Genomic DNA, 56,676 nt, shown 5'->3' on the forward strand with positions numbered 1-56,676 from the left:
TAGTACAGGCGGATCGAGGAGCCGCCCGTGCGGGTGAGCCAGTAGATAGCCACGTTGGACACGACGAACTCGTCGTCGAGGCTTTCGCCCATCAGCTGCGCGTTCCAGGCCAGCAGGCCCACGGGCGAGTCGGCCAACGCGAAGGCGAGCGTTTGCGGCTGCTGGCTCTGCACCGTGTTGAACGAGAACTTGTTCTCGTAGAACCACTGGAGGTGCTGGAGCGCGGCGTAGTCCGTCGGGGTGAACTTCTCGAACTCCGCCGGGTCGCCGGACGGGAACGAGAACACCTGGGTGACGTGTACGCCGATGACGTGCTCGCCGTCGAGGCGGCCCAGTTCGGGGCTGATCATGGAGCCCGCGTCGTTGCCGACCGCGCCGTAGCGCTCGTACCCCAGCCGGGCCATGAGCGTGCGCCAAGCGGCCGCGATGCGCCACCGGTGCCAGCCGGCGCTGCGGGTCGGGCCGGAGAACCCGTACCCCGGCATGGACGGGATCACCAGGTGGAAGGCCGGGGCGTCCGGATCGGCCGGCGCGGTGAGTGGCTCGATCACGTTCAGGTACTCGACCACCGACCCGGGCCAGCCGTGCGTGAGGATCAGCGGCGTCGCGTCGGCCCGCGCCGACCGTACGTGCAGGAAGTGGATCTGCTCGCCGTCGATCTCGGTGACGAACTGCGGGTACGCGTTGAGCCGCGCCTCCAGGGCCCGCCAGTCGAACGTGTCGCGCCAGTACTCGGTGAGGTGCCGCACCCGCGCGGTCGTCATGCCGTACGCGCCGCCGACGCCCGGCAGCTCGTCGGGCCACCGGACGTTGGCGAGTCGGGCGGCCAGGTCGTCGAGGTCGGCCTGCGCGATGGCGACGCGGTACGGGCGAATCGAGGTGTCGGCCATGATGACTCCCGCGATCGGAGCGGAATACTTCGTTCCGCTTCTGCCATCACCTTAACAGAGCGGAACGATCCGTTCCACTGTTACTCTGGAACCCATGACGACCGAAGCCGCGGCGTTGTCCGGACGGCGCCGGCAGGCCGCCCGCAACGACACCGCGATCCTCGAAGCGGCTCGCGACGTGTTCCTCGCCGACCCGAAGGCCCCCATCTCCGCGGTCGCGGAGCGCGCCGGCGTGGGGATCAGCGCGCTCTACCGGCGCTACGCCAACAAGGAGGACCTGCTGCGCCAGCTCTGCCGCGACGGGCTGCGCCGGTACCTCGCCGAGGCGGAGCAGGCCGAGCAGGAGGCCGACGACTGGGCGGCCTTCACGACGTTCGTGACCGGCGTCGTCGACGCGGACGTCCACTCCCTCACGGTCCGCCTGGCGGGGACGTTCACCCCTACGCCGGAGATGGGGGAGGACGCCGCTCGGGCCGTTGCTGCCGCCACCCGGCTCTTCGACCGCGCCCAGACCAGCGGCCGGCTGCGTCCCGGCGTGGTCGTTCAGGACATCGACCTGATCCTGGAGGCGTGCGCCGCGATCCGGCTGCCGGATGTGGCGCGTACCCGCGAGCTACGCCGCCGGTACCTCGCGGTGATGCTGGACGGTCTGGCCACTGTGGAGGCCGGCGCACCGCCAGGCCCGGCCCCGGAACCGGGCGAGCTGAACTGGCGCTGGCAGCGGCGCTGAGCGGGTAAGCCGAGACGCCGCAACGCGTTCAGCGGCGCGTCGCGTGCACCGCGTGGGGCACGCCCGCATAGGGTGGTCCCATCATGCGACTCACCGTCGGCCCCCTGCCGGCCGCCGTCTACTGGCGCCGCCGGGCCGTCGTGCTGAGCGCCATCGTTCTGATCTTCCTGGTGATCTTCTATTCGTGCTCCGGCCCGGGCGGGAACTCCACGGGCGGGGCTGCCACGGCCACCGCGACGCCCCCGGTCGACGCCGAGCCGGTGCCGACCGAGACGATCCTGCGGCCCACCGTCGAAACGCCCCCGCCGACCAGCGCCACCCCCAGCAGCTCTGCCTTCACCCTGCCCGGCGGCGGCGGCGGCGGAGGAGGCAGCGGTGGCGGTGGCAGCGAGCCCACCGAGGCGGCCCAGGGCGGCGCCTGCACCGACACCGAGATGGTGGTCACCGCGAAGCCGGCGAGCGGCAAGGTGGCGGCGGGCGCCACGGTCGACTTCACCATCACGTTCCGCAACGCGAGCAAGCGCTCCTGCTCCCGCGACATCGGCGCCGACGCGCAGGAGCTGCGGCTCATGGACGGGCAGAAGGTGATCTGGTCGTCCGACGACTGCAACCCCCGGTCGGGTTCCGCCGTGCGCCGGTTCGCGCCCGAGGACGCGGTGTCGTTCACCCTCACCTGGAACGGCAAGCGCAGCCGCACGGGCAGCGGGACCAAGGTCTGCACTGGCGCCAAGGCCCCGGAGATCGGGGCCTACCAGCTCGTCGGCCGGCTCGGCACGGCGTACAGCAGCCCGACGGCGCTGCGGCTGACCTAGACGTAGCGCTCGAGGATCGAGGCCTCGGCCAGCCGGGACAGGCCCTCGCGTACGCCCCGGGCGCGTGCGTCGCCGACCCCCTCGACCGCCTGGAGGTCCTCAACCGTGGCGCCCAGCAGGCGCTGCAGGCTGCCGAAGTGCTCCACGAGCCGGTCCACGACCGTGCCCGGCAGGCGCGGCACCTTCGCGAGCAGGCGGAACCCGCGCGGCGACACCGCGCCGTCGAGCGCCTCGGCCGTGCCCGGGTAGCCCAGCGCCTTCGCCACGAGGGTCAGGTCGATGAGGTCGTTCGCAGACAGCCGGTCCAGCTCCTCGAGGGCCTCCTCGATGGAGCGCACGCGCCGGCCGGGCGGCAGGTAGTCGCGGATCACGAGGGTCCGGTCGGCGTCCACGCCGGCCATCAGCTCGTCCAGTTGCAGGGCCAGCAGCCGGCCGTCCGTACCGAGCTCGACGACGTACCCCTCGATCTCGTCGGCGATGCGCCGCACCATCTCGAGGCGCTGGACCACCGCGATCGCGTCGCGGGCGGTGACCAGGTCCTCGATCTCCAGGGCGGACAGGGTGCCGCTGACCTCGTCGAGGCGCAGCTTGTAGCGCTCCAGTGTGGCCAGCGCCTGGTTCGCGCGCGACAGTATGGCGGCCGAGTCGTCCAGCACGTGGCGCTGGCCCTTGACGTACAGGCTGATGATCCGCATCGACTGGCTGACCGAGATGACCGGGAAGCCGGTCTGGCGGGCCACCCGCTCGGCGGTGCGGTGCCGGGTGCCGGACTCCTCCGTCGGGATGCCGGGGTCGGGCATCAGGTGCACCGCGCCGCGCACGATCCGGGTGCCGTCGCTGGAGAGCACCACCGCGCCGTCCATCTTGCACAGCTCGCGCAGGCGGGTGGACGAGAACTCGACATCGAGGGGGAAGCCGCCCGTGCAGAGCGTCTCGACCGTGCGGTCGTAGCCGAGCACGATGAGCGCGCCCGTGCGTCCTCGCAAGATCCGTTCCAGTCCGTCGCGTAGCCCAGTGCCCGGCGCCATCAGCGCCAGGGTGGTGCGTAACGGGTCGTCACGGTCGATGGGCACGCCGCACAGTGTACGTAGCCGACTACGCTCCCGGTTGGTCGGTATCGCCTCGTGTTGCGCACATGTCAAAACGGTCTATGGTGGCGACGTCTTCGCCCCGCCAGCCGTGGACGGTGTCCGTGGATACACGCGATGAGGTGGTGTGGGTCCGCGCGTTCCCCCGACGGGCGCTGGTGCGGATCTGGTGGCTCCTGCTCTCGGGGTCCTTCGTGGTGGGGACCGCCGATCTGCTCTTCGGCGGCGAACCGACCCGCCTGCCGGACACCGGCCGGATGAACCCGCTGGCGATCGTGGTCCCCTCGCTGGCCGGCGCGTTCGGGGTCGTCCTCGCGGGCACGGTACTGGCGGCCGTGCGTCGCCCGTACGTGGCGGCGGACGCCGAGGCGCTGCGGTTGCGGCCGGGCATCGGTCGCACCCTGGTGCTGCCGTGGCAGCGGGTCGCCGAGCTGACCCTGGTGCCGATACGCCGGCGGGCGTTGCTGCTGGTCCGCTGCGCCGAGGCCGGTCCGGACACCGCACCGGGCGGCGCGCGCCCACACTGGTGGGACCAGGGCGTACTGCGCGACGCGCGCCAGCTGCGCAGCGTCGAGCCACTCAACGACTATGACGTGGCGATCTACCTGGACGACTTCGTCGGCGTGCCGTACGACCTGCTGGAAAGCCTCGAACCCTACGCCCCTGACCACGTCCTGCTCATCGACAAGCTCGACTGAGGCGCGGCCGGCTGACTCACGGCTCCTCGGCGAGCGCCCGGGTGGCCGTGTGCAGTGCCATGCGGACGTCGCGCACCTCGAGCACGGTCATGCCGCCCGGGGTGTCGCCGGTCGCGGCCGGGCCGCAGCCCGGCGGTACGAGCGCCGTGCGAAAGCCCAGCCGGGCCGCCTCCGCCAGCCGGCGCGGCACGGCACCGACCCGCCGGATCTCGCCCGTAAGCCCGACCTCGCCGATCGCCACCATGTCGCTGGCCAGCGGCAACTCGTGCGCGGCCGACGCGACGGCCAGCGCCACGCCCAGGTCGGCGGCCGGCTCGGTGACCCGGATGCCGCCCACCGTGGCCGCGAAGACCTCCCGGTCGTGCAGGTGCAGCCGGGAGCGCCGCTCCAGCACGGCGAGCACCATGGCGAGGCGGGCACTGTCCAGGCCGCTGACCGTGCGGCGCGGTGAGCCGGCCACCGTGGCGCCGATGAGCGCCTGCACCTCGGTGACCAGCGCCCGCCGGCCCTCCATCGCCACCGTGATGCCCGTGCCGGGCACCGCCTCGCTGTGGCGGGTGAGGAACAGCCCCGACGGGTCGGGCAGGCTCGAGATGCCCCCCTCGTGCATCTCGAAGCAGCCCACCTCGTCGGCCGCGCCGAAGCGGTTCTTCAGCCCGCGCACCAGCCGCAGCGAGGAGTGCTTGTCGCCCTCGAACTGCAGGACCACATCGACCAGGTGCTCCAGGACCCGGGGCCCGGCCACGTGGCCGTCCTTGGTGACGTGGCCGACGAGCACCATGGCGATGCCGCGCTCCTTGGCCACCGAGACCAGCGCGGCCGTGACCGCCCGGACCTGGGTGACCCCGCCGGTTACCCCGTCGGTGCCGGGCGCGGAGAACGTCTGCACGGAGTCGACCACCACGAGGCCCGGCTTGACATCGTCGATGTGGCCGACCAGCGCGGACAGGTCGTTCTCCGCAGCGAGGAACAGGCGCTCGTGCAGCGCACCGATGCGTTCGGCGCGCAGCCGCACCTGGCTGGTGGACTCCTCCCCGCTGACCACGAGGGCCGGGCCGGCGTCGGAACGCCCGGCGGCCCACTGTTGCGCCACGTCGAGCAGCAGCGTCGACTTGCCCACCCCGGGCTCGCCGGCCAGCAGCACGACCGCGCCGGGAACGAGGCCACCGCCGAGCACCCGGTCGAGTTCGGGGACGTTGGTGGGCCGTGCGCGGGCGGGTTCCACGCTGATAGTGGCGATGGGCTGGGCGGGCTGCGCGGGCCGGCGGGCCGTCACCGCGCGGGCGCCGACCATGGGCGCGGCGGCCGTCTCAACGACGGAACCCCATTCGCCGCAGTCGGGGCAGCGCCCCACCCACTTGGCGGGCCGGTGCCCGCAGACCTCGCACTGGTAGGTCGCCTTGGGCGCCTTGGGGGCGCGCGCGGCGGGCAACCGGTTCGGCTCGCTCGTCACCCGCGCGACGCTACCCCCGAGGTCCGACAGGCCGGTCTCAGTGCTCGGGGGCGATGTCCATCGGGGAGCGCGTCAGCGCCGCCAGCGGCATGTCGAAGGGCACCAGAGCGGTGAGCGTGGCCCCGTCGGAGAACGTGAACGTCGTCTTCACCGACTCGCCGGGCACGAACGCGTTGCCGGCGGGGGAATCCTGCGCATCCGGCTGGGTGAACTTGCTGAGGATGAGGTGCTGATCCTGGCCGGGGACAAGCTCCACGTAACCGGCGGCGGGCACCCGGACCCGGAAGTTCGCCTCGCCGGCCGGCGGCACGGCGGTCGGGCTGGGCGTGGCGGTCGGGCTCGCCGTCACGTCGGCGGGCTCGTTCTCGGCCGGCGGAGTGGGGGAGGGCGTGCCCTTGGGCCCGCCCGCGAGCAGGACGGCCTGCGCGCCCTCGGCGGTCACGCCCGTCAGGTACACCGGCTCGTTGGTCTGGTTGAACAGCCGCACCGACAGCGGCACGTCCGCACCGGCCTTGTAGCCCTGCGGGCCGTTGTAGACCACGACCAGGCTGCGCACGAAGATGCTGGCCGCCCCGCCGGCCGGGCCGACGGTGGCGTTGATGCCGGGGACGGGCGCGACCTGCCGGGAGGTCTGCGTAACCTGGCCCGCACTGCACGCGGAGCTGGCGAGCAGGCCGGCGACCAGCGCGGACCCGGCGACGATCCGGATGCGGCGACGCGGGGAGCTGGCGGTCACGGCGGTGTCCTCTCGATCAACCTCTCCAACGGGCTACAGCGTAATGGGCGCCGTACGGGCCCTTACGCAGACCCGCCCACCGCCGCGAGCAGCAGCGCCACGTCGAGGACCGCCACGACGAGGACCACCCGGAACAGGATCCGCGACGCGGGCCGGCGCAGCTGCGCGTACCCCCCGATGAGTAGCAGAAACGCGGCCGTGACCAGACCGGCCAGGGTGAGGGGCGACGGCGGCCCGGGGGGCCCGAGGACAAGCAGCGCGCTGGTCGCGCCGAGTCCGACGGCGGCCGCGACCGCGCTGCGCGTCGCGCCGACCCGGTGCGGTAGCCCGCGCACGCCCGTGCGGGCGTCGTCGGCGAGGTCCGGGATGACGTTGGCGAAGTGCGCGCCGACCCCCAGGCACGCCCCGGCGGCGACCAGCCACCACGCGGGCGTGCCGCCCGCCCCGAGCACGATGAACGCCCCCAGCGCCCCGAACGACACCGCGTACGGCAGCGGCGACCACGGGGTGAACTTGAGCGGCCAGTTGTAGGCCAGCGCGGAGGCCAGGGCCCCGAGCAGGACGAGCCCCGCCGCGAGACCCGACAGCAGACTCAGCGGTACGGCCGCCAGCCCGGCGAGCAGCGCCGCCGCGCCCACGGTCCGGCGCCCCACGAGGCCCGCCGGGATCGGCTTGTCCGTGCGCCCGACGGCCGCGTCCCGTCCGGCGTCGAGCCAGTCGTTGTGCCAGCCGGTGCACAACTGCGTGGCCAGCACGGCTGCCGCGACGGCTACGACGCCGGCCGCGTCGCGCCCGCTCGCCACGGCGAGCAGCGCCGAGCCGGCCGTGACGGCCGCCGTGGGCTCGGGGTGGCAGGCGCGCACGAGGCCGGCGAAGGGCCTTTTGTCCACCGTCGACACGCAGGCAAGTGTGGCCGGTGCGCCCGTTCCGTGTCACGCTGAACCATGCCGCGAGCGCTGCCGAGAAACGACGTTCGCCAGTACGAGGACCTGCGCGACGAGTGGTGGCGCCCGAACGGACTGTTCGTGACGCTGCACTGGATCGCGGCGGCCCGTGCCGCGCTGATCCCCCCGGCCACCCGCGAGGGCGCGGTCCTGGTCGACCTGGCCTGCGGCGCCGGCCTGCTCGCCCCGCACGTCGAGGGCTACCGGCACGTGGGTGTCGACCTGGTGACGCCCTCGCTGGAGCAGGCGCGCGAGCACGGCGTGACCCCCGTCCGCGCGGACGTGACCCGCGTGCCGCTGGCCGACGGCTGCGCCGACGTGGTGAGCGCCGGCGAGATCCTGGAGCACGTGGACGACCCGGCCGGCGTGGTGGCCGAGGCGTGCCGGCTGCTGCGCCCCGGCGGCACCCTCGTCATCGACACCATCAACGCCACGGCCGCCGCCCGGTTCGTCGTGGTGACGGTCGGCGAGCGGGTGCCGGGCGGCGCGCCGCCGGGCATCCACGACCCGAGCCTGTTCGTGCGCCCGTCGGTGATCGTCGAGGCGGCCGCCCGGGCCGGGGTGGACCTGACGGTGACGGGACTGCGGCCGTCCGCGCGGCAGATGCTGCGCTGGCTCATCACCCGCCGCGGCGCCGTGCGCATGGTCCCGAGCCGGTCGACCGCCGTGCTCTATCAGGCGGTCGGCACCAAGAAGAAAAACTGAGGGGGAGACGCGATGCCCGCACCGTGGGAGGTCGTCTCGCGGCTCCGGCCGCGATTGGCCGGGCGAGCCGCCGAGTACGACCGGACGGGCGACTTTCCGGTCGACGACTTCGCCGACCTGCGGGCGGCGGGCATGTTCGGCCTGCTCGTACCGGCCCGCCTCGGCGGGCTGGGCGCCACGTACGCCGATTATGCGAAGGTGGCCTTCGAACTGGCGCGGGGCAACGGGGCGACCGCCCTGGTGTTCAACATGCACTCGTCGGTCACCGGGGCGCTGGGCGGGGTGCCCGACGAGGTGGCGCGCTCCCTGGGCGTACCGGAGGAGTTCTTCGCCGACCGCGACCGGATCCTGGCCGCGGCGGCCGAGGGGCGCTTCTACGCGGTCGCGATGAGCGAGCGCGGAGTGGGTTCGCGGCTGTCGCAGCTCAACACCCGGTACGAGCCGGTGGACGGCGGATTCCACATCAAGGGCGCCAAGTCGTTCTGCTCGGGTGCGGGGCACGCCGACGCGTACCTGGTGGCGGCGCGTTCGGCGCTCGACGACGAGGTGGTCTCGCAGTTCCTCGTGCCGGCCGGCGAGGGCGTGACCGTGGAGCCCACCTGGGATTCGCTGGGCATGCGCGCCACGTCGTCGCACGACCTGCACCTTGACGTCACCGTGCCGCCGAGCGCGCTGCTGGGCGGCGCGGAGGGCCTGGCCCTGCTGGTCGCCCAGCTCATGCCGCACTGGATGGTCGCCAGTTACGCCGCCGTGTACGTGGGCGTCGCGCAGTCGTGTGTGGACGCCGCCGTCGAGCACCTGTCGGGCGGGCGCGGGCTGGGCAAGCTGGCCTCCGTAAGGGCCCGGGTGGGGCGGGCCGACGCCGCCGTGGCCGCCGCCCGGCTGGTCGTGGACGAGGCCGCCCGCCGGGTCACGGAGGCACCGGGCGACCCCGAGACCAACCGGTGGGTGTGGCGGGCCAAGTACCTGGCCGGGACGACCGCGATGGACGTGGCCGCGTCGCTGCTGGAGGCCGCCGGTACGTCGGCGAGCCGACGGGGGCATCCGCTGGAGCGGCTGTTCCGCGACGCGCGCTGCGGCTCGCTGCAGCCGGCCACCTCGGACGTGTGCGCCGACTGGCTGGGCATCGCCGCGCTGGGCGGCGACCCGGACGCCGACGGGGCGGCGCCGCGATGGTGAGCGCACGCATCGCCGGGATCGGGGTGGCCCACCCGCCGCCCGTGACCCAGGGGGCGGTCTTCGACGGGTTCTTCGCGGGTCACTACGCGGGGGTGGCGCGGGGCCTGGCCAAGCGGGTGTTCGAGAACTCCGGCGTGGTCACCCGTCACGGCGTGGCGAACCCCCTGGTCGAGGACGTCTCGCAGTGGCCGACCTCGCGGCGCATGGAGCGCTACCTGGCCGAGGCCCTGCCGCTGGGCAAGGAGGCCGTGAGCGCGGCCCTGGCGGAGGCGGGGTTGGCCGCCAGCGACATCGGGCTGCTCGCGGTCTGCTCCTGCACCGGGTACGTGACGCCCGGCCTGGACATCCTGCTCGCCCGCGACCTGGGGCTGCCGGCGACCGCGCAGCGGCTGTTCGTCGGGCACATGGGCTGCTACGCGGCCCTGCCCGGCCTCGGCGCCGTCAGCGACTTCGTCTCGGTGCGCCGCCGGCCGGCCGTGCTGCTCTGCGTCGAGTTACCCAGCCTGCACGTCCAACCCGCGGCCGTTGATCCGCAGCAGGTGGTGGCACACGCCCTCTTCTCGGACGCGGCGGCCGCCGCGGTGGTGCTGCCCACCGAGGGGACGTACGGGGTACGCGAGGTGGCCTCGGTGACGGACACCACGACGGCCGACTACATGACCTGGCAGGTCACCGACCTGGGGTTCCGGATGGGACTGTCGCCGCAGGTGCCGGACGCGCTGCGGGCGCACGTGCGGCCCCTCGTGGCAGGCGTGCTGGCCGGGCACGGGCTGTCGGTGGGCGACGTGGGCGGCTGGGCGGTCCACCCCGGCGGGCCGCGCATCCTCGATGTGGTGGGCGAGGAGCTGGGGCTCTCGGAGGACGATCTGGCCGCCTCGCGCGGTGTGCTGGCCGATCATGGGAACTGCTCGTCGCCGACCGTACTCATGATCGCGGACAGGCTGCGCGACCGCGGCCCGGCGCCGATCATGATGCTGGCGTTCGGCCCTGGCCTGACGCTCTACAGCGCGCTGATCGCCTAGTTCGTGGTCTTCGCGGCGGCGAGGCTCGCCAGCGGCGCCCGCAGGTCGGCGATGGCGGTGGCGTTGGGCACGGTGGCGAGCAGCGTGCCGGTGCGGTCGATGAACAGCGCGGTGGCGGCCGGGCTGCCGGAGTGCTGGGTGCCGGCGGCGTAGCGGCCGCGCAGCACCCCCTGCGGGTCGACGAGCGCGTGGGTGTTCGGCCGGCCGCCGGTGATCTGGGGCAGCTGGGTGCCGACGGCGACCACGTTGATGCCAGCGGGAGCGGCCGTCGCCGCGTCCGTGATGAGCGACGCGCACGGGCACGCATCGACCAGCAGCACCACGGCCGGCAGCAGCGGTCGCAGCGTCACGGTCGCGCCGGCCGCGTTCGTGAAGGTCAGGTCGGGCAGGGGCGTGCCCGCGGTGCTCGTGCCCACCAGCGCGCCGGTGTCCTGCGCGGGGCGCCGGTCCCAGGTGACGACAAAGAGGCTGATCAAGGTCGTGATCACGGCGACGCTCATGATGATCAGCGGTACGCCCAGGCCGTTTGCGCCGTCGCTGGGCGTCCGGACGAGCCTGGCCCAGCGGCCACCCTTGCCGCGCCGTAGCTCCCGGCGCACCTGGGCGGCTTCCCGGTCGAGTTCGGCGGCGTTGTCCGGGATGACGATCGTGCCCCACTCGGGCGGCAGATCGGGCACACCGTGCGGCGTGCCGTCGTCGGGCGGTGGCGCGCCGCCGTTATCTGGACGAAGAACGCCCATGGCTGCCTCCCTGCACCAACCCCTGACCTCTACTGTCGCTCAAGAGGTGTAATGAACGCCATACCTAAGTACCCGTGACGTGAAGATGTCTAACCGGGTCGGCTACCCGATCGGTGGGTTTTTAGGGACAGTTGCCTGATAAGTCAGGCTAGTCCTTACAGACCGTTCTTGATCGACCACGGATCACACCTCTCCGTAGCGGTGTCAAGCTGGAGCGTCAACCCTCACAACGGTTCTGAGCTGCGACGACGCCAAAGACTGGGGTGGGCCGATGGTTGCGCCCCGTGTTACCCTAGACACAGCGAAAGGGGTTTCGAACCTATGGTTTTCAGTGTCGGCGAAACCGTTGTCTACCCCCACCACGGGGCCGCACTCATCGAGGCAATCGAGACTCGGGTCATTAAGGGCGAAGAGAAGCAGTACCTTGTGCTTCGCGTCGCCCAGGGTGACTTGACGGTTCGGGTGCCCGCTGAAAATGCCGAGATAGTTGGCGTTCGCGAAGTGGTGGGCGAGGAAGGCCTGGGCAAGGTCTTCGATGTGCTCCGCGCCCCGCACACCGAGGAGCCTACGAACTGGTCTCGGCGCTACAAGGCGAACCTTGAGAAGCTGGCCTCCGGCAACCCTCTCAAGGTCGCGGAGGTCGTTCGTGACCTCTGGCGTCGTGAGCGGGAGCGGGGCCTGTCGGCTGGTGAGAAGCGCATGCTCGCCAAGGCGAGGGACATCCTCGTCGGCGAGGTCGCCCTCGCCGAGAAGAGCACCAAGGACGCGGCCGAGGTCCTCCTCGACAAGGTGCTCACCGAGGCCTGATCCGCGCCCCCATAACAACCGATCAACACAGGACCGCGACGTGACCGCGCATGCCCCCTCGCGCGGTGACGTCGCGGTCCTGGTTCCGGCCGCCGGCCTCGGCACCCGACTCGGCCCGGGCGCGCCGAAGGCCCTGCGAACGCTGGCGGGCGTTCCCCTTCTGGTCCACGCCGCCCGGCGGCTCGCCGCCGCCCCCAGCGTCGGTTGCCTCGTGGTCGCGGCCCCGCCCGGCGACGTCGACGGTGTGCGGGACATGATCGATATCCCCGTTGATCTCATCGTCGTCGCGGGCGGCGACACCCGGCAGGCTTCCGTCGCCGCCGCGCTCGCCGCCGTCCCGCCGACGTTCCCGATCGTGTTGGTCCACGACGCGGCCCGGGCGCTGGTGCCGCCCGAGCTGGTCGAGCGGGTCGCCGCCGCCGTCCGGGCCGGCCACGACGCCGTCGTGCCGGCCCTGCCGGTCGTCGACACCATCCGCACGGTGGGACCCGACGAGATCGCCCTGGGCACGGTCGACCGGTCCGTGCTCCGCGCCGTGCAGACGCCGCAGGGATTCCGACGCGAGGTGCTCACCGCCGCCCACGCGGCCGCCGTCGACCCGCTCACCGACGACGCGGGCCTCGCCGAGCAGATCGGCGTTCCGGTCCTCTGCGTCCCCGGCGACGAGGCGGCCCTCAAGATCACTCGCCCCTTCGACCTCGCGATCGCGGAACTCCTGCTACGCGACTGATAGCCGCGTCGAGGTTGTGGGGCGCAGGCCCGCTTCGCGACCCAACGCAGCCATAACCCGGGAGCGCGTAGGGTGAAGGCGTGATCGTTCCGGTGGTCGGGGTCGGTACCGATGTGCACGCGTTCCAGGCTGGCCGACCGTGCTGGGTCGCCGGCCTGCTCTGGGAGGGCGCGGACGGACTCGCCGGCCACTCCGACGGCGACGTCGCCGCCCACGCCGCGTGCGACGCGCTGCTGTCGGCGGCGTCCCTGGGCGATCTGGGCTCCAACTTCGGCACCGACCGACCTGAATGGGCTGGCTCGTCGGGCGCCGCGCTCCTGGAGGAGACGGTCCGCCGCGTGAAGACGGCCGGGTTCGCGGTCGGCAACGTCTCCATCCAGGTCATCGGCGTCGCCCCCAAGATCGGCCAGCGTCGCGCCGAGGCCCAGGCGGTCCTGTCCGCGGCGGCCGGCGCCCCGGTAACGGTCTCCGGCACCACGACGGACGGTCTCGGCCTCACGGGCCGCGGCGAGGGCCTGGCCGCGATCGCGATCGCCCTCATCCACCGCACCTAGCGCGCACGGCCGCCAAGGTGCGTCCTTTGGCTGTGTGAACGGCCGCGACCTCCGCCAAAGTGCGCACTTTGGCGGCCTCGCGCGCGCCCCTCGCCGCCCGCGTGCGCGCTTGGGCGGTATGAGTGGCAAGGGGTACGCGCGCAGTGGAGGCGGGCGTGGTGCGTGTGGCAGGATGATCACCCGTGGGTGTGACTCTGCCGGAGCTGGCTACGCGGCTCATCGACGCGAACGTGTTCGTCACCTTGAGCACCATCAACCCCGACGGCGGTCCACAGTCGAGCGTGATCTGGGCCAAGCGCGACGGGGACGAGATCCTCTTCTCGACCATTCTGGGTCGCCGCAAGACGCTCAACATGCAGCGCGACCCTCGGGTGAGCCTGTGCTTCTTCGATCCCGCCAACGCGTACCGGTATGTCGAGGTGCGCGGCACGGTGAGCATGACCACCGAGGGCGGCCCGGAGCTGATCGAGGAGCTGTCGCAGCGCTACGACGGCCGGTCGTTCACCGAGAGCAGCCCGGACAACGTGCGCGTCGTGTGCCGGGTCAGGACCACGAAGGTCATCACGCACTGACCGGTTCGGCGGCCTGGCGCGCGCGCCAGCCGAACCGGATCCGGGCGATGATCCACAGGGCGGCGACGCCGTCGCGCCACGTGATCTTCTTGCCTTCCTCGCGCCCGCGGGCGTGGTAGGAGACCGGCACCTCGAACGGGCGCATGCCCAGCTTGAGCAGCTTGGACGTCACCTCGGCCTCCATGCCGAAGCCGGCCGAGCGGATGCCGAGGCGCCGGTACAGCGCGACCGGCATGAGCTTGAAGCACGTCTCCAGATCGGAGATGTAGCAGTTGTAGAGCACGTTCGCGAACAGCGTCACGGCCCGGTTGCCCATGACGTACCAGAACGAGAACGACGAGTGGCTGCCGAAGGTGCGCGTGCCGTAGACGACCGCCGCCTCCCCGGCGAGGACGGGCGCGACCAGTTCGGGGATCTCCTCCGGGGCGTACTCCAGGTCGGCGTCGCAGATGACCAGGTAGTCGCCTGTGGCGGTGTCGAGAGCGGTGCGGATGGCGGCGCCCTTGCCCCGGTTGGTCTCGTGGTTGACCACGGTGACGCGGGGGTCGTCGGCCACGCGGGCGAGCAGCTCCGCGGTGTCGTCGCTGCTGCCGTCATTCACGATCACAAATTCAAGATCGCACGGGTACGCGACATCGAGCACGCGCTTCACGGCGAGTTCGATGGTCGCGGCCTCGTTGTAGACGGGCATCAGGATGGACAGCTTCATCCGGCTCTGCTCCCTCCGGCAGGCAGGCCCACGGGCATCTGCGCCAGCCTACGGAAGGGTTGTTTCCGCCGCGACCGAAGCGCCGTGGGCGATTCGCGTCGATTCAGTCGACGGCGGCGGCCATCCTGGTCACGGCCTCGGCGAGCCGGGCGGCCGAGGTGGCGAAGTTGAGCCGGGCGAAGCCGAGCCCTTCCGGGCCGAAGGACGGGCCGGCCGCGAGCGCCACCCGACCCCGCGCCAGCAGCGCGCCGGCCGGGTCGTCGCCGAGCCCGAGCGCGCGCAGGTCGAGCCAGGCCAGGTACGTCGCGTCCGGCGGGTGGTAGCCGGCGCCCGGTAGCCGCTCGGTGAGCAGCGTGGCGAGCAGGCGGCGGTTGCTGTCGAGACCCGCCAGGAGCGCGTCGAGCCAGTCGTCGGCGTCGGTGTACGCGGCCTCGCCCGCGATCACCCCGAGCAGGCCGGCCCCGTGGCCGGACGGCATGGCGCGCAGCGTGGCCCAGCCGTCGTCGCCGGGCGCCACGGCGAGCGCGGCCTTGAGCCCGGGCAGGTGCCACGCCTTGGACGGCGACACGAACGTGACCGCCGCGTCGGCGGCGGCATGCGGGAGGGACGCGAACGGCGTGAACGGCACGCCCGGGTAGGACAGCGGCGCGTGGATCTCGTCGACGAGCACCTGCACGTCGTGCGCCTCGGCCAGGTCGGCGATGGCCACCAGTTCGGCGCGGGTGGCAACGAGGCCGGTCGGGTTGTGCGGATGGCACATCAGGTACGCCGAGACGTCACGCCGGCCCAGGTCGTGGGCGAGCCGGTCGAGGTCCAGCGAGTACCGCCCGGTGTTCCCGTCGCGGCGCAGCGGGGACGCGACCACGCGGCGGCCCACGGCCGTGATGGTACGGGCGAACGGCGGGTACGCGGGGGTGTTGATGACGACGCTGTTGCCCGGGCCGGTGACCAGCGGCAGGACGGCGCCGATGGCGGTGTTGACGTCCGGGACGAGCCGCATGCGGCCGGGGTCGGGCAGCCAGCCGCCGTGGCGGCGCTGGGCGAAGCCGCAGAAGGCCTCCGCGAGCCGTCCCATGTGGGCGTAGCCGGTGTCGCCGCGGGCGACCGCCGCCGTCAGCGCGGCGGCGATGGCGGGCGCGAGCGGCACGTCCATCTCCGCCACCCAGGCGGGCAGCACGTCGCGGTCGTAGGCCCGCCACTTGAGGCTGCGCCGCGCCCGCAGCTCGGCCGTGCTGAGCTGCTCGAGCGGGTTATCCACCCGCTCATAGTGCCTCATCCGGTGGCCGGGTCGACGCCCCTTCCCGGCCGGTTGTTGCGCGACCAGGTCCACGCGTACTCCGGGTCCTCGCAGTCCGCGGCCGCGTCAGCGAGATCGAGCGGTCGGAATGTGTCGACCATCACGGCCAGCTCGTCGAAGTACTCCACGCCGATGGCCCGCTCCACCGCGCCCGGCTGAGGGCCGTGCGTGAAGCCGGACGGGTGCACCGAGACCGACCCCTGCTCGATGCCGGAGCCGCGCCGGGCCTCGTAGTTGCCGCCCGTGTAGAACAGCACCTCGTCGGAGTCGACGTTGTGGTGGTTGTACGGCACCGGGATCGCCAGCGGGTGATAGTCGACCTTGCGGGGCACGAACGAGCAGATGACGAAGTTCGGCCCGGCGAACGTCTGGTGTACGGGCGGCGGCTGGTGCACCCGCCCGGTGATCGGCTCGAAGTCGTGGATGGACAGCGCCCAGGGGTAGAGGCAGCCGTCCCAGCCGACCACGTCGAACGGGTGGTGGGCGTAGGTGAACGCCGTCCAGCCGCGCCGGTGCCGCACGAGCACCTCCACCTCCTCGCCCTCGACCAGCAACGGTCCGGTGGGCGCGCGCAGGTCCCGCTCGCAGTAGGGCGCGTGCTCCAGCAGCTGCCCGCGCGCGGACAGGTAGCGCGGCGGCGGTCCGATGTGGCCGGACGCCTCGACGATGAGCAGCCGGAGAGTTTCGGAGGGCACGATCCGGTGGATGGTCGAGGTGGGAATGATGACGTAGTCACCCTCCGCGATGTCGAGCGCCCCGAACGCGGTCTCCACGCGCGCCCGTCCCGCCTCCACATACAGGCACTCGTCGCCGGTGGCGTTGCGGTACAGGGGCGACGGGGCGTCGACGACCGCGTACGAGATGCGGCAGTCGTCGTTAACGAGCAACGGCTGCCGGGAGCGCACGGCGTCCGCGCCGGTCACCGTCTTCAATGCGTGGGTACGCAGGTGGCGCGGCTTGAGCGGGTGGTTCGGGGTCCGGCCGGTCGGCGCCGGCGGGTCGATCGCGCGGGCGTCGACGATCGCCGTCGGCGCGTACCGGTGGTAGAGCAGCGAAGAGTCCGACGAGAAGCCCTCGGCGCCCATGAGCTCCTCGGCGTAGAGCGTGCCGTCGGGTTGGCGGAACTGGGTGTGGCGCTTCGGGGGCACGTCTCCGACGCGACGGTAGTACGGCATCGCTACCCTCCGTTCTGTCCTGCTCACCGGCCGTTTGCGTCCGATAATCGGTCGGTATTGTCCGTTAGTCGTAGCCTCCGTTAGGTTCTCTACTCGTGTCAATGAGCGTGCCGCGGCTGTTCCGGCGGATGGTCGATGACGCCTCCGTCCTGCCGCCCGGCGGCGCGCTGCCGCGCCAGGCTGTCGACGAACACCGGGCCCATCGGGCGGCCTGGTACGGCGACCTCGTCGGCACCCTGCTCGTGCCCGCCGCCGACCTCGACGACCTGCGCGGCGTGCCCGACCCGGCCGACCCGCTCGCGATCGGCCTGGTGGGGGAGTTGCCCGTGGTGCGGGCGCGACTGGCCAAGTGGGCGCGCGGCGTGCCCGCCGGCCTCGACGGCGCCGACCTGGCCCAGATCGAGGTACCGGTCGCCAAGCGCGGCGAGGACCCCATCCCCGGCCTGACCGCCCTGCTGGAGCTGGCCCGCGCCTGGCCCACCCTGCCGGTGTACGCCGAGATCCCGCTGACCTGGGGGCTCAGCAACGCGCTCGACGTGGTCGCCGAGGCGCGGGCGGCCGGCGTCCTCGTGGCCGCGAAGTTCCGCACCGGCGGGCTCGCCGCCGAACTGTTCCCGACCCCCGTGGAACTCGCGGCCGTCATCTGCGCCTGCCACGAGCGCGACCTGCCGTTCAAGCTGACCTCGGGGCTGCACCACGCGATCCGGCACGGCGACCCGGACACGGGGCTCACCCACCACGGCTTCCTGAACGTCCTCGTCGGGGCCTTGATCGCGGCCGACGGCGGTGAGGTGGTCGACGTGGCCCAGGTGCTCGGCAACACGGATCCGGTGCCGCTCATCGAGGCAGTGCGCCCGCGCCGCCACGACGAACGTCCCCTGTGGATCGGGTTCAGTTCGACCATCGTCGACGACCCGGTCCGCGACCTTGGGCGGCTCAGCCTGATTCACCCCGTTGTCCCATCGTGACCGATATCGCGTGTTCCCTGGGCAACGCTCCGCTACCGTGATTCGTACGAGACGTAGCGGGGGAGGGCGCCGGTGTCGACGATCACGGTCAGCCGCACCATAGCCGCGCCGGTTGATGTGGCGTGGGCGATCTTCACTGACCTGCCCGGCCGGCCGGGCTGGCTCTCCACAGTGGATGCCGTGGAGGTCCTCACGCCAGGCCCGTTCGGGGCGGGCGTCCGATGGCGCGAGACCCGCAAGCTGGCCGGGGACGCCACCGTGACGGAGGAGCTGGTCGTCGCCGAGGTCGTGCCCCGCGAGCGGTGCGTGATCACCTCGCCGGGTGCGGGCGTCGACTATGAGCTGACCTACACGTTCCGCTCGATCGACGTCGGCCGGGGCCACGGCGGCACCACGGTCGGCGCGGTCTTCGAGGGGCACCCCTCCTCGCGGGCCAGCCGGATGGTGGCGCTTTTCCTGGGCGGCCTCGCCGCCCGTACGGTCGAGGGCGCCCTGCGCCGCGACCTTGACGCGCTCGCGGCCGCGTGCGCCGATCCCATGGCCTCCTCCGCCGCCTGACCGGTGACGCGCCGGTGTAGTCCCGGTCACGCCTGCCGGCCTCGGGGTGTTTCGGCCGGTTACAGTGCCTTGCGTGGGTGGGGTGATCAGCAGACCGGTCGGCCGCTGGGTGGCCGCGGCCGTGGTCGTCGCGGTCCTCGGGGCCCTCGCTCTGCTCGGGTACCGGGTCCTCGCGCCGCGTGACCTGCTCACCGCCCCCACCACGGACTTCCCGGCCGCGTCACCGAAGCCCGACCACCGGCCCTTCGGCTCCCACCGGGTCATGCCCCTCGTCGTCGACGGCCTGCGGGTGCACGCCGAGAAGCGCCGCGTGTGGGCGGAGGGCCCGGTCGGCGAGCGCCAGGAGACCGTGCCGTACTGGGCGCTGCGCCGCTGGCCCGCCCAGGTCGTCGGCGTGGCACAGGCCGGCGACGATCCGACCGCGTTGATCATCAGTCAATGGTCGGACGGCAAGCTGATCGCCATCGACCTGCACAAGGGCACTGTCGTCTGGCGCGGCGACGCCCCGGTCGGCCGGGACGCCTACGACGGCCGCCGCACCGGCGCCGACACGGTCTACGACCCGCCAGCCCTGCTCGTCGCCACGGCGGGTGACGGTCGGGCGGCGGTCGTGGTGAGCGCCCCGGGGGCGATCCACGCCTACGACGCCCGCACCGGCGGCCGGCTGTACGCCACGGACGTCGCCGCCGGCTGCCGGCCGGAGGTCTGGTCGAGCGCCGGCCTGCTCGCCGTCCCGCCCTGCGGCACCGACCGCGAGCTGCGGTTCCTCGACCCGCGCACCGGCCAGGTCGTCAGCACCTGGGCGGCCCCGGCCGCCCCGGCGCCCGCCGCGTGCGTCCTCGGCCGGACGGAGTGCGCCCTCGTCGTCGCCGGTCCGGACGTCCGTGCGCCGCGACCCGACGGCACCCTGCGCACCGTCGCCGTCGGCCTGGCCACGGCCGTGACCAAGGCCGACGCGCCGGGCGCGCAGCGGGCCGGCGACCTGATCGTCACCTCGGCGGCCGGCGTGATCACGGCCGCGTCCCTCGACACCGGCGAGCCGCGCTGGTCGGTCCCCGGCGCCGGCACCCTCGTCGCCGCCAACGCGGCCGGCGTCTACACGGTCACGGACGGCCGGGCGGTCGTCCGCCTCGACCCGGCCACGGGCGCGCGCACCGGGGTCGGCTGCGCCACCGGCAAGTACGACAAGGAATGGTCCGTCGGCCGGGCTTACGCCACCGACGACGGCGCCTTCCTGGCCGTCGAGCGCGTCACGGGCAAGCCCGCCACGGGCGGCGACAACGAGTACTACTGGAGCCTGCGCCCCGTCGTGCTCGCCCAGTTCTACCCCCCGAACGCGGTACCGCAGTGGGAACCGCGCTTCGGCTACTGCCCGACGCCGTAGGCCACCCCGTTATCCACAGCTTGCGCTGAACGCCACGTCCATCGCCGGCCTTCACTAGGCTTGGCGCCGCACGTCTCGTTGCCGATCGTGACGGTGGACATGAAGGAACTATGGGTCGCGCGGCTCTTCATCAGCGAACGTACGGTCCACAAGATCGTTCAACGTCATCACATCGGTGAACACGAAGTTCGGCACGCGGTGGTATGCGTAGCTGGTCTTGCGTACGTCTGGGACGAGGACCCCGACCGTGGACTGCGCGCCATCGTCAAGACCGCGGTCCGGGGCCGACCGGTCCTCATCGTTCTCTATCCCCGCGCCGATCCCTTGGGCGACAGTTACAACCTCGGCAGCGCGTACTTCGTTGATCAGTAGCCATGGCGAGCAGGTGAGGTCAGAATGAATGGCGTGGACGGTGACGACTTCTTCGAGGACGACGAGCCGCTGATCAAGGTCCAGGAAGCGTTCGAGCGCGGCGAGAAGCGGGTGACGATCCCCCCCGCGATCAACAATGGGCATACGCAGTACTTTGTGCGGCCTCTCGTAGGGCTGGCGCCTCGGGTTCAGGAAAGCCTCTCGGACAGCCGGGTCGCCGGCACCCGAGCACAGCACTGATGGCATCTCCCGTATCGGCCCAGGTCATCCTGTGTGATGCCGCCGTGGCCGACCCGTCGGGCAAGGTTCACATGCTCGGAGCTGGCTGGTCGATCACCGGCACGCCGACGAGTCCGCAGGCCGTCGCGATCCTCTTGAAGGTCCCGTGGGACCGGGCGAATATCCCGCTGCCGTTGACGGTCCAGCTCTATTCGGAGGACGGCCAGCCGGTGCTCGTCGCTACGACGGACGGCGAGAAGGTCCCGGTCAAGGGCGGCGGCAGGATAGAAGTGGGTCGTCCCGCAGGCATCGCCCCAGGCAGCATGCTTGACGCCGCCTGGGTCCTGAACGTCGGCCCGTTGCCGCTCCAGCCCGGCCGGTACGAGTGGCGCCTCACCTTCGCGGAGCTGGATCTGCCGGCTCCGTTCACGGTCAGGTCCTAAGCCAGCGCCGAGCGGGCCGCGGCGAGGAACGTGTCGTTCTCCTCCGGGGTGCCGATCGTGACCCGGACGCCCTCCGGGTGGAAGGCGCGCACGATCACGCCGGCCTCCGCGCACGCCCGCGCGAACGCGGCCGTCTGCTCGCCGAGCGGCAGCCACACGAAGTTCGCCTGGCTCGGCGGCACGGCGACGCCGTCCGGCAGCAGCTTGCCGAGCGCCTCGGCGACGCGGGCCCGCTCGGCGACGACCAGCGCCACACGGCGGCGCATCTCGTCGTCGGCGGCCAGGGCGGCCAGGCCCGCGGCCTGCGCGACACCCGACGAGGAGAAGGGCGTGGTGACCTTGCGGACGGCCGCCGCCACCTCCGGCGCCGCGACCAGGTAGCCCAACCGCAGCCCGGCCAGCCCCCACGCCTTGGAGAACGTCCGCAGGACCGCGATGTTGGGCCGGTCGCCGTAGGTGGTCACCCCGTCCGGCACCGCCGGGTCGTCCACGAACTCCCGGTACGCCTCGTCGAGCACGACGAGCACGTCCGGCCCGACCTTGTCGAGGAAGCCGTCCAGCTGCTCGCGCGTCAGCGCGGTGCCGGTCGGGTTGTTGGGATTGCACACGAAGATCAATCGGGTACGGGCGGACACGGCGGCCGCCATCGCGTCCAGGTCGTGCCCGTGACCGGCGTCGTTGGGCACCGGCACGGCGCGCGCCCCGGCGCCCGCCGTGATGATCGGGTACGCCTCGAACGAGCGCCACGCGAACATGACCTCGTCGCCTTCCTGGCAGGTGGCCTTCACCAGGTGCTCGGTCAGGGCGACCGACCCGCACCCGGTGGCGACCCGGTCGGCGTCGACGCCCAGGCGCGCGGCGATCGCCTCGCGCAGTGCCACAACACCCATGTCGGGGTACCGGTGGCTGCCGGCGATCGCCTCCGCGACCGCCTCGACGACGCCGGGCAGCGGACCGTACGGCACCTCGTTGGAGGCCAGCTTGATCGCGCCGGGCACGATGGCCCCCGGCACGTACGCGGGTAGCGCGCTCAGGTCGGTACGCGTGAGTCGGCTCATGCCTGTCCTCCCTCGGCGGGTTTGGCGGTGCGGTCGCTCACGACGACGGTGAGCGCGCCCTTGTCGTGGATGGCCTGCCGCAACGGCCGGTCGATCGCCACGAAGAGATTGTCGAAGAACTGGATGAAGAACCCGACGCAGCACACCCACAGGAGCGTGGGCAGCGCCATCACCGACCAGCGCCGCCAGGAGCGGTAGAAGCCCATCGGCTGGGCGCTCTCCATCCGCATGACGCGCAACCGCATGACCCGCTTGCCGAATGTCTGCCCGGTGGCCGCCACGGTCGGCACCTCGTACGCGAACCACACGGCGATGCCCACCAGGATGATGATGAACTGCAGCGTGCTCGCCCGGGACGACTGAAGGGTCGACGTGTCGACGACCTGCCCGGCCAGGCTGGCCCGCATCGCGGCCGACAGGGGCGGCCAGATCTCGGCGATGTAGAGGTAGACGAAGTACCCGTTCGCGATCACGTTGAGGCCGAGCACGGCCGCGATGTCGATGAGCCGGGCGACCAGGCGCGCGCCGGGGCTGGCCAGCGGCAGCCCGTGCATGCGCGGCGGCGGCATCCGCAGCGACCGGGGAAAGGGGAACGGGTACCCCTCCGGCCAGCCGGGCGGCGGCGTGAGGACGGCCGTGCCGCGTCGGGCGCCCCACGGCGACTCGCCGGCGGTGCCCGCGGGCGGCGGGGTGCCGGGTGGCGGGCGGGCGGGCGCGGGCGGGGCACCCCGCGACGCTGGTGCGGACGGGCTGCCCGGCGGGGCGGGCGCAGACACGTTGCCCCGCGTGGTCGGCGCCGCCGAGGTCGGGTCGGCGGCCGGTGTGGCCGGCTCGGGGGGCGGCGGGGGCGCCGGCACGGGCGGCGGGCCGGGCGGGGGCGTCGCGTCGGCGGGCAGCGGGTCACCCAGCCAGCCCTCGCCGTCCCAGTAGCGCTGGGTCGTCGGGTCGGCCGGATCCTTGTACCACCCCGGCGAAACGTTGGTCACCCGGCAACCCTAACCAAGGTCGTCATCCCGGCGGTAACTCCACCACCACCGTGCCCGCGAAGTGGTCGTGCGGGCACCGCCGGTACGTTTTGTCCGACCGTGGCCGCACCCGGTCAGGGACGCCGCGTCAGAGGTTGCCGCGGCGCTCCTGTTCGCGCTCGATGGCCTCGAACAGCGCCTTGAAGTTGCCCTTACCGAATCCGAGCGAGCCGTGCCGCTCGATCAGCTCGAAGAAGAACGTCGGCCGGTCCTGCTGCGGCTTGGTGAAGATCTGCAGCAGGTACCCGTCCTCGTCGCGGTCGACGAGGATGTGCCGCGACCGCAGCTCCTCGATCGGCGCCCGCACCGTGCCGATGCGCGCGCGCAGCTCGGGGTCGTCGTAGTACGAGGCGGGCGTGGACAGGAACGACACGCCCGCGGCCCGCATGGCGTCCACGGTGGCGATGATGTCGTTGGTCGCGAGGGCGACGTGCTGCACGCCCGGGCCGCCGTAGAACTCCAGGAACTCGTCGATCTGCGACCGGCGCGGCCCGGTGGCCGGCTCGTTGAGCGGGAACTTCACCTTCCGGGTGCCGTTCGCCACGACCTTCGACATCAGCGCCGAGTACTCGGTGGCGATGTCGTCGCCGACGAACTCGGCCATGTTCGTGAAGCCCATGACGCGGCGGTAGAACTCCACCCACTCGTCCATGTGGCCCAGTTCGACGTTGCCGACCACGTGGTCGACGGCCTGGAAGAAGCGCTTGGGCTGCAGGCCGGCGGCGATGGCGGGGCCGCGATCCACGATCGGGGCCCGGGTCACGAACCCGGGCAGGAACGGTCCCCGGTAGCCCGACCGGTCGATCAGCGTGTGCCGGGTGTCCCCGTAGGTGGCCAGCGCCGCGACGCGGACCGTGCCGTGCTCGTCGGCCAGGTCGTGTGGCGCCTGCAGGCCGGTCGCTCCGGCCCGCAGGGCGTACGCGTACGCGGTGTCGACGTCAGGGACGTCCAGGGCGATGTCGCTGACCCCGTCGCCATGCCGTGCGTGCCGGCGCGCGGCCGCCGAACCAGCACGCACGGCGCCGGTGAGCACGAACCGCGCCGCACCGGCTGTGAGTACGTATTCGCAGGTCTCCTGGGAACCCGTCTCCGGGCCCCGGTAGGCGACGCAGGTCATGCCGAACGCGGTGCTGTAGTAGTGCGCGGCCTGGGCTGCGTTGCCCACCGTGAAGCGCAGGTGGTCGATGCCGGCGACCGGGAACGGGTCCGGCCGGTGCGCGGCTGCGGGTCGGGGGCGGGCGACGTCTGTGACCTGAGTCATGCCCTGAGCATGGTCACCCGGCCGCATCGTGGACAACAGGCCGGCTCCGGACTGGTCATCCTGCACAGAATGAGCACATCTGAGGCCAGATCGCCGGACAATATGCGCAGAGTTGCGCGTTTGCGGTTTCTGGCCGGCCGTGACGGGCACGCTGGTCTGAAGAGCAACAGCAAGGAGGAGCGTCATGCCCACGCGGAAGACAGGCGCCGGCACCAAGAACGAGCTGACCGGCCTGGTCAAGGTCGACGTCAACGCCGTCGGCACGATGTTGCAGGAGACCCTGGTCGAGCTGACCGATCTGCACCTGCGCGGCAAGCAGGCGCACTGGAACCTGGCCGGGCCCACGTTCAAGCCGCTGCACGAGCAGCTTGACGAGGTGGTGGACGGCATTCGCGCGGCCGCCGACGAGGTGGCGGAGCGCGCCGTCGCCATCGGGTACGCCGTGGACGGCCGCCCCGCGACGGTCGGCAAGAGCACGCCGCTGGCGGAGTTCCCGGCCGGCCAGATCACCGTGAACGAGTGCGTCGAGCTGATGACCATGGCCCTTGAGGAGACCTGCAACCACGTCCGGCAGCGGATCGGCAAGCTGGACGAGCTCGACCCGGTCAGCCAGGACACCCTCATCGGCGTCCTCGCCGAGCTGGAGAAGTTCCATTGGATGTTCGCGGTCCAGCGGGTTGGAGCCGAGGCGTAAGAATGCTCGCGTGAGGGAGCGTCAGCGAGCGGACCATCAGCGCAGGGTTGGCTCACGCCGGCGATGGAGTGCGGCGGAGGTGCCGGCGTGAGTGTCGATCTACTCGATGCGCGGCTCATCGCGCTGTTCGCCGAGGAGCCGCGCATCGGCGTGCTGGAGGCCTCCCGCCGGCTGCGGGTGGCGCGCGGCACCGTGCAGGCCCGCCTCGACAAGCTCGTCGAGCGCGGCGTCATCAAGGGCTTCGGGCCGGACGTGGAGCCGGCCGCGTTGGGCTTCGGCGTCACCGCGTTCGTCACCCTGGAGATAAGCCAGCGGTACGGGCATGACCCGGTGGCCACGCACCTGGCCGCCGTGCCGGAGGTGCTGGAGGCGCACACCATCACCGGCACGGGTGACCTGCTGTGCCGCATCGTCGCCCGGTCCAACGCCGACCTGCAGCGGGTCCTCGACATGGTCGTCGGGTACGAGGGGATCCGGCGGGCCGCGACGATCATCGCGCTCGCCGAGCAGATTCCGTACCGGACGCTGCCACTGGTACACGCTGCCGCCCAAAGCGCCGCTAAAGGGATCGACACGGGCAAATAACGCCTGACGGCCGGGTGGTGCGCGCGCCCGCTAGCGTGGGCGCGTGGCGAGGGGGAGGGCGGCCCGCGTCGGCGCCAGGGTGTCCTTCCTCATGGTGCTCATTCTCAGTGCCGTCATCGTCTTCGCCATCCGCCCCGACTGGAACCCCTTCCCCCTGTGGTGGGCCAACTTCCAGCAGGGCCTCAAGGAGAACCGGCCCATCGCCGACCCGCCGACGACCTGGGTGCAGCGCACCGGCGACCCGGCCGACATCGCCGGCGTCATCTCCGACGGCGACCCGTACGCCCGGTCGGTGTTCGGCAGCGCCGTCATCGTCACCACCCGTGGCCATGTCGAGGCCCGCGCCCTGAACGACGGGCGCCAGCTCTGGATCGTCGAGGCGTCGTGGGCGCGGCCCGCCGGCGACATCGTGGTGGCCGGCCGGCCCGGCAGCAACAAGGGCTTCAACGTCTACGGGCCGTACTCGGCCACGCCCCTGTGGTCGGACGACTCCGCGAACGCGGTGTGGGCGTACACGGACAAGATTGTCGATCTGACCTGCGCCGACGACGTGCAGTGCGTGGTGCGCGGCCGCAACCACGACGGGCGCCAGCTCTGGGCGGTCACCATCCCCGGCGGCAAGCCGCGCCCGTCCGGCCCCAACCCGACCAGCACGGGCCTGCGGCCGGTGTCCGACTGGTTCGACGACGCCCGCAAGGGGGCGCCCGGCCCGGCGCCGGGCGTGCTGGGCGTGCCGACCGGCGGCACCATGCACCTCGTCGACCTGATCGGCGGGGTCAACCTGCGCGACGTGACGCCTCCGGACAAGGACACCCGCATGGTGGTGGCCGCCTCCCGCGTCGTGTATGCGCAGGCGGAGCCGGTCGACGACTCGTGCCGTTACCGGGTATGGGTCGTCGACGCCGACACCGGGCGCGAGGTGTGGCGCGACGAGGGACTCGACCTGAACACCGCCAGCCGGCCCGGCTGTGAGCAGCGCCGCGACCCGCTCGGCGGGCATGTGCTGCTCAACGGCACGGGCGGGGACAACCGGCCCGAACTGAACACCCTGGCGTACGCGACCAACCGCACCGTCTGGGTCGGCGCGCTCGGCCAGAAGGTGCTCGACACGGACGGCGAGCTGGCCGTCGTGCTCAACGCCGACCAGAACGCGGTCGACCTCATCGACCTGTCGGCGGGCAACGCGGTGGTCACCACCGTGAAGGTCGCCAACACCCCGGACGTGGCGATCACCCCGGGGTTCGTGATCCTGCACGACCACCGGCACGTCACCGTGCTCAGCCGCGCCGGGTCCGTGCTGCGCTCGTTCACCACGGACGCGAAGATCATCGGGTACGGGTACACCGGGCTGGTTCTGGCCCAGGGTCGGGTGATCGGCTACATCGACCTGCCGGTGCCCGCCGACGACGCGGTGATCGTGCCGCCGGACCAGGGCCCGCCGCCGAGCGTCGCCCAGCCCACATCCCCGGTGGGCAACCGTAAGTAGATCAACTAGGTGGGTACGCTGCGCCCATGCCGGAATTCGACTTCTCGCCCCTGCTGCCGCTCGGCCCGGACACCACGGAGTACCGGCTGCTCACCACCGACGGCGTCGACGTGGTCGACGGCCCCGGCGGGCGGCGGTTCCTCACGGTCGAGCCCACCGTGCTGCGCGCGCTGACGTCCGAGGCCATGCACGACATCGCGCACTACCTGCGCCCCGCGCACCTCACCCAGCTGCGGTCGATCATCGACGACCCGGCGGCGTCCCCGAACGACCGGTTCGTGGCCACCGACCTGCTGCGCAACGCCAACATCGCGGCCGGCGGCATCCTGCCGATGTGCCAGGACACCGGCACCGCGATCGTGATGGGCAAGCGCGGGCGGCACGTGCTGACGGACGGCGCCGACGAGCAGGCGATCGCCGGGGGCGTCTTCGACGCGTACACGAAGTTGAACCTGCGCTACTCGCAGCTCGCCCCGCTGACCATGTGGGAGGAGCGCAACACGGGCTCCAACCTGCCGGCCCAGATCGAGCTCTACGCCGAGGACCCGGCCGGGCACCCGGACGAGTACAAGTTCCTGTTCATGGCCAAGGGCGGCGGCTCGGCCAACAAGAGCTACCTGTACCAGGAGACGAAGGCGCTGCTGAACCCCACGCGGATGATGCAGTTCCTGGAGGAGAAGCTGCGCCTCATCGGCACGTCGGCATGCCCGCCGTACCACCTGGCCATCGTCATCGGCGGCACGTCGGCGGAGTTCGCGCTCAAGACCGCCAAGTACGCCTCCGCGAAGTACCTCGACGCGCTGCCCACGTCCGGGTCGATGTCGGCGCACGGCTTCCGCGACGTCGAGCTGGAGGCCGAGGTGCTGGAGCTGACCCGGCAGTTCGGCATCGGCGCCCAGTTCGGCGGCCGCTACTTCTGCCACGACGTACGCGTGGTGCGCCTGCCCCGGCACGGCGCCTCCTGCCCGGTCGCCATCGCGGTGTCCTGCTCCGCCGACCGGCAGGCGCTTGGGAAGATCACGCCGTCGGGCGTGTTCCTGGAGAAGCTGGAGACCGACCCGGCCCGCTTCCTGCCGGAGGTCCGCGAGGACCAGCTGGCGGAGGACGTCGTCAAGGTCGACCTCAACCGCCCGATGGCCGAGATCCGCGCCGAGCTGTCCCGTTACCCGGTGAAGACCCGCCTGTCGCTGTCCGGACCGCTGGTCGTGGCCCGCGACATCGCCCACGCGAAGATCGCCGAGCGGCTGGCGGCCGGGGACCCCATGCCCGCCTACCTGCGCGACCACCCCGTGTACTACGCCGGCCCGGCGAAGACCCCGGACGGTTACGCCTCCGGCTCGTTCGGCCCCACGACGGCCGGCCGCATGGACTCCTATGTGGACAGCTTTCAGGCGGCGGGTGGATCGCTGGTCATGCTGGCCAAGGGCAACCGCTCGACGGCGGTCACGAAGGCCTGCCACGAGCACGGCGGCTTCTACCTGGGCTCGATCGGCGGCCCCGCCGCCCGCCTGGCCCAGGACTGCATCACCAGCGTCGAGGTCCTCGAATACCCCGAGCTGGGCATGGAGGCCGTCTGGAAGATCGAGGTGAAGGACTTCCCGGCCTTCATCGTGGTCGACGACAAGGGCAACGACTTCTACGCCGAAACCACCAAGCCGGTGCTCACCCTGGGCCGCCGCTGACGTCCTGCCGCTGACGTCCCGGCGCTGGCTACGGCGCGGCCCAGACGGTCGCCTCGACCTCGGGCCTGTCGTCGTTCTCGCCGAGGACCCTGATGTAGACGATGCGTCCGGTCTTGGTGGTGCGCAGGCAGAACCGGACGCCCACGTCGACCCGGATGTTGTTCACGGCGTTGCGGTCGAGCACGTCCGCGCAGTCGGCGGCGGTCGGTTGCCCGGTCTTCGTCCACTTCGCGATGTTGTCGCCCGGCGAGCTGAGCACGTTGCCGGCGTCGTAGATGTCGAGGGCCCCGCCGCCCTTCGTGTTCGGCGGCGAGACGTCGAAGTCGACGCCGCTGTTGCCGATCGACAGGGTGTCGTGCCAGAGGGCCGTGGCGACGTCGACCGCGGCGGCGGTCGTGCGTGGCGCCCGCGTCTGGGTGGTGTCCTGGTCCGGCTGAGCAGCCGACTGCCCGGGCGGGGCGCTCTGGCTGGCGGGGTCGTCCTTCGCGATCTGGTAGACGAGCGCGCACGCGCCGACGACGGCGGTGAGCAGCGTCGCGGCGGCGGTCATGACGCCCGACAGCGAGGTCCAGAACGAGCCACCGTTTCCTTTGCCCGGCTCCGTCGGCGGCTCACTCATGTGGTCTCCCCGTCATCACGCGATCATCACCGCCGGGCATTGTGCCACCTTGATCCTTCGATGGGAGCGGCAGGCGGGTCGGTGTGATCCCGCTTCCACGGGGCGTCGAACCGGTTCGATGGGTGCGTGGGTGCATAACGGGACAACCGGGCTGGGACTTCTTCGTCGAGGCATGCAACTATTGACATCGGTCACGCCGGGTGTGAGTCTCGGCGCGGGGCCGGTAAGGGAGCAAGGGCAGCTCCCCGACACAGAACACTCAGTCATGCATGCGCGTGGCTCGATGACGCTCGTCCCGGGCCCGCCCCCGCCATGCATGTGGTCACCCACCCGCGCCCCTCGAACGGCGCTCGTCAAAGGACCGCGTACATGCGAAGTAGAAAGAACCTGCGGCGACACGTCGCGCTCGCCTCCGCGCTCATCGCGGGCGCCGCCACGGTCGCGGTGGCGGTCACCTCCGCCGTCACCACGGCGTCGGCCGCCGCCTCCGACTCGTACTCCTGGAAGAACGTCCGGATCGACGGCGGTGGCTTCGTCCCGGGCATCGTCTTCAACCAGACCGAGCCGAACCTCATCTACGCCCGCACCGACATCGGCGGCCTCTACCGCTGGAACGAGTCGGGGCAGAGCTGGGTGCCGCTGCTCGACTGGGTCGGCTACGACAAGTGGGGGTGGAACGGCGTCGCCAGCGTCGCCACCGACCCCGTGCAGACCAACAAGGTGTACGCCGCGGTCGGCATGTACACCAACGACTGGGACCCCAACAACGGCGCGATCCTGCGCTCGTCCGACAAGGGCACGACCTGGCAGGCCACCGAGCTGCCGTTCAAGCTGGGCGGCAACATGCCCGGTCGCGGCATGGGCGAGCGCCTCGCGATCGACCCGAACCGCAACAGCACCCTGTACTTCGGCGCGCCGAGCGGCAACGGCCTGTGGCGCTCCACCGACTCGGGCGTCACCTGGGCCAAGGTGACCGCGTTCCCGAACGCCGGCAACTACGTGGCCGTCCCCGGCGACTCGTACCAGGGCGACAACCAGGGCGTCGTGTGGGTCACCTTCGACCCGTCGACCGGCACCGCCGGCAACACCACGCAGACCATCTACGTCGGCGTCGCGGACAAGAACAACACCGTGTACCGCTCGACGAACGGCGGCAGCACGTGGTCGGCCGTGCCCGGCGCCCCCACCGGCTACATCGCCCACAAGGGCGTGCTCGACCACGTCAACCACTACCTCTACCTCGCCACGAGCGACACCGGCGGCCCGTACGACGGCGGCCACGGCGAGGTATGGCGGCTCAACACCGCCACGGGCGTGTGGACCGAGATCAGCCCGGTGCCAGACACGAGCAGCGACCAGTACTTCGGCTACAGCGGCCTGACGATCGACCGCCAGCACCCGGGCACCATCATGGTCTCCACCCAGATCTCCTGGTGGCCCGACATGATCACCTGGCGGAGCACGGACAGCGGCGCCACGTGGACGAAGATCTGGGACTGGACGTCGTACCCGAACCGCAGCTTCCGCTACACGATGGACATCTCGTCCGTACCGTGGCTGAGCCTCGGCGCGAACCCGTCCCCGCCGGAGGTCACCCCGAAGCTCGGCTGGATGAACGAGTCGATGGAGATCGACCCGTTCAACTCCGACCGCATGATGTACGGCACCGGCGCCACGATCTACGGCACCACGAACCTCACCAACTGGGACTCGAACACGCCGTTCACCATCAAGCCCATGGTCAAGGGCCTGGAGGAGACCGCCGTGCTCGACCTGATCAGCCCGCCGACCGGGACGTCGAACCTGATCTCGGGTCTCGGCGACATCGGCGGCTTCCGGCACACCAACCTCGACGCGGTGCCGGCGATGATGTTCCAGCAGCCGTACTTCACGTCGACGACCAGCCTCGACTACGCCGAGCTGAACCCGTCGTACATGGTCCGGGCGGGCAGCTTCACCGACTCCGACCGGCCCAACGACAGCCACGTGGCGTTCTCCACCGACGGCGGCGCCAACTGGTTCCAGGGTCAGGAGCCCGGCGGCGTCAACAGCGGCGGTACGGTCGCGGCGGCCGCCGACGGCAGCCGGTTCGTCTGGTCGCCCGGCGACGCGGGCCAGCAGGTCATCTACTCGGTCGGCTTCGGCCAGTCGTGGCAGGCGTCCACCGGCGTACCGGCGAACTCCGTCATCGAGTCCGACCGGGTGAACCCGCAGAAGTTCTACGCGTTCAGCGCCGGCAAGTTCTACGTCTCCACCAACGGCGGCCAGTCGTTCACCCAGACGGCGGCCACCGGCCTGCCCACCACCGGCAACGTGAAGTTCAAGGCGCTGCCCGGCGTCGAGGGCGACATCTGGCTCGCCGGCGGCGACGCCACGAGCACCACCGGCCTGTGGCGCTCCACCAACTCGGGTGCCTCGTTCACGCGGGTGTCGGCCGCCACGGCCGGCGTCAACGTGGGCTTCGGCAAGGCGGCCCCCGGCCAGACGTACCCGGCGGTCTTCGCCTACGCGACGATCGACGGCGTCCAGGGCGTGTTCCGCTCGGACAACATCGGCCAGACCTGGGTACGCATCAACGACGACGCCCACCAGTACGGCAACGCCGCCGAGGCGCTGACCGGCGACCCGCGCATCTACGGCCGGGTCTACCTGGGCACCAACGGCCGGGGCATCCTCTACGCCGACCGCCTGGGCGGCACGACCCAGCCGCCGCCGTCGAGCTCGGTCGTGACGTCGCGTCCGCCGACCAGTTCGGTGGTCACGTCGCGTCCGCCGACGAGTTCGGTCGTGACCTCGCGTCCGCCGACGAGTGCGGTCGTTACGTCGCGTCCCCCGACGAGTTCGGTGGTGACGTCGCGTCCGCCGACGAGTGCGGTCGTTACGTCGCGTCCCCCGACGAGTTCGGTGGTGACGTCGCGGCCGCCGACCAGTTCGGTCGTGACGTCGCGGCCGCCGACGAGTGCGGTGGTCACGACCGGTGGCACGGGCAACTGTGTCGCCACGTACACGGTCACGAACTCGTGGCAGGGCGGCTTCCAGGGCGACGTCACCGTCAAGAACAACAGGTCCACGGCCAGCACCTCATGGTCCGTGACCTGGACGTTCGCCAACGGCCAGACGGTCACCCAGCTGTGGGGTGGCAAGTACACCCAGACCGGATCCGCCGTGACCGTGACCAACGAGGCCTGGAACGGCTCGTTGGCGGCGGGTGCCAGCACCACGTTCGGCTTCCTGGCGAACTGGACCGGCACCAACACCGCACCCACCCCCACCTGCACCGTCAGCTGACCCCCCGCCCCACGACAGTGGGCCCGGCGCACCTGCGCCGGGCCCACTGCCCGCTCCGTGCGTCCCGCGCGAGCGCGGAGCGCGCGTGCTCCCGCGCGCGCGTGCTCCCGCGCTCCGCGTGCTCCGCGTGCTCTCCCGCGTCGCAGAGTGACCTTAGGTACGGAATTGCCGGCCGGATTCGGTACGCGAGTGCTCTTGGCGCGAGGTGGTCAGCGGCGGTGGCGGCGCATGGCGTCGACACGGCCGGCGAACTCGCGGGCGCGCAGGATGGGCACGCCACGCCACGGTGACATGCCGGTGAGGTCGGTGTCCTCGGACACGACGAGCAGCGCGCCGACCTCGACGGCGAGGTCGAGCACCAGGTTGTTCTCGTGATCCGGGCAGTCGTGCACCGTCCGGGGTGGAGTGAGGAACCCGCCGCCTGACGCGTCTGCCATCTCGAGGAGGATCTCCCGATAGTCGGCGGCCTCTTCCTTCGGTGTGCCGACCACTGCCATGAGGACACGCGTCGTGTTGTCGAGGATGTGTGGCGACAACCAGAGCGCGAACTCCGCCGCGTCGTTGATGATGCCGAGACAGTCGGCGAACGGATTGCCGGACGTGGGCGGCGGGGACGGCCAGGACAGGTACGGGCTGCCCGGTCGGCGGCTTGGGTGAAGGGTGGGTGCCTGGGCGGCGAGCAGGTCGTCTGCCTCGCGTAGGTAGCGGTAGAAGGTGCCCAACTTTGACGCCGATTCAGGCGGCCAGTCGGTAGTAGGTGTCGCCGTGACGCAGCCACGCTAAGGCGAGGAGGGCTTGGTTGCCGGGATCAACCGCCGTCATCGCAGTCTGATCCAAGCGCGGTGGTGGCGGATCAGCTCTCTGCCGGGCAGATGGGCAGCCCAGCGAGTACCCCAAGATCATTTCCGGTTTCCTTCGGGTGGTATCACAGTCTGGAAGGAGCCGATACCGGATGCCCATGCCTTATGGCAAGATGTCTGCCTGCCCGATGTAACGGAGACATCGATGCCCATTGCCAGTGCGTTGGACTTGGTGAATCTAAACGTCTCTACGCTTAAGAAGTCTCAGATCTCTGCTCTGCCGACCTCTGGCCGGAACCCTTTCCCGCTTTCAATTATCGTGCGTCAGGTAGTCTCTGATCGCTTGGCCCTAGCTGGCGAAAAGCTGCGAGCGGGGGACGGGTTGGTGCGGAACCTTGAGTTCCGTTCTGCGATAAGTCGACACTATTACGCGATGTACCACGGTGCGCGCGCGATCGTCTTTGCCGTGGAGCGGGGTGACGACTATGAGCGTCACAATGAGTTGCCCAGACATTTGCCTGTAACAATGAACGATGTGAGAGCAAGAGAAGTAGAGTTGACCGAGGCGCGCTTGCTGCGAAATCAAGCGGATTACGATTGCTACCCGGTCGGACAGGCCGGTTGGGAGAAGGACGCCAGGGAACTGGCTTCCATTGCCGCAACCTTCTTAGGCGCGTGCGAAGATTTCGCCCTTACGAACGGATATGTCTAATGTCCTCTAATCGCTTTTCCGAAGAGGTCACTCGCATCCTGTCCGATGCGGACGTCGAGGTTCGCCGTATCGATGAGCGAAACTTCCCAGGCGAGAATTGGCTCATCATCCTCGTGCCGGAAGACTCTCTTGCAGTGGCGCAGAGCCTCGCCGGGACAATTGAGCGATCTCTGAATACCGAGAAAGTCGACGAAGCGCCGTATGCCGTGATTTTTCGGCCCGATGTAATTTCCGAAGAGGAACAAGGTGGTAGAAAGGATGGCGGCAGGCTTGCTGGTCGTGACGTAACACAGCTCATCAATCTGCTCGAGGCGCGGTCGCGGACATCGGATGCTTTGCCGAGTCTTAAATATGTTGAAGATCCGCGTGCAAGCCTGGCAGCTGTGGCCGCTTCGCGTCATCAGCTCATCTATGGGCGCCGAGGAGTCGGAAAGACATCTCTTCTTCTAGAGGCGAAGAGGGTCGCTGAAAGAGAGGGGCATGTGACTGTCTGGATCAACACTCATGTTCTGCGTAAGCTTGACGGTGCAGAGGCTTTTGAGTTCGTTGCTCAAGCTGCATTATCGTCTGTTCTTCAGCATGCTGGCACTTCGGAGGCGGCCGCATTCGGTCGAATTGAACAGACTCTCGAAGACCTGCGCGGTAGGCGGCAGAATGAGATGCCTGCCAAGCATGTCAGTATTGCCGAAATCAACAAAGCCTTTCGGACCGTTCTTCGCGGAGGTGTTGTTCGGCTCTATATATTTATGGATGACTTCTACCTGATGCCAATATCGCTTCAGTCCCACCTTCTAGATGACTTGGCAGGCATGCTTCGTGACTGCGATGGCTGGCTAAAGGTGGCGAGTATCGAGCGTCTCACAAGGCCATTTGAGCCGTCCTCGAAAGTAGGTTTAGAGGTTCCGCACGATGCCTCACAAATTGACTTGGATGTCACTCTAGAGGATCCGGCTTCCGCCCAGAGTTTTCTGGAGTCTGTCCTCACCAACTACACTGCTGCGGCGGGAATTAAGCAGCCTGGATCGATCGCGAAGCCGGAGGCGCTCGGTCGGCTGGTGCTTGCCTCCGGCGGAGTTCCTCGAGACTATCTGAATCTTTTTGCTTCCTCGATTGTCGCGGCGCGACAGTCCAGGCCTCAGGCTCAAGAGATCGGCCGAGAGGACGTTGCGAAGGCGGCTGGAACATCAGCTCGTAGCAAGAAGCGCGACTTGGAGCAAGATGTTTCATCGGAGAACTCTAGGAGCCTACTTCAGGCCTTGGAGAAGCTCTCAACGAGTGTTAAGGCATCCGGATACACATATTTTCGCGTGGACATGACGGAAAAGAATGAAATAGGTTATGAGATTCTTGGTCAACTTGCGGACATGCGATTTGTGCATCTTATTCAGGCCGGATTCTCCGATCAGCACAGGGCTGGTACCCGCTACGAAGCATACATTCTTGACCTAAGTGAATACACGGATGTGCGATTGAAGCGCAGCCTCCAAGTCTTGGATCTCGAAGGTGGCAACTGGACAATGCGCCTATCGGGTAAAGCAGGTACGGTTAAGAAGTTGCCTGCTGCCCAACTACGTGACGTTCTTCGCCAGAGTCCGCTAGTCCAAATGTCGCATCTACTTTGATGCCAAGAGTGAAGACTTCCAACCTGCCGGGGCAGGTCAAGCCCAGGCAGACGGGCCGGTGTCTACATAAAGCCTGTCCCAACCTCGTGAGCACTGGTCTTTGACGTGTTGTCGCACGGCGATGGCCTGCAGTATCTGGGTGGTGTAGCTCGGGTTTCACAGGACTTGGAGAAGGTGTCCTATATGGAGCGATGCCACGCCGAGGACACCGAACCCGGTCGCCCCACGGCACAGGTGGAAAGGCTCAGTGATACCAAGGCCGAGCGTGGCAGGATTGGGGCGTGGACGTACGCATCGAGCGGGACACGATGGGCGAGGTGGCCGTGCCGGCGGACGCGCTGTGGCGGGCACAGACGCAGCGGGCCGTGGAGAACTTCCCGGTCTCCGGCCGGGGCCTGGAGCCGGCCCACATCCACGCCCTGGCTCTGATCAAGTCGGCGGCCGCGGCCGTCAACGTCGAGCTGGGCGTCCTCGACATCGACCTCGGCGTCGCGATCGCGGCGGCGGCCGACGAGGTGGCCACCGGGGCGCACGACGACCAGTTCCCGATCGACACGTTCCAGACCGGGTCGGGAACCTCCTCGAACATGAACGCCAACGAGGTCATCGCCACGCTCGCGCAGAAGCGGGTCGCGAGGAGCGTGCACCCCAACGACCACGTGAACGCCTCGCAGTCGTCCAACGACGTGTTCCCGTCGTCGATCCACCTGGCCGCGACCGGGGCGGTCAGCAACGACCTCATCCCGGCCCTGGGCCACCTCGCGCAGACGCTCGGCGACAAGGCCGAACAGTGGCGCGACATCGTCAAGGCGGGCCGCACCCACCTCATGGACGCCACGCCGATCACCCTCGGCCAGGAGTTCTCCGGGTACGCCGCGCAGGTCGCCTACGGCGTCGAGCGGCTCACCGCGACGCTGCCCCGGCTGGGGGAGCTGCCGCTGGGCGGCACGGCCGTGGGCACCGGCATCAACACGCCGCCCGGGTTCGCCGCGAAGGTGATCGAGCGCCTGGCCGACCGCACCGGGTTGCCGCTGTCGGAGGCGCGCAACCACTTCGAGGCGCAGGGCGCCCGGGACTCCCTCGTGGAGGTGAGCGGTCAGCTGCGTACGATCGCGGTGGGCCTTTACAAGATCGCGAATGACATTCGCTGGCTGGGTTCGGGCCCGCGCACCGGGCTGCGGGAACTCAACATTCCCGATCTGCAGCCCGGGTCCAGCATCATGCCCGGCAAGGTCAACCCGGTGGTGTGCGAGTCCGTGCGGCAGGTGTGCGCGCAGGTCATCGGCAACGACGCGGCGGTCGCGTTCGCCGGCTCGCAGGGCGACTTCGAGCTCAACGTGATGCTCCCGGTGATGGCCCGCAACCTGCTCGAATCGGTGCGCCTGCTGGCCGCCTCCGCCCGCCTGCTCGCCGACCGCTGCGTCGCCGGGCTCGAGCCCAACACCGAAATCCTCCTGGAGTACGCGGAAAGCTCCCCGTCGATCGTCACGCCGCTCAACCGGCACCTCGGCTACGACGAGGCGGCGGCCATCGCCAAGCAGGCGCTCAAAGAGAACAAGACCATCCGGGCGGTCGTCGAGGAGCGCGGCCACGTCGCCAGCGGACGGATCACCGCCGAGCAGTTGGCCGAGGCGCTCGACGTGCTGCGGATGACCCGCCCGTAGGCTCAGTTGCCGGCGGTCACCAGCGGCTTGCGCATGCGCATGAGCCACGTGGTCGTGGGTACGCGGGTGATGTCGTTGACGATCTCGCCCTCGATGTCGCCGAACGACTCCTTGGCGAGCGCGACGAAGCCCTCCGGGTGGCGCACGTGCTCGCCCCGGTCGTTCGCCGACATCCACTTGGCGATCGGGTTCTGCTTCGGCTCGAACGTCGGGTCGATCGACATGACCTCGCCCGTGGGGGCGAGCGCGCGGGCCGAGAGGTCCAGCAGGTGCCGGCACTGCTCGTCGGTGAGGTGGTGCAGCAGTCCCATGAGGATGACCTTGTCGACCGGCGGCAGGTCGGGCAGGTGCTCCTCGGTGAAGATCTCGCACCGGAACTCGCCCCGCGCGCCGAACTGCTTGCGGGCGTGGTCGATGTAGCGCTCCGAGGTGTCGAAGCCGTAGTACTTCACGTTGGGCAGCCGGTCGAAGTAGTACGCCGGGCCGCAGCCGACGTCGAGGATGACGTCGCCGTCCTTCAGGTCGAGCCGCTCAAGGGCCAGGTAGCGCACCCGATGGGCGCCGACGGCCTTCTGCAGGCCGACATACAGGGGAACGCTGCCGAGCAGGCTTTTCACACGCGAAAGCACGGGGCACTTTAACACTTCGAAGGAGCGTCGATGTTTCGTCCGGAGTACGCGAGCCGGCCACCCGGTAGGTATCCGGACATAGCGGAAGGGCGGGCCGCACATGCGGCCCGCCCTTCCCAACGGCGTTGCGCTGGACTCAGAAGTCCATCTCGCCGCCGCCGGGGGCGGCCGGCGCGGCGGCCTTCTCCGGCTTGTCCGCCACCACGGCCTCCGTGGTGAGGAACAGGGCGGCGATCGACGCGGCGTTCTGCAGCGCCGAGCGGGTCACCTTGGCCGGGTCGATGATGCCGGCCTTGAGCAGGTCGACGTACTCGCCCGAGGCGGCGTCCAGGCCGTGGCCGGCCTCCAGGTTGCGCACCTTGTCGACGACGACGCCACCCTCGAGGCCGGCGTTGACGGCGATCTGACGCAGCGGGGCGTCGAGCGCGACCTTGACGATCTGCACACCGGTGGCCTCGTCGCCCACCAGGTCGATCTTGTCGAACGCGGTCTTGCCGGCCTGCACGAGCGCCACGCCACCGCCGGGCACGATGCCCTCCTCGACGGCCGCCTTCGCGTTGCGGACGGCGTCCTCGATGCGGTGCTTGCGCTCCTTGAGCTCGACCTCGGTGGCCGCGCCGACCTTGATGACCGCAACACCGCCGGCGAGCTTCGCCAGGCGCTCCTGCAGCTTCTCGCGGTCGTAGTCGGAGTCCGACTTCTCGATCTCGGCGCGGATCTGGTTGACGCGACCCTGGATCTGGTCGGCGTCACCGGCACCGTCGACGATGGTCGTCTCGTCCTTGGTGATGACCACCTTGCGGGCGCGGCCCAGCAGGTCCAGCCCGACGCTGTCGAGCTTGAGGCCGACCTCCTCGCTGACGACCTGGCCACCGGTCAGGACCGCGATGTCCTGCAGCATGGCCTTGCGGCGGTCGCCGAAGCCGGGCGCCTTGACGGCGACCGACTTGAAGGTGCCGCGGATCTTGTTGACGACGAGGGTCGACAGCGCCTCACCCTCGACGTCCTCGGCGATGATCAGCAGCGGCTTGCCCGACTGCATGACCTTCTCCAGGATCGGCAGCAGGTCCTTCACGGAGCCGACCTTGCTGTTCACGATGAGGATGTAGGGGTCCTCCAGGACCGCCTCCATGCGCTCGGCGTCAGTCACGAAGTACGCCGAGATGTAGCCCTTGTCGAAGCGCATGCCCTCGGTGAGCTCAAGCTCGAGGCCGAAGGTGTTGCTCTCCTCGACGGTGATGACGCCTTCCTTGCCGACCTTGTCCATCGCCTCGGCGATGATCTCGCCGACGGTGGTGTCGCCGGCCGAGATGGAGGCCGTGGAAGCGATCTGCTCCTTGGTCTCGACGTCCTTGGCGAGCTTGGCGAGCTCCTCCGCGACGGACGCCACGGCGGCCTCGATGCCCCGCTTGAGGGCCATCGGGTTCGCGCCGGCCGCGACGTTGCGCAGGCCCTCGCGGACCAGCGCCTGGGCCAGGACGGTCGCCGTCGTCGTGCCGTCACCGGCCACGTCGTCGGTCTTCTTCGCGACCTCCTTGACCAGCTCAGCGCCGATCTTCTCGTACGGGTCCTCGAGCTCGATCTCCTTGGCGATGCTCACACCATCGTTGGTGATGGTGGGGGCACCCCACTTCTTCTCGAGCACGACGTTGCGGCCCTTGGGGCCCAGCGTCACCTTGACGGCGTCGGCGAGGACGTTCATGCCCCGCTCGAGACCGCGGCGCGCTTCCTCGTCGAACGCGATAATCTTGGCCATTCGGCGTTGTCCTCCTGGACAGTCTGTCGCGACGGCGTGAGCCGCCTGACCTTTACGCACCTTCGAAAGCGGCCGATGGTGCCGACCGCTCCGTAGGTCGGGCCGGATAAGCCCGCGACGACCGGCTCCGCGCGCCAGCCCGAACCGCCGTCACCGGCGCCCGGTCTGGCCCGTGGCGCCCCACCGCCCCGACCAGAGACCCCTCGGCACGGGCCGGGAGGTCTGGCACTCACCCTAGGGGAGTGCCAATCACTTGTTTAGCACTCAGCCTAGTCGAGTGCAAGCGCCCCGCCGGGACCGTAGCCCTCATCACCGCCGAAATGATCAGGGGGTTCGTGCCCGGCCGGGCACGAACCCCCTGATCCATCAGGTTTGCGTCAGGACTGCAGTTCCTGCTGGAACAGCGGCGTCGAGACCGGCGCCTGACGGGCGCGCAGCTGGGCGTAGGTGGGCAGTAGGCCGAGCAGCAGCGCCGCGTATCCCGGGGCCGCGATCAGCTGACCGAAGGCCGCCACAAGCCCGAACGTCAGGTCGTACGTGAAGCCGTAGCTGAAGGCGCCCGCCACGGCGGCGGCGAGCAGGCCGAAGACGAACGGAATGACGTACCCGAAGATCACGAACGGCACGAAGGTCAGCAGGATCTTGCCCAGGTTCGGGCCGAAGTCCGAGTGGGTCATCTGGAACGAGCCGCCGACCGGGTTCACGCCGCGCTGGAACAGGCCGACAAAGCCGAACATGCTGAACGCGAACGCGGCGTAGACACCGGGCAGGTAGCAGCAGGCGCTGCCGATGCCGAACGCGATGCCGGCGACGATCGCCCACGGCCACAGCCGCATGGCCCGCGACGTGCCGAACTTGAAGGCCGCGCCGATGTTGGCGCTCTGCCCGGTGGCGGCCTCCTGGACCAGCGCCCAGGTGCCGGCCGCCCACGCGATCGACGCCACGAACGCCACGCCGACATACGCGAGCAGGAGCACGAAGAGGCCGCCGATCAGGCTGCCGAGGGCGGTGCCCAGGTCGCCGATCTCCAGCACCGAGAATGTCCAGGCGCCAATGGCGAACTGCTGCAGGATGGCGATGACCGCCTGCGGCAGCGCGATGCCCAGGCCGGTGATGATCAGCGCCGACTTCCAGCTGCGCTTCGCGACCTCCTGCAGCTTGGCGAACCAGGTGCTGAAGTCGGGGCCGGCCGGCACCAGCGGGTCGCCGACGCTCTGGTAGCCCGAGGGCACCGCGTACGAGCTCGCGGGCGGCGGTGCGGCGTACCCCGGCGGCGGCGCGGCGTACCCCGGCGGGGGTGCGGCGTATCCCGGCGGCGGCGCTGGTGGCGGAGCGGCATAACCAGGCGGCTGCGAGGGCGGCGGGCCGTACCCGGGCGGCGGCGGAGGATAGTCGCCCGCCGGCGGCGCCGGCGGCGTGATGTTGGTGGGCGGCTCGTACGGATCGTCGGCCGGGCCCTGGGGTGGGTACGTCATGGCATGTGCCTCCGTAGCGTTTGCCGGCGCCCCGCGCCGCCGACAAAGATTGTCAACGCCCGTGAGTGTGATGGTGCGCCGCGATACCTGCAACGACTTGGCGGAAAGGCGCCAGCTCATACACGACATAGTTGCCCGCTCGGAACCGTTCGGCGCCGAACCGGGCAAGATCCGGGCAGGGCGACCGCCAGCCCCACGTACGCGACGAACACGGCGACCTGCGCCACCCGGTACGCCATAGAAAACCAGCAGGACCGAGGCGAACAGGGCGACCAGCGACGCGGGGGTCCACCCGGACCGCGGGAGGTTGGGCACAGAGGGAGGGTGGTGACCACGAACGTCGTCAGCCCGGCGCCCCGGTTAACGACACGGAGCGCTCAGGTGAAGCGGAACCGGCAAAGACGAGGGGCACCGACGCTTGGGGTGAGCGCGGTGCCCCGATCGAGCATCACGGTTCGAACGTCAGATGAGGCGAACCTTCTCTGCCTGCGGGCCCTTCTGGCCCTGGGCGATCTCGAACTCGACGCGCGCGCCGTCGTCCAGCGTCTTGTAGCCGTCCATCTCGATAGCGGTGAAGTGGACGAAAACGTCCTGCCCACCGTCAACCGCGATGAAGCCGTAGCCCTTCTCGCTGTTGAACCACTTGACGGTGCCCTGTGCCACGGTGCACTTCCTCACTTCAACGTACCCCGGCGAAGCGGTCGAATCGCCGGCGGTCGAAACCTCGGCTCGTCCCGGGGGGAACGCGACGTGTCAACCGAACTCGCACGCTACACGAGCAGCGCCCCACGCGCAGCGCCGCAAACCGGACAGTACGCGGTGCCCGGTCTCAGTTCTATGACGGCTCTACGGCCTTGTGCTGTGGCTTCGTGATTGCACTATCCGGAACCGGTTGGCGACAAAGGCACAGTCGGTGAGGCTCGCATTGGCCGCAGGGTTGGCACCGGTCGCGTGGAAGTCTGAAAAAGCCGTCGACTGGTTGACGAAGACGCCGCCCGTGAGGTTGATGGACAGGTGGGTGCCCACGTCGAGCGCGGCACGCGTGACCTCGTCGACCACCTTGTTGTCTGTGCTGTACACCAATGTGGTCAACGCGCCGCGCGCGTTTGTGATGTCACGCAGAATGGCGATGCTGTGCGCAGTGTTCGCGGTCGGCACAATGAACGCGATCGGTCCGAACCATTCCGCGCCATAGGCAGCCGCCGCGTCCGCGTCAAGCATTATCACCAATGGTGTACGCGCCACCGCGTCCGCGAAGTTCGGATGGCGCAGTTCGCGTGAGTCCAGCAGCACCGTCCCGAGGGATCGCGCGCGGTTCACCCTTTCGAGCACGGCTTCGTTGACGATGGCGCCCGTCAACTCCACCGCCCGGGCATCGTCGGCGGTGAGTGCCGCGACCGCGTCGGCGATGCCACGCGACACCTCGTCGAAGCTCAACCGGCCCGACCCGGTGTCGATGCCGTCCGCGGGCACGAGGATCGTCTGCGGCGCCGTGCACATCTGTCCGCTGTAGAGGGTCAGCGAGAACGCCAGATTCCGGCACATGCCGGCAAAATCGTCGGTCGAGTCCACCAGCACGGTGTTGACGCCGGCCTTCTCCGTGAAGACCGTGGCCTGCCGGGCGTGCGACTCCAGCCAGTCGCCGTACTCCGTCGAACCCGTGTAGTCGACCAGGCGTACCCGAGGGTCTGTGGCCAGGACCGACGCGAGGCCCTCGCCCCGCTCCTCGGCCGCCAGCCCGACCACGTCGGGGCTGTGACCCGCCTCGGCGAGCACCTCCCGGGCCACGGCGACCGTGATCGCCAGCGGTAGCACGGCGCCCGGATGTGGTTTGACGATCACGGGGTTGCCGGTGACCAGGCTCGCGAACAGGCCGGGCCACGAGTTCCAGGTAGGGAACGTGTTGCAGCCGATCACGAGGGCCACCCCGCGCGGGACAATGTGGAACTCCTTGGCCATGCGCAGCGGGTCGCCCTTGCCGGCGGGCTTGGTCCACGTCGCCGTGCCCGGGATCTGGGTCATCGCGTCGTAGGCCACCGCGATCGCCTCCAGCGCGCGGTCCAGGGCGTGCGCGCCGCCCGCCTGGAACGCCATCACGAAGGCCTGCCCGGTCGTGAACTGCACGGCGTACGCCAGCTCGAAGATCCGCTTGTGCAGCCGGTCGAGGATCTCCAGGCACACGCCGACCCGTTCCTCGGGGCCCGCGTCGCGCCACCGCGGCAGCGCGTCGCTCGCCGCCCGGAGCAGCGTCTCCGCGTCCGCGTGCGGGTAGGCGACGTTGAGCTCGATGCCGTACGGGCTGCGCTCCGTGACCACCCGGCCCGCGCCCGGCTGGTCGAGCGGGAAGTCGGCGTCGAGGTAACCGCGGAACGCCGCCTCGCCGCCGGCGGCGGCCGTGTCGCCGTACACCCGCGGGCTCGGCGACTCCGGGAACGCCGACCAGTAGTCCCGGGTACGCAGCGCCTCCCGCGCGCCGTCCAGGCGGTCACGGTGGCGGTCGAACAATGCGGGCGCCGTTGCCTGCGTCATCCCGCCATCATGCCTCGTGCGGGGGTTCGCGTGGCACCCTTGGTCGCATGGCCCCCCGCCACGCGGCGCGCGCCGCCCTCACGTGGGTCAACGGGACGAGCCTCGTCGCGCTCGCGATCTGCGCGGTGGCCCGGGTCCGCCCGCGGCGCGGCCCGTGCGGGGTGCTGATCGCCACCGGGTACCGGCTGCCCCTGCCCGCCCAGTCGTGCTTCACGGTCGGTTCGGTGATCTTCACCCGGCGGTCGGCGGGGTTCCTGGAGGATTCCGCGCGCCGGGAGCTGCTGGCCCACGAAACGCGGCACGTCACCCAGTACGCGATCCTCGGGCCGCTGTTCTGGCCCGCGTACTGGCTTTCGTGCGGGTGGTCCTGGTGGCGGACGGGCACGTACGGCGCGCGGAACCCCTTCGAGCGGCACGCCGGGCTGGCGGCGGGCGGCTACCGCGACGCGCCGACCTTGGGGCGGACACGCGCGCTGACGGCGCGCCTGCGACCGGCTCGCCGCCGCCGACCCTGACCCGCCGGGCTGTTGCGGCCTGCGGGCGCGCTAACCGCCAAAGTGCGCACCTTGGAGGCCTCGGGCACGCGCGAAGCCGCCAAAGTGCGCACCTTGGTGCTGCCGGGGGCGCGCTAACCGCCAAAGTGCGCACCGTGGTGGGCTGGGGGGCGCGTGAAGCCGCCAAAGTGCGCACCTTGGTGCCGGGGGCGCGCTAAACCGCCAAAGTGCGCACCGTGGTGGGCTGGGGGGCGCGGGAAGCCGCCAAAGTGCGCACCTTGCAGGGGGTGGTCGCCCAGGTGGGCTCTGGCGGGTGTCGGAAGGGGTGCGCGAGTCGCGGCTCAGCGTGGATCATGAGCGCACAAAAACGGCGGGTGCCCCGATCGAATCGGGGCACCCGCCGGACGTTGGTCGGGAGGATCGCACGCGCCGAGGCCTACGCACCGGAACTACACGCCGCCGGCCAGCTCCAAACCGGACTGTCGGTTGCGCGGCGGTGAACCTCCCGCGCAAAGCATCCTGCGCCTCTCCACCAGCACCGTCAAGGGTTTCCAGCGTGTTGCTTCACCGTTGCTAGCTGGTTTGGTTACCGTCAGTTACGTTCTGGCGGTTGCGATTCGCATTTTGCAAGCACCGCGCGTTGACGTGAACACTACTCATCGTAGGCGCGTCCGAAAAAATCATCCGATCAGGTGAGCCTCGCGCGCCGCTTTGAGGGATGGCCTGATGTTGTGCGTGGGCCCGACGAGTCCCTCGATCGCGTCCAGCGTCTTGAGACCCTCGCCCGTGTTGAAGACGACCGTCTCCGCGGTCGGGTCCAGCTTGCCCGTGCGTACGAGCTTGCCGAGCACCGCGGTGGTCACGCCGCCGGCCGTCTCGGCGAAGATGCCCGTCGTGCGGGCCAGCAGGCGGATGCCGGCGCGGATCTCCTCGTCGTCGACGTACTCCATCCAGCCGTTCGTGCGGCGGACCGACTCCAGCGCGTACAGGCCGGCGGCCGGGTCGCCGATGTTGAGCGACTTGGCGATGCCGGTCGGCTTCACGGGGACGATGTCCGAGGCGCCGTTGTGCAGGGCCACCGCGATCGGGTTGCAGCCCGTCGACTGGGCGCCGAACACGCGCCAGCCGCCCTCCGGCGCGGTGGCCAGGCCGATCTCCACCAGCTCGGCGAACGCCTTGTCAACCTTGGTCAGCAGCTCGCCGGAGGCCATCGGGATGACGACCTGCGCGGGAATGCGCCAGCCGAGCTGCTCCGCCACCTCGTACCCGAGGGTCTTGGAGCCCTCGGCGTAGAACGGGCGCAGGTTGACGTTGACGAAGGCGGTCTTCTCGAACTCGTCCGTCTCGGTGAGCTCGGAGCACAGCCGGTTCACGTCGTCGTACGAGCCCTGGATGGCGACCACGTCCCCGTCGTAGACGGCCGTGGTGAGGATCTTGCCGGCCTCCAGGTCGGACGGGATGAAGACCATCGACGGGACGCCGGCACGGGCGGCGTGCGCGGCCACCGAGTTGGCGAGGTTGCCCGTGGAAGCGCAGGCGAAGCGGGTGAAGCCGAAACCCTTGGCGGCCGTGAGGGCCACGGAGACGACCCGGTCCTTGAAGGAGTGCGTCGGGTTGGCGGAGTCGTCCTTCACCCACACCGTGCCGGTCATGCCGAACTCGTCCGCGAGCGCGTCCGCGCGTACCAGAGGGGTAAGACCCGGATCCAGGGTGACACGCGCCGCGGCGTCCTGACCCACGGGCAGCAGCGGGGCGTACCGCCACATGTTGTTCGGACCGGCCTCGATGTCGGCTCGCGTCACCTGGGCCAGCGCGGCCGTGTCGTACCCGACCTCAAGCGGGCCGAAGCACTCGTAGCAGGCGTGCTGAGGGCGCAGCGGCGCCTCCGTGCCGCAGTTGCGACAGACGAGGCAGCGGGCGGCTGAGGATGCACTCACGATGATGGTCTCCTTCTCATCTTTCCCACGCCTTGCGTCATCGTGGGCCGGATTTGGCACCTGCCCGGGCGGCGCTTCGTCGCGCGCTCGCGGGTGGTTGCCGGGGCTTCATCGGGCCGTTCCCTCTGCCCCTCTGGATGAGTTATTCAGTTGTCGTGCGCAGGCACGTGCCGCCGATTCTACGGGGTCGCGCCGGTATTTACGACGTGGCCTCCGACGCCTTGGGCAGCGGCTTGAGCGGACCGCCCGGGTCGGCGGTGGACACCGGGTCCAGGCACGAGCGCTGCGCGGTCGCCGTCAACCAGGGCATATCGTCCACGACGGGGACGTCCAGCTCCTCCTCGCGGGACTCGCCATCCACCTGTACGGTCGCGAAGATCTGCTCCTCCGTCGGGTCGGCCGAGGCGATCGCTGTGCCACACGTCACGGTGAACCGCCCGACGATCACGGCGGACTCGCCCGGGCCGAGCGTGACCGAGCCGCCGTCCGGCACCTGGTCGTCAAGCTCGAAGCCCGCGTTGTTCTCGCCGGCGGGCACCAGGCCGACGGACTTCGCCGCGACCCCGGGCGGCGCCAGGATGCGCGCCTTCGTCACCGTGATGGGCTTCGTGGCCGCGTTCGTCACGGTGACACCCACCGTGATGGTGTTCTTGGCGCCGATGGTGGACCGGAAACCGCCGGGAGTCTCCAGGGCCTGCGGCGGCAGCGTCTCCAGGCCGCTGGGCCGGGTGAACCACCACACCGCGCCGCCCGCGAGCGCCACCACGACGAGCACGACGACGATCCGCAGCGTCCAGGCCACGGGTCGCTTCTCGTCCATGCGGCGCTTCGGCCGCGCGCGGCGCTTGCCGATGTTGAGGTTCTCTTCGGGTGCCCACGCGTCCACGAGTTGGCACGCTAGACCTCACGCCTCCCGTTGACCAGTCCGCCCCACCGGTTAGCGTGGAGGACGTGCATGACGCGGCGGCGCGGTGGTTCCTGGCCCGCACGTCGGCCGCCGGCGACTGGGCGGTCGACCAGCTGATCGACGCGAAGGGCGACACCACCGTCAGCGTGGTCCTGCCGGCGCTCGACGAGGAGCCCACCGTCGGGATCATCGTCGCCGGCGTGCGCGAACTCGCCGAGTCGACGGGCCTGGTCGACGAGATCGTCGTGATCGACTCCGGCTCCGCCGACCGGACGGCCGAGGTCGCCGCGGCGGCCGGCGCGACCGTGCACCACCGCGACGACGTGCTGCCCGAGTGCGGCTCGTTCGCCGGCAAGGGCGAGGTGCTGTGGAAGGCGCTCGCCGTCACGCGCGGCGACCTCCTCGTCTACGTCGACGCCGACCTCACGGACTTCGGCGGGCACTACATCACCGGGCTGCTCGGGCCGCTGCTCACCGACCACACGGTCGGCCTGGTCAAGGCGTTCTACGACCGGCCGCTGCTCGACGTGTCCGCCGCCGGGGGCGGCCGGGTCACCGAGCTGCTCGCCCGGCCGTTGCTCAACGCGTACCTGCCGCACCTCGCGGGCGTCGTGCAGCCGTTGGCGGGCGAGTACGCGGCCCGGCGCACCCTGCTGGAGCGGCTGCCGTTCGCGGCCGGGTACGGGGTGGAGACCGGCCTGCTCATCGACGCGGCCGAGCGCTTCGGGCTCGACGCCATCGCCCAGGTCGACCTCGGTCAGCGCACCCACGGCCACCAGGACACCGCCGCGCTGGGCCGGATGGCCGCGACCATCCTGCACACGGTCGCCCGCCGGGTCGCTCCGGACCGCCGCCCGTGGCCCACCCTCACCCAGTTCACCCGCGAGGGGGGAAGGGTGACGCCACGCGAAACGGAGATCGACCTCCCGGACCGCCCCCCGATGCTGTCGATCCCGGAGTACGCGGCCACCCGCCCTCTCCCTGCCTAGGGCGCGGCAAGCATCCGCGCGTCGCGTCCCGCTCGCCAAAGTGCGCACCTTGGCGGCTTCGGCGGCGCTGGATGCCGCCGTAGTGCGCACTTTGCCGCGTGGAGGCCGGCGATGCCCCCAACGTGCGCGCCTCGTCGCGTCGTCGCGTCGTCGCCCTGGCGCCTCGCCGACTCGCGTTGACGTTTGGGCGGTTCCGCGTGTATCCGTGCGCGCCATTACACGCGGAATCGCCCAAACGTCAGGCCGAGCGCGCGGGCGGGCGGTGCGGAGCGAGCGCGCGGGGCGCGGGGCGGAGCGCGGGCGGGGCGGTGCGGCGGGGCGCGGGCGGGGTGGTGCGGCGGGGCGCGGGCGGGCGGCGGGGCGGGTTAGCTTGTTATGTCCTTGCGGGTGAAGCGGTAGAAGGCGATCGCGAAGAGGGTCGTGGACATCGCGAGGGCGACGATCGTGCCGCGGACCAGTTCGTCCGTCTGGACGGGCGTGCCGAGGAAGCCCAGCCACGCGTTCGCGTAGTGGGTCGGCAGCAGGTTGCGCAGCGCGCCGAGGGCCGTGATCTGGTCGAGGATGCTCGACAGGATCTGCAGCACGACGGCGCCGCCGACCGCGCCGAGGGGCGCGTCCGTGAGCACCGAGAGCAGGAAAGCCAACGATGCCACGATCAACAGCATGATCGAGATGTACCCGACGGCGCCCATCAGCCGGAGCAGCCCTTCGCCCGCCGACAGTTCGTCGGCGATCGTGGAGCGCAGCGGGTGCCAGCCGTAGCGCAGCGTGCCGGCCACGAGCGCGGTGCCGACCAGCAGCAGGATGGCGAACCCGGAGTAGAGCAGCGCGACGATGAGTTTCACGCCGAGCAGGCGGCCGCGCGGTACGGGGATGGCCAGCAGGTAGCGCAGGCTGCCCCAGTTCGCCTCGGACGCCACCGTGTCGCCGTGGAACAGCGCCACGACGACGACCAGCAGGAACGACATGGAGACCAGCAGGACGAACAGCGAGAAGTTCAGCCCGCCCGCGGTGGCCAGGCTGACCAGGCTGCCGAACGCGCCAGGTCCGTTGTCGTCGTCGCCGTCCCCGCCCAGCTCGAAGGCGCCCAGGACGATCAGCGGCAGGATGACCATGAAGGCCAGGGCGAACCGGGTACGCGGCCGGCTGGCCTGCCGGCGCAGTTCGGTACCGACGGTGAAGGTGTTCATCGCTCCCCGCTCGCTCGGGTGTTGCCGCCAACCAGGCTCAGGAACGCGTCCTCCAGGCGCCGGCGCGGTACCACGCGGTCCACGCCGACACCGGCGCCGACGAGCGCGCTCACCACGTCGGCGCGTGAGGTCCCGTTGAGGTCCACGACGAGCCCGGAACGCCCGTCGCGGTTGACGGACCGGACGGCTGCCAGCGATGCCAGCACCTGTTCGGCCGCCGGTACGTCGGAGACCTCGAACTGGGCGACCGGGGAGTCGCCCACGATGTCGGCCACCTCGCCGCTCGCCACGATCTCGCCCTTGTGCATGACGACCACGTGCGTGCAGGTCTGCTCGACCTCGGCGAGCAGGTGCGAGGAGACGAGCACGGCCCGGCCGTCGCGGGCGTACTCGCGCAGCACCTTGCGCATCTCCGCGATCTGGGGCGGGTCCAGCCCGTCCGTGGGCTCGTCGAGGACGAGCAGTTCGGGCAGGCCCAGCATGGCCTGCGCGATGGCCAGCCGCTGTCTCATGCCGTGGGAGTACGTGCGGACCTTGCGCTGGACGGCGTCGCCGAGGCCGGCGATCTCCAACGCCTCGTCGAGGTGTGCCTCGGCGTCCGGGCGGCCGGTCGAGCGCCAGTACAGGCGCAGGTTCTCGATGCCGGACAGGTGCGGCAGGAAGCCTGGCCCTTCGACCAGCGCGCCCAGGCGGCTCAGGACGGGCGCGCCCGGGGTGAGCCGGTGGCCGAAGACGAGCACCTCGCCCTTGGTCGGGCGGGTCAGCCCCATGAGTACCCGCAGGGAGGTGGTCTTGCCGGCGCCGTTGGGCCCGAGCAGGCCGACGACCTGGCCGCGTTCGACCGTGAAGTCCACCTGGGCGACGGCCACGAAGCCGTCCGCGTACTCCTTGCGGAGGCCGCGCACGACGAGCGGCGTGTCCGCGTACTCGTCAATGACCTTGATCTCGGCGTTGTGGCGCCGGCGGCGCGCGACGAACAGCACCACCGCGAGCCCGACCGCGAGCGTCGCGACCAGGCCGGCCAGCAGCCACCGCCACAGGGTCTCCTGCGTGGCGATCGGGGTGCCGGTGACCAGCGGCAGGCCGATCGTGGAGCGGTCGTCGACGCCGACGCCGACCGTGTAGACCGCCGGTTCGGCGGGGGTGGCGAAGCCCTGGTCGGTCGTCGAGATAGTGATCATCAGCCGGTGCCCGGCCTCGAACCGGGCGGCGATCGCGGGCAGGGTCACCGTGACCGGGGTGGCCTTGGCGATGTCGGCTTGCAGGCCGGTCAGGCGCACGGGCGCGACCAGGCCGAACGGCAGGCTGGCCCCCGACGACGGGTCGACGTCGTAGAGCTTGACGAACAGGACCGCCTCGCCGGTCGGTGACGCCGCGCGGATGGTGACCGTCGGGGTGCCGAGCACGTCGAGGGTGCCGGTCAGCGGCGGGGAGAGGAAGTCGGCGTGCTGGCCGGGGATCTCCAGGGAGATGCCGCTGATCAGGCTGGACAGGCTGCTCGCTCCGGGGATGGTGGACATGGCCGCGGGGGTGCCACCGGGCGGGTTGAAGATCTGCTGGGGCTTGCCGGCCACGTCGACGGCCGTGTTCCCGGTGCCGCCGAGGCCCGGGTACCGCTCCACCGAGAACGCCGAGGTCGTGGGGCGGCGGTTGGAGCTGCTGGTGTTGAAGCCGGTGATGCGCGAGTAGGTGAACTGGGAGTCCGGCACGTCGCCCTTGCCGCGCAGGTAGTGGTCGAGCCACGTCAGGGTCAGGTAGCGGCCCCGGTCGGAGTCGGCCTGCGGCCCGGCGCCGCCGTCGTGACCGCCGGTGAACCAGTCGACGTGCACGGGCGTGCCGTTCGCGGCGATCCCGCGCGCGTTGGCGTCCGCCTCGGTCAGCGGGAACAGCGAGTCGGCCTGGCCCTGGATGAGCATCGTCGGCGCCTTGATCCGGTCGAGGACCGAGGTGGGGCTGGACCGGCGTAGCAGCGCCAGGTCGGCCTCGGTGGCTTTGCCGGTGGCGGCGATGCGCAGGTACGTGTCGCAGATGTCGCGGGCGAAGTTGCCACAGTCGGGGCTCGTGCTGGTTGTGCCGGTCTCCGGCATGCGCGGCTGGTCCTCGTCGTCGCCGCGGCCGATGCCCGCCAGGGCGCCCGCGAGGCCGCCGCTTGCGGTGTTGCTTCCGCTGGAGAAGAACACGCCGGCCCACTGCTTCTTGAACACCCCGGCCGTGGGCGGTTGGCCGGTGGCCTCGGGCAGGAACGCCTTCGACAGGTCGTTCCAGGTGATCATCGGGACGATCGCGTCGACGCGGGGGTCGTGGCCGGCGAGCAGCAGGGCGAGCGCGCCGCCGTACGAGCCGCCGACGACGCCGACCTTGGGGTCGCCGGTCGGGTCCTTGAGCACCTCGGGCCGGGCCGCGAGCCAGTCGACGAGTGACCTGGCGTCACGTACCTCGTAATCCGGACTGTTCAGGTGGATCTTGCCGGTGCTGCCGGAGAAGCCCTGGGCGGTCCAGGTCAGCACGGCGTACCCGGCGTTCGCCAGGTCCTCGGCGTCCGCGCGCATGCTGCGCTTCGTGCCACCGAACCCGTGGGCGAGCAGGATCGCGGGCACGGGGTTGTCGGCGTCCGCGCCGTCGGGCACGAAGAATGTCGTGTCCAGCGTGACGGGTTCGTTCCCCGCCGGCCCACTCATCACGTTCAACAGGGCGTCACGCGCCGTGTAGTTCTTCGGCGCCGGCCAGGCCGCCCAGGTGATCAACGCGCCCAAGCCTGTGAGCAGCGCTAACCCGGCCGCGACCCGCCGGCGGGTGAATCTGATCGAGGGCAGCCCAAAACGCATGGGCACCACGCTACGACGCGATTGCCAGCGCCGCCTCGGTGGTTTCCCCCAATCAGGATTTCGTGACCTTCGGTCCCCTCAGCGGCGGTTGCGGCTGCGTTGCCGGGTGGCTCGCAGCCGGCGTAGGCGCTTGACCAGGGCGGGGTCGTGACTCAGTGCGGCCGGGTTGTCGAGCAGCGCGTTGAGGGACTGGTAGTAGCGCGTCGGGGAGATGTTGAACTGGTCCCGGATCGCCTGCTCCTTGGCGCCCGCGTAGCGCCACCACTGCTTCTCGAACGCCAGGATCTCCCGCTGTTGGTCGTTGAGGGCCGGCCCGGTCTCGGCGGGAGCCTCGGGCTCCACATCGGTCGGCCAGTCGAGCTCGTCATCAGTGCGTTGGATACCAACCCGGGGAAGGCGATCGATGTCCAGACCCTGTTCTGTGTCTGCGGCATCCATAAGAGAACAGGCTAGTTCAGACCCCCGACAGAACGGGAGACCCAGCGCGAAGTACGCCTGTCACCTGCAGTTCTTCGTCCATTAGTACGAGATCCGCGCGACGTCCGGCGGTGATGGCGCCGATCTGCTCCGTCAGCCCGAGCACGAACGCGGGCGTCGTGGCCGCCATGACGGCCGCGTCGACGATAGACACTCCACTGTGCACGGCGTGCCGGAACGCGGCGTCCATGGTGAGGGTGCTGCCCGCGATCGCACCGCCCTGGGTCCTCGCCACACCGCCGGAGACGTCGACCGCCAGCCCACCCAGCTCGTACGGGCCGTCCGGCATGCCCGCCGCCGCCATGGCGTCCGTGATCAGGGCGACCCGGGCGGCGCCGGCCATCTGGGCGGCGAAGCCCAGCATCCCGTCGTGCAGGTGAACCCCGTCGGGGACCAACTCGCAGACCACCCCGGCCGCGCGCAGCAGCGCCACGATCGGGCCGGGCTCCCGGTGGTGGATCGGGCGCATGCCGTTGCAGACGTGCGTACCGACGCTCGCGCCCGCCCCCACGGCCGCGAGCGTCTGCTCGTACGTGGCGTCGGTGTGGCCCACGGCCGCCACCACCCCGCGCTCGACCAGCAGCCGGATGGCGTCCAGCGCGCGCGGCAGTTCCGGCGCGATCGTGACCATGCGTACGCCGCCGAGGTCCAGCAGGGCGGTCAGCTCGTCGAGGTCCGGGTCGCGCAGGTGGGCCGGGTTCTGCGCGCCGCACCGGGCCGCCGACAGGTACGGGCCCTCGTAGTGGATGCCCGCGAGCGCGCCGGAGGCGACGAGCGGCGCGAACGCCACGGTGGCGTCGCGCAACGCGTGCGTGGGCGCCGTGACCAGGCTGGCCAGCATGGTCGTGGTGCCGTGCGCCAGGTGGAACGCGACCGCCCGGGACGCCTCGTCGGCGTCGCCGCTGGTGAAGCTCGCCCCGCCGCCGCCGTGCACGTGGATGTCGACGAAGCCGGGCAGCACCCAGGCGGCCGACAGGTCGGCGCCCTCGGTGTCACCCGGCTCCGGCAGGCCGCCCGCCGGGTCGTTCTCGACGATGTCGGCGATGTGGCCGTCGACGATCTCGACCGTGCCGTCGCTGATGATCCCCGTGGGGGTGACGACGCTGCCGCGTACTCTCATGGTTGCGTTCCGTCCGTGGTGATCAGGTCGAGGGCGAGCAGGGCCGCGCCGAGGCAGCCGGCCTCGTCGCCCAGCCCGGCCCGGGTCAGCGGCGGGATCTGGTGGAACGTGCGGCGCTGCGCCAGCCCGGTGCGCAGCGGCTCCAGCAGCGTGTCGCCGGCCTCGGCCAGCCCGCCGCCCAGCACGATCAGCTCGGGATCGTAGAGCGCGATGCCGGTGAGCAGCCCGTCGGCGAGCACGTCCACGGCCGTCTGCCAGACCTCCCGGGCCAGCGGCTCGCCCGCCGCGACCCGGGCCGCCACGTCGGCCGCCGTGATTTCCGGGTGCCCGTTGGCGCTCACGGCCGCCTCCCGGTAGGCGCGCGCCACGCTGGCCGCGGACGCGTACGCCTCCACGCAGCCGCGCGCCCCGCAGCCGCACGGTTGGGCGTCGGGCCCGCTGCGCACCCGGATGTGACCGATCTCGCCCGCGGCGCCGTGCGCGCCCGGGTCGATGTGCCCGTCCACGGCGTACCCGCCCGCGATGCCCGTACCGATCGCGATGAACAGCATCCGGCGGGTGCCGAGGCCGGCGCCCAGGCGGGCCTCGGCCAGGGCTCCGGCCCGTACGTCGTGGCCGAGGGCCGCGGGCAGGCCCAGCCGCCGCGACACGAGTTCTTTCAGGGGTACGTCCCGGAAGCCCAGGTTCGCCGACCACCTGGCCACCCCGGCGGCCTCGTCGACGATGGCGGGCACCACGACCCCGGCCGCGACCGGTCGCCGGCCCTCGGCGTACGCCGTGGTGGACAGCTCGGCGGCGGAGTCCAGGATCGTCTCGACGACCGCGTCCGGGCCCCGCTCGCGGCCGGTGGCGAAGCGTCGGGTGAGCAGGACCCGGCCGGCCATGTCCACAAGCGCGCACTTGATCCCCGTGCCGCCCACATCGACGGCGACGGCCACGTCCTTGCTGGTTGTCTCGGTCATCGGGGGACACCTGCTCCGGGGGTCGAGGGGTCGGACACGGAGGGGTTTCGCGCACCCGCTTGATCGAAGCAAGCGCTACCGCGCATTATTGTGCATTGCCTAGCGAGGAGGTCAGTGTGGACCGGTACGCGCGGTGGAACGCGCTGCTTGAGCTGCTTACCGAGACCGGAAGAATCACGGTCGAGGACGCGGCCGAGCGGCTCGACGTCTCCCAGGCGACCATCCGGCGTGACTTTGATCAACTCGCCCAGCAGCAGATGATCACCCGTACGCGCGGCGGGGCGGTCGTCAACGGCGTCTCGTACGACCTGCCGCTGCGCTACAAGTCCGCCAAGCACGTCCCCGAGAAGCAGCGCATCGGCGCGGCCGCCGCCGCACTCGTGCAGCCCGCCCAGGTCGTCGGCCTGACCGGTGGCACGACCACGACCGAGGTGGCCCGCGCCCTGGCCAGCCGGGCCGACCTGGCCACCACGGGCCCCGACGGCGCCCAGCTCACGGTCGTCACGAACGCCCTCAACATCGCCAACGAGCTGCTCGTCCGGTCGCGCATGAAGATCGTCGTGACGGGCGGGGTCGTGCGACCGCAGTCGTACGAGCTGGTCGGGCCGCTCGCCACCGGCATCCTGCGCGAGCTGACCCTCGACATCGCCTTCCTCGGGGTCGACGCCGTCGACCCGGCGCTCGGCGCCGCCGCGCACCACGAGGGGGAGGCCGCCATGAACAGCCTGCTCGCCTCCCGGGCCCGCCGGGTCGTGGTGATCGCCGACGCGTCGAAGCTGGGCCACCACGCGTTCGCCCGGGTCTGCCCGATCGAGCGGGTGGAGAGCCTGGTCACCGACACCGACGCCACGGACGAGCAGGTGCGCGGGTTCGAGGCGGCGGGCGTGCATGTGATCAGGGTCTGACGTCCGGCAGGCCCGGCCACGGCACGCGCATCAGCAGCCGGTCGATGAGCACGCCCAGGAACAGGCCGGCGACCATGTCGCTCAGCCAGTGCCAGCCCAGGTACGTCGCCGTGAACCCCACGATGACCGGCGGGGCGATCCGCAGGGTCCGTCGCCACGCCGGGCGGGCCGCGAACCAGCCAGCCAGGAGCAGGACGATCACCCCGTACCAGACAACGGTGTTGACCGCGTGCCCGGACGGGTACGACAGCCCGAAACCGGGCTGGCTGAACAGCTGGACCTCCACGTCGTCCGGCAGGTCGGAGTGCGGCGCGGCCCGGTGGAAGTAGTACTTGAGCGGCAGGATCACGAAGCCGGTCGCGAGGAACGCCGCGACGACCGGCGCCAACGGCCACAGGCTGCGCCGCCGCCACGCCAGCACCCCGGCGATGACCAGCGCGACCGCGGTGAGGGGCCCGCCGTTGCCGAGCCGGTTGACCCACTGCGCGATCGTGTCGGCCGCTGGCGGTCGGTGCGCGTCCACGAGGTCGCGCACCCAAAGATCAATATCGAGTACGCCCGGGAGCGCCAGCAGCGCGGTCGTCGCCACGAAACCGGCGACCATGAGGACCTCGACCCACCAGCCGGCCGCCCGTCCCCGTTTCGTCACGCTGCCACGCTACCTGGGTTGTCGCCGCCGCCCGTGGGTGGCGAGGCGTCCGTGAGGATGGCGCCCAGGCCCGCCCGGGTCGTGATCACCAGCAGGCGGTCGCCCGGATCCAGGCGGTGATGGTCCGGCGGGCGCCAGACCGTCTCCGGCGCCCCGGTCGTCGCGCCGCCAGGCGTGAGCGCGAGGACCCGTACCTCCTGGTGTTGTCGTGTCTGGCCCACGGCCTGGCCCGCCAGGCGGGCGCCGGCCGCCACGGGCACCTCGGCCACCAGCAGCACCCGCCGCTCCACCGGGATCGTCCCGATCACCTCGCGTTCCAGCAGGGCGGCCGCGAAGGCGGGCGCGGCCACGTACGAGACGCTGCGCGAGACCACGATGCCGTAGCTGCGCTGCACCAGCTCGGCGAAGTCGCCGTCGAACAGGCGCAGGACCGCGCGGATGCCCGGGTTGGCGCGGCGGGCGTGCAGCGCGGCCTCCAGGTTGATGACGTCGTCCGTGGACAGCGCCACCAGGGCGCGGGCCGCGCCGATGTTCGCCTGCCGCAGCGTCGA

General features: G+C 70.8%; 54 protein-coding genes and 1 riboswitch (2 of these 55 running past the window's edge). Of the genes, 25 read left to right on the forward strand and 29 right to left on the reverse strand.

Annotation, left to right across the window (positions count from 1 at the left end):
- Positions 1-890, reverse strand: partial view of an epoxide hydrolase family protein gene (locus ABD191_RS13345; RefSeq protein ID WP_344080969.1) — the 5' portion only. 238 nt of this gene lie to the left of the window's left edge; 890 of the gene's 1,128 nt are visible here — the first part of the coding sequence; the start codon lies at positions 888-890; its stop codon lies off the left edge, out of view.
- Between the two features lie 94 nt (positions 891-984).
- Here ABD191_RS13345 and ABD191_RS13350 point away from each other — a divergent pair, with 94 nt between their 5' ends.
- Positions 985-1,620 (forward strand): TetR/AcrR family transcriptional regulator, encoded by a 636-nt coding sequence (locus ABD191_RS13350; RefSeq protein WP_344080972.1) that lies wholly within the window; start codon positions 985-987, stop codon positions 1,618-1,620.
- 83 nt (positions 1,621-1,703) lie between these two features.
- Positions 1,704-2,432, forward strand: coding sequence for a hypothetical protein (locus ABD191_RS13355; RefSeq protein WP_344080975.1), 729 nt, complete (start codon positions 1,704-1,706; stop codon positions 2,430-2,432).
- Here ABD191_RS13355 and disA read toward each other — a convergent pair.
- Positions 2,429-3,505: a DNA integrity scanning diadenylate cyclase DisA gene (disA, locus tag ABD191_RS13360; RefSeq protein WP_344080978.1), complete on the reverse strand. Its 1,077-nt coding sequence runs from the start codon at positions 3,503-3,505 to the stop codon at positions 2,429-2,431. The two genes, ABD191_RS13355 and disA, sit on opposite strands and share 4 nt — an antisense overlap.
- A gap of 119 nt (positions 3,506-3,624) precedes the next feature.
- Between disA and ABD191_RS13365 the strand changes: the two genes are divergently transcribed.
- Positions 3,625-4,218: a hypothetical protein gene (locus ABD191_RS13365; RefSeq protein WP_344080981.1), complete on the forward strand. Its 594-nt coding sequence runs from the start codon at positions 3,625-3,627 to the stop codon at positions 4,216-4,218.
- Positions 4,219-4,234: 16 nt separating this feature from the next.
- Here ABD191_RS13365 and radA read toward each other — a convergent pair whose 3' ends face one another.
- The 3 genes from radA to ABD191_RS13380 form a co-directional block, all read right to left on the reverse strand.
- On the reverse strand, positions 4,235-5,671 hold the full coding sequence (radA, locus tag ABD191_RS13370; protein ID WP_344080984.1) for a DNA repair protein RadA: 1,437 nt from the start codon (positions 5,669-5,671) through the stop codon (positions 4,235-4,237).
- A 37-nt stretch (positions 5,672-5,708) separates the two neighbouring features.
- Complete coding sequence (locus tag ABD191_RS13375) at positions 5,709-6,407, reverse strand: copper chaperone PCu(A)C (protein WP_344080987.1); 699 nt, start codon at positions 6,405-6,407, stop codon at positions 5,709-5,711.
- Positions 6,408-6,469: 62 nt separating this feature from the next.
- Complete coding sequence (locus ABD191_RS13380; RefSeq protein WP_344080991.1) at positions 6,470-7,306, reverse strand: UbiA family prenyltransferase; 837 nt, start codon at positions 7,304-7,306, stop codon at positions 6,470-6,472.
- A 45-nt stretch (positions 7,307-7,351) separates the two neighbouring features.
- On the opposite strand from ABD191_RS13380, the gene ABD191_RS13385 reads away from it, so the two are divergent.
- The 3 genes from ABD191_RS13385 to ABD191_RS13395 are packed head-to-tail and all read left to right on the forward strand — an operon-like array spanning position 7,352 to position 10,257.
- Positions 7,352-8,056: a methyltransferase domain-containing protein gene (locus tag ABD191_RS13385; protein WP_344080994.1), complete on the forward strand. Its 705-nt coding sequence runs from the start codon at positions 7,352-7,354 to the stop codon at positions 8,054-8,056.
- Between the two features lie 12 nt (positions 8,057-8,068).
- Positions 8,069-9,235, forward strand: coding sequence for an acyl-CoA dehydrogenase family protein (locus ABD191_RS13390; protein ID WP_344080997.1), 1,167 nt, complete (start codon positions 8,069-8,071; stop codon positions 9,233-9,235).
- On the forward strand, positions 9,229-10,257 hold the full coding sequence (locus ABD191_RS13395) for a type III polyketide synthase (protein WP_344080999.1): 1,029 nt from the start codon (positions 9,229-9,231) through the stop codon (positions 10,255-10,257). The genes ABD191_RS13390 and ABD191_RS13395 overlap by 7 nt, the downstream gene beginning before the upstream one ends.
- Here ABD191_RS13395 and ABD191_RS13400 read toward each other — a convergent pair.
- Positions 10,254-10,997, reverse strand: coding sequence for a hypothetical protein (locus tag ABD191_RS13400; protein ID WP_344081001.1), 744 nt, complete (start codon positions 10,995-10,997; stop codon positions 10,254-10,256). The two genes, ABD191_RS13395 and ABD191_RS13400, sit on opposite strands and share 4 nt — an antisense overlap.
- 321 nt (positions 10,998-11,318) lie before the next feature.
- Here ABD191_RS13400 and ABD191_RS13405 point away from each other — a divergent pair, with 321 nt between their 5' ends.
- From ABD191_RS13405 to ABD191_RS13420, 4 genes are all read left to right on the forward strand, one after another.
- Positions 11,319-11,804, forward strand: a complete 486-nt coding sequence (locus ABD191_RS13405) for a CarD family transcriptional regulator (protein ID WP_344081004.1) — start codon at positions 11,319-11,321, stop codon at positions 11,802-11,804.
- A gap of 40 nt (positions 11,805-11,844) precedes the next feature.
- Positions 11,845-12,534, forward strand: coding sequence for a 2-C-methyl-D-erythritol 4-phosphate cytidylyltransferase (ispD, locus tag ABD191_RS13410; protein ID WP_344081007.1), 690 nt, complete (start codon positions 11,845-11,847; stop codon positions 12,532-12,534).
- Positions 12,535-12,614: 80 nt separating this feature from the next.
- Positions 12,615-13,088, forward strand: a complete 474-nt coding sequence (gene ispF, locus ABD191_RS13415; protein ID WP_344081010.1) for a 2-C-methyl-D-erythritol 2,4-cyclodiphosphate synthase — start codon at positions 12,615-12,617, stop codon at positions 13,086-13,088.
- A gap of 182 nt (positions 13,089-13,270) precedes the next feature.
- Positions 13,271-13,660, forward strand: a complete 390-nt coding sequence (locus tag ABD191_RS13420) for a PPOX class F420-dependent oxidoreductase (RefSeq protein ID WP_344081013.1) — start codon at positions 13,271-13,273, stop codon at positions 13,658-13,660.
- On the opposite strand, the gene ABD191_RS13425 is transcribed toward ABD191_RS13420, so the two are convergent.
- From ABD191_RS13425 to ABD191_RS13435, 3 genes are all read right to left on the reverse strand, one after another.
- Complete coding sequence (locus tag ABD191_RS13425) at positions 13,650-14,369, reverse strand: glycosyltransferase family 2 protein (protein WP_344081017.1); 720 nt, start codon at positions 14,367-14,369, stop codon at positions 13,650-13,652. The two genes, ABD191_RS13420 and ABD191_RS13425, sit on opposite strands and share 11 nt — an antisense overlap.
- 103 nt (positions 14,370-14,472) lie before the next feature.
- Positions 14,473-15,645 (reverse strand): MalY/PatB family protein, encoded by a 1,173-nt coding sequence (locus ABD191_RS13430; RefSeq protein ID WP_344081020.1) that lies wholly within the window; start codon positions 15,643-15,645, stop codon positions 14,473-14,475.
- Positions 15,642-16,841, reverse strand: a complete 1,200-nt coding sequence (locus ABD191_RS13435; protein ID WP_344081023.1) for a homogentisate 1,2-dioxygenase — start codon at positions 16,839-16,841, stop codon at positions 15,642-15,644. The genes ABD191_RS13430 and ABD191_RS13435 overlap by 4 nt, the downstream gene beginning before the upstream one ends.
- Positions 16,842-16,936: 95 nt before the next feature.
- Between ABD191_RS13435 and ABD191_RS13440 the strand changes: the two genes are divergently transcribed.
- The 3 genes from ABD191_RS13440 (at position 16,937) to ABD191_RS13450 (ending at position 19,751) form a co-directional block, all read left to right on the forward strand.
- Complete coding sequence (locus tag ABD191_RS13440) at positions 16,937-17,809, forward strand: hypothetical protein (protein ID WP_344081026.1); 873 nt, start codon at positions 16,937-16,939, stop codon at positions 17,807-17,809.
- Between the two features lie 72 nt (positions 17,810-17,881).
- On the forward strand, positions 17,882-18,367 hold the full coding sequence (locus ABD191_RS13445; RefSeq protein WP_344081029.1) for an SRPBCC family protein: 486 nt from the start codon (positions 17,882-17,884) through the stop codon (positions 18,365-18,367).
- Between the two features lie 73 nt (positions 18,368-18,440).
- Positions 18,441-19,751, forward strand: a complete 1,311-nt coding sequence (locus ABD191_RS13450; protein WP_344081031.1) for an outer membrane protein assembly factor BamB family protein — start codon at positions 18,441-18,443, stop codon at positions 19,749-19,751.
- Between the two features lie 108 nt (positions 19,752-19,859).
- Here ABD191_RS13450 and ABD191_RS13455 read toward each other — a convergent pair whose 3' ends face one another.
- Entirely contained in the window at positions 19,860-20,267 is a 408-nt protein-coding gene (locus ABD191_RS13455) for a hypothetical protein (RefSeq protein WP_344081033.1), read from the reverse strand.
- A gap of 95 nt (positions 20,268-20,362) precedes the next feature.
- On the opposite strand from ABD191_RS13455, the gene ABD191_RS13460 reads away from it, so the two are divergent.
- Complete coding sequence (locus ABD191_RS13460; RefSeq protein ID WP_344081036.1) at positions 20,363-20,785, forward strand: DUF6941 family protein; 423 nt, start codon at positions 20,363-20,365, stop codon at positions 20,783-20,785.
- On the opposite strand, the gene hisC is transcribed toward ABD191_RS13460, so the two are convergent.
- From hisC to hppD, 3 genes are all read right to left on the reverse strand, one after another.
- Positions 20,782-21,843 carry a histidinol-phosphate transaminase gene (hisC, locus tag ABD191_RS13465; RefSeq protein ID WP_344081038.1) on the reverse strand — a complete coding sequence of 354 codons (1,062 nt, stop codon included), beginning with the start codon at positions 21,841-21,843 and terminating at the stop codon, positions 20,782-20,784. The two genes, ABD191_RS13460 and hisC, sit on opposite strands and share 4 nt — an antisense overlap.
- Entirely contained in the window at positions 21,840-22,829 is a 990-nt protein-coding gene (locus tag ABD191_RS13470; protein ID WP_344081040.1) for an RDD family protein, read from the reverse strand. The genes hisC and ABD191_RS13470 overlap by 4 nt, the downstream gene beginning before the upstream one ends.
- A 127-nt stretch (positions 22,830-22,956) precedes the next feature.
- On the reverse strand, positions 22,957-24,129 hold the full coding sequence (gene hppD / locus ABD191_RS13475) for a 4-hydroxyphenylpyruvate dioxygenase (RefSeq protein WP_344081042.1): 1,173 nt from the start codon (positions 24,127-24,129) through the stop codon (positions 22,957-22,959).
- Between the two features lie 184 nt (positions 24,130-24,313).
- Here hppD and ABD191_RS13480 point away from each other — a divergent pair, with 184 nt between their 5' ends.
- The 4 genes from ABD191_RS13480 to ABD191_RS13495 all read left to right on the forward strand — a co-directional run bounded on the left by ABD191_RS13480 (position 24,314) and on the right by ABD191_RS13495 (position 28,576).
- Positions 24,314-24,823, forward strand: coding sequence for a Dps family protein (locus ABD191_RS13480; protein ID WP_344081045.1), 510 nt, complete (start codon positions 24,314-24,316; stop codon positions 24,821-24,823).
- A gap of 63 nt (positions 24,824-24,886) precedes the next feature.
- The gene (locus ABD191_RS13485; RefSeq protein ID WP_344081047.1) at positions 24,887-25,408 is read left to right on the forward strand and encodes an Lrp/AsnC family transcriptional regulator; all 522 of its coding nucleotides are present in this window, start codon (positions 24,887-24,889) and stop codon (positions 25,406-25,408) included.
- A 43-nt stretch (positions 25,409-25,451) separates the two neighbouring features.
- Positions 25,452-26,894 carry a hypothetical protein gene (locus tag ABD191_RS13490; RefSeq protein WP_344081049.1) on the forward strand — a complete coding sequence of 481 codons (1,443 nt, stop codon included), beginning with the start codon at positions 25,452-25,454 and terminating at the stop codon, positions 26,892-26,894.
- A 26-nt stretch (positions 26,895-26,920) separates the two neighbouring features.
- Entirely contained in the window at positions 26,921-28,576 is a 1,656-nt protein-coding gene (locus ABD191_RS13495) for a fumarate hydratase (protein ID WP_344081052.1), read from the forward strand.
- 28 nt (positions 28,577-28,604) lie between these two features.
- Here ABD191_RS13495 and ABD191_RS13500 read toward each other — a convergent pair whose 3' ends face one another.
- Positions 28,605-29,195 carry a hypothetical protein gene (locus ABD191_RS13500; RefSeq protein WP_344081055.1) on the reverse strand — a complete coding sequence of 197 codons (591 nt, stop codon included), beginning with the start codon at positions 29,193-29,195 and terminating at the stop codon, positions 28,605-28,607.
- Positions 29,196-29,564: 369 nt separating this feature from the next.
- Here ABD191_RS13500 and ABD191_RS13505 point away from each other — a divergent pair, with 369 nt between their 5' ends.
- On the forward strand, positions 29,565-32,483 hold the full coding sequence (locus tag ABD191_RS13505) for a cellulose binding domain-containing protein (RefSeq protein ID WP_344081057.1): 2,919 nt from the start codon (positions 29,565-29,567) through the stop codon (positions 32,481-32,483).
- A gap of 209 nt (positions 32,484-32,692) precedes the next feature.
- On the opposite strand, the gene ABD191_RS29250 is transcribed toward ABD191_RS13505, so the two are convergent.
- Positions 32,693-33,205, reverse strand: coding sequence for a hypothetical protein (locus ABD191_RS29250; protein WP_425560714.1), 513 nt, complete (start codon positions 33,203-33,205; stop codon positions 32,693-32,695).
- 283 nt (positions 33,206-33,488) lie between these two features.
- Here ABD191_RS29250 and ABD191_RS13515 point away from each other — a divergent pair, with 283 nt between their 5' ends.
- From ABD191_RS13515 to ABD191_RS13525, 3 genes are all read left to right on the forward strand, one after another.
- Positions 33,489-33,995 (forward strand): hypothetical protein, encoded by a 507-nt coding sequence (locus tag ABD191_RS13515; protein ID WP_344081060.1) that lies wholly within the window; start codon positions 33,489-33,491, stop codon positions 33,993-33,995.
- Positions 33,995-35,617, forward strand: coding sequence for a P-loop NTPase family protein (locus ABD191_RS13520; protein ID WP_344081063.1), 1,623 nt, complete (start codon positions 33,995-33,997; stop codon positions 35,615-35,617). The genes ABD191_RS13515 and ABD191_RS13520 overlap by 1 nt, the downstream gene beginning before the upstream one ends.
- Before the next feature lie 281 nt (positions 35,618-35,898).
- On the forward strand, positions 35,899-37,281 hold the full coding sequence (locus tag ABD191_RS13525) for a class II fumarate hydratase (protein WP_344081066.1): 1,383 nt from the start codon (positions 35,899-35,901) through the stop codon (positions 37,279-37,281).
- 2 nt (positions 37,282-37,283) lie between these two features.
- Here ABD191_RS13525 and ABD191_RS13530 read toward each other — a convergent pair whose 3' ends face one another.
- From ABD191_RS13530 to paaN, 5 genes are all read right to left on the reverse strand, one after another.
- Positions 37,284-37,910, reverse strand: a complete 627-nt coding sequence (locus ABD191_RS13530) for a class I SAM-dependent methyltransferase (protein WP_344081068.1) — start codon at positions 37,908-37,910, stop codon at positions 37,284-37,286.
- A gap of 136 nt (positions 37,911-38,046) precedes the next feature.
- A complete protein-coding gene (groL, locus tag ABD191_RS13535) occupies positions 38,047-39,666 on the reverse strand; it encodes a chaperonin GroEL (protein ID WP_344081070.1) in 1,620 nt (539 codons plus the stop codon).
- Between the two features lie 377 nt (positions 39,667-40,043).
- Positions 40,044-41,141, reverse strand: coding sequence for a hypothetical protein (locus ABD191_RS13540; protein WP_344081072.1), 1,098 nt, complete (start codon positions 41,139-41,141; stop codon positions 40,044-40,046).
- 462 nt (positions 41,142-41,603) lie between these two features.
- On the reverse strand, positions 41,604-41,804 hold the full coding sequence (locus ABD191_RS13545; RefSeq protein ID WP_344081076.1) for a cold-shock protein: 201 nt from the start codon (positions 41,802-41,804) through the stop codon (positions 41,604-41,606).
- A 183-nt stretch (positions 41,805-41,987) separates the two neighbouring features.
- The gene (gene paaN / locus ABD191_RS13550) at positions 41,988-43,670 is read right to left on the reverse strand and encodes a phenylacetic acid degradation protein PaaN (RefSeq protein WP_344081079.1); all 1,683 of its coding nucleotides are present in this window, start codon (positions 43,668-43,670) and stop codon (positions 41,988-41,990) included.
- A gap of 47 nt (positions 43,671-43,717) precedes the next feature.
- On the opposite strand from paaN, the gene ABD191_RS13555 reads away from it, so the two are divergent.
- Positions 43,718-44,185, forward strand: coding sequence for an eCIS core domain-containing protein (locus ABD191_RS13555; RefSeq protein WP_344081083.1), 468 nt, complete (start codon positions 43,718-43,720; stop codon positions 44,183-44,185).
- Positions 44,186-44,844: 659 nt separating this feature from the next.
- Here the strand turns inward: ABD191_RS13555 and thrC are convergent.
- Together thrC and ABD191_RS13565 are read right to left on the reverse strand one after the other, a co-directional pair.
- Entirely contained in the window at positions 44,845-46,101 is a 1,257-nt protein-coding gene (gene thrC, locus ABD191_RS13560; RefSeq protein WP_425560715.1) for a threonine synthase, read from the reverse strand.
- Positions 46,102-46,114: 13 nt separating this feature from the next.
- Positions 46,115-46,245: riboswitch (SAM riboswitch) on the reverse strand.
- A gap of 55 nt (positions 46,246-46,300) precedes the next feature.
- Positions 46,301-46,987 (reverse strand): hypothetical protein, encoded by a 687-nt coding sequence (locus tag ABD191_RS13565; RefSeq protein ID WP_344081086.1) that lies wholly within the window; start codon positions 46,985-46,987, stop codon positions 46,301-46,303.
- Positions 46,988-47,052: 65 nt separating this feature from the next.
- Here ABD191_RS13565 and ABD191_RS13570 point away from each other — a divergent pair, with 65 nt between their 5' ends.
- A complete protein-coding gene (locus ABD191_RS13570) occupies positions 47,053-47,997 on the forward strand; it encodes a glucosyl-3-phosphoglycerate synthase (protein ID WP_344081088.1) in 945 nt (314 codons plus the stop codon).
- Positions 47,998-48,362: 365 nt separating this feature from the next.
- Here ABD191_RS13570 and ABD191_RS13575 read toward each other — a convergent pair whose 3' ends face one another.
- The 5 genes from ABD191_RS13575 to ABD191_RS13595 all read right to left on the reverse strand — a co-directional run bounded on the left by ABD191_RS13575 (position 48,363) and on the right by ABD191_RS13595 (position 54,571).
- Positions 48,363-49,187 carry an ABC transporter permease gene (locus tag ABD191_RS13575; protein WP_344081091.1) on the reverse strand — a complete coding sequence of 275 codons (825 nt, stop codon included), beginning with the start codon at positions 49,185-49,187 and terminating at the stop codon, positions 48,363-48,365.
- Positions 49,184-52,012, reverse strand: a complete 2,829-nt coding sequence (locus ABD191_RS13580; RefSeq protein ID WP_344081094.1) for an alpha/beta fold hydrolase — start codon at positions 52,010-52,012, stop codon at positions 49,184-49,186. Before ABD191_RS13580 ends, ABD191_RS13575 begins: the two co-directional genes overlap by 4 nt.
- A gap of 78 nt (positions 52,013-52,090) precedes the next feature.
- Complete coding sequence (locus tag ABD191_RS13585; RefSeq protein ID WP_344081097.1) at positions 52,091-52,450, reverse strand: DUF3263 domain-containing protein; 360 nt, start codon at positions 52,448-52,450, stop codon at positions 52,091-52,093.
- 16 nt (positions 52,451-52,466) lie between these two features.
- Positions 52,467-53,609, reverse strand: a complete 1,143-nt coding sequence (nagA, locus tag ABD191_RS13590) for an N-acetylglucosamine-6-phosphate deacetylase (RefSeq protein WP_344081100.1) — start codon at positions 53,607-53,609, stop codon at positions 52,467-52,469.
- A complete protein-coding gene (locus tag ABD191_RS13595; RefSeq protein ID WP_344081103.1) occupies positions 53,606-54,571 on the reverse strand; it encodes an ROK family protein in 966 nt (321 codons plus the stop codon). The genes nagA and ABD191_RS13595 overlap by 4 nt, the downstream gene beginning before the upstream one ends.
- A gap of 116 nt (positions 54,572-54,687) precedes the next feature.
- Here ABD191_RS13595 and ABD191_RS13600 point away from each other — a divergent pair, with 116 nt between their 5' ends.
- Positions 54,688-55,476, forward strand: a complete 789-nt coding sequence (locus ABD191_RS13600) for a DeoR/GlpR family DNA-binding transcription regulator (protein WP_344081106.1) — start codon at positions 54,688-54,690, stop codon at positions 55,474-55,476.
- Here ABD191_RS13600 and ABD191_RS13605 read toward each other — a convergent pair.
- Both ABD191_RS13605 and ABD191_RS13610 read right to left on the reverse strand, forming a co-directional pair.
- The gene (locus tag ABD191_RS13605; protein ID WP_344081109.1) at positions 55,466-56,125 is read right to left on the reverse strand and encodes a phosphatase PAP2 family protein; all 660 of its coding nucleotides are present in this window, start codon (positions 56,123-56,125) and stop codon (positions 55,466-55,468) included. The genes ABD191_RS13600 and ABD191_RS13605 overlap by 11 nt on opposite strands.
- A protein-coding gene (locus ABD191_RS13610; protein ID WP_344081112.1) for an NAD-binding protein crosses the window boundary here: on the reverse strand, positions 56,122-56,676 show its 3' portion. It continues 1,305 nt past the right edge of the window; 555 of the gene's 1,860 nt are visible here — the last part of the coding sequence; the start codon falls outside the window, past its right edge; its stop codon occupies positions 56,122-56,124. The genes ABD191_RS13605 and ABD191_RS13610 overlap by 4 nt, the downstream gene beginning before the upstream one ends.

The sequence above is a fragment of the Luedemannella helvata genome (genome assembly GCF_039528415.1).
GTDB classification, from domain to species: Bacteria; Actinomycetota; Actinomycetes; order Mycobacteriales; family Micromonosporaceae; genus Luedemannella; species Luedemannella helvata.

Excerpts from the sequence above, each read along its gene's own strand:
- ABD191_RS13350 (WP_344080972.1), top strand. The coding sequence starts at position 985 with ATGACGACCGAAGCCGCGGCGTTGTCCGGACGGCGCCGGCAGGCCGCC.
- ABD191_RS13390 (WP_344080997.1), top strand. The coding sequence starts at position 8,069 with ATGCCCGCACCGTGGGAGGTCGTCTCGCGGCTCCGGCCGCGATTGGCC.
- ABD191_RS13595 (WP_344081103.1), bottom strand. The coding sequence starts at position 54,571 with ATGACCGAGACAACCAGCAAGGACGTGGCCGTCGCCGTCGATGTGGGC.
- ABD191_RS13435 (WP_344081023.1), bottom strand. The coding sequence starts at position 16,841 with ATGCCGTACTACCGTCGCGTCGGAGACGTGCCCCCGAAGCGCCACACC.
- ABD191_RS13555 (WP_344081083.1), top strand. The coding sequence starts at position 43,718 with ATGGCCCCCCGCCACGCGGCGCGCGCCGCCCTCACGTGGGTCAACGGG.
- nagA (WP_344081100.1), bottom strand. The coding sequence starts at position 53,609 with ATGAGAGTACGCGGCAGCGTCGTCACCCCCACGGGGATCATCAGCGAC.
- ABD191_RS13580 (WP_344081094.1), bottom strand. The coding sequence starts at position 52,012 with ATGCGTTTTGGGCTGCCCTCGATCAGATTCACCCGCCGGCGGGTCGCG.
- hppD (WP_344081042.1), bottom strand. The coding sequence starts at position 24,129 with ATGACTCAGGTCACAGACGTCGCCCGCCCCCGACCCGCAGCCGCGCAC.
- ABD191_RS13430 (WP_344081020.1), bottom strand. The coding sequence starts at position 15,645 with ATGAGGCACTATGAGCGGGTGGATAACCCGCTCGAGCAGCTCAGCACG.
- ABD191_RS13425 (WP_344081017.1), bottom strand. The coding sequence starts at position 14,369 with ATGAAGCTGTCCATCCTGATGCCCGTCTACAACGAGGCCGCGACCATC.
- ABD191_RS13585 (WP_344081097.1), bottom strand. The coding sequence starts at position 52,450 with ATGGATGCCGCAGACACAGAACAGGGTCTGGACATCGATCGCCTTCCC.
- ABD191_RS13455 (WP_344081033.1), bottom strand. The coding sequence starts at position 20,267 with ATGCCCATTGTTGATCGCGGGGGGGATCGTCACCCGCTTCTCGCCGCG.
- ABD191_RS13520 (WP_344081063.1), top strand. The coding sequence starts at position 33,995 with ATGTCCTCTAATCGCTTTTCCGAAGAGGTCACTCGCATCCTGTCCGAT.
- ABD191_RS13540 (WP_344081072.1), bottom strand. The coding sequence starts at position 41,141 with ATGACGTACCCACCCCAGGGCCCGGCCGACGATCCGTACGAGCCGCCC.
- ABD191_RS13395 (WP_344080999.1), top strand. The coding sequence starts at position 9,229 with ATGGTGAGCGCACGCATCGCCGGGATCGGGGTGGCCCACCCGCCGCCC.
- hisC (WP_344081038.1), bottom strand. The coding sequence starts at position 21,843 with ATGAGCCGACTCACGCGTACCGACCTGAGCGCGCTACCCGCGTACGTG.
- ABD191_RS13575 (WP_344081091.1), bottom strand. The coding sequence starts at position 49,187 with ATGAACACCTTCACCGTCGGTACCGAACTGCGCCGGCAGGCCAGCCGG.
- ABD191_RS13405 (WP_344081004.1), top strand. The coding sequence starts at position 11,319 with ATGGTTTTCAGTGTCGGCGAAACCGTTGTCTACCCCCACCACGGGGCC.
- groL (WP_344081070.1), bottom strand. The coding sequence starts at position 39,666 with ATGGCCAAGATTATCGCGTTCGACGAGGAAGCGCGCCGCGGTCTCGAG.
- ABD191_RS13480 (WP_344081045.1), top strand. The coding sequence starts at position 24,314 with ATGCCCACGCGGAAGACAGGCGCCGGCACCAAGAACGAGCTGACCGGC.
- ABD191_RS13385 (WP_344080994.1), top strand. The coding sequence starts at position 7,352 with ATGCCGCGAGCGCTGCCGAGAAACGACGTTCGCCAGTACGAGGACCTG.
- ABD191_RS13505 (WP_344081057.1), top strand. The coding sequence starts at position 29,565 with ATGCGAAGTAGAAAGAACCTGCGGCGACACGTCGCGCTCGCCTCCGCG.
- ABD191_RS13400 (WP_344081001.1), bottom strand. The coding sequence starts at position 10,997 with ATGGGCGTTCTTCGTCCAGATAACGGCGGCGCGCCACCGCCCGACGAC.
- ABD191_RS13355 (WP_344080975.1), top strand. The coding sequence starts at position 1,704 with ATGCGACTCACCGTCGGCCCCCTGCCGGCCGCCGTCTACTGGCGCCGC.
- ABD191_RS13485 (WP_344081047.1), top strand. The coding sequence starts at position 24,887 with ATGGAGTGCGGCGGAGGTGCCGGCGTGAGTGTCGATCTACTCGATGCG.
- ABD191_RS13460 (WP_344081036.1), top strand. The coding sequence starts at position 20,363 with ATGGCATCTCCCGTATCGGCCCAGGTCATCCTGTGTGATGCCGCCGTG.
- paaN (WP_344081079.1), bottom strand. The coding sequence starts at position 43,670 with ATGACGCAGGCAACGGCGCCCGCATTGTTCGACCGCCACCGTGACCGC.
- ABD191_RS13500 (WP_344081055.1), bottom strand. The coding sequence starts at position 29,195 with ATGAGTGAGCCGCCGACGGAGCCGGGCAAAGGAAACGGTGGCTCGTTC.
- ABD191_RS13515 (WP_344081060.1), top strand. The coding sequence starts at position 33,489 with ATGCCCATTGCCAGTGCGTTGGACTTGGTGAATCTAAACGTCTCTACG.
- ABD191_RS13495 (WP_344081052.1), top strand. The coding sequence starts at position 26,921 with ATGCCGGAATTCGACTTCTCGCCCCTGCTGCCGCTCGGCCCGGACACC.